The 57,671-nt window shown below is 40.3% G+C and carries 52 protein-coding genes, 5 tRNA genes and 1 rRNA gene (1 of these 58 running past the window's edge); 11 read left to right on the top strand and 47 right to left on the bottom strand.

Translation table 11 applies throughout. The features are described 5' to 3' along the window. Positions 1–3,032: the 5' portion of a phosphoribosylformylglycinamidine synthase gene (purL, locus tag ABJK37_RS13500; RefSeq protein ID WP_348354650.1), read on the bottom strand. Its footprint begins 859 nt before the window's first position; the window shows 3,032 of its 3,891 coding nt (coding positions 1–3,032); it begins with the start codon at positions 3,030–3,032; its stop codon lies beyond the left edge, outside the window. Positions 3,033–3,288: 256 nt separating this feature from the next. On the opposite strand from purL, the gene mltF reads away from it, so the two are divergent. Then, positions 3,289–4,746 (top strand): membrane-bound lytic murein transglycosylase MltF, encoded by a 1,458-nt coding sequence (gene mltF, locus ABJK37_RS13495; protein ID WP_348354647.1) that lies wholly within the window; start codon positions 3,289–3,291, stop codon positions 4,744–4,746. Between the two features lie 8 nt (positions 4,747–4,754). Here mltF and ABJK37_RS13490 read toward each other — a convergent pair whose 3' ends face one another. Next, positions 4,755–6,182 (bottom strand): polysaccharide lyase family 7 protein, encoded by a 1,428-nt coding sequence (locus ABJK37_RS13490; RefSeq protein WP_348354644.1) that lies wholly within the window; start codon positions 6,180–6,182, stop codon positions 4,755–4,757. A 254-nt stretch (positions 6,183–6,436) separates the two neighbouring features. Between ABJK37_RS13490 and ABJK37_RS13485 the strand changes: the two genes are divergently transcribed. Then, the gene (locus tag ABJK37_RS13485) at positions 6,437–6,589 is read left to right on the top strand and encodes a hypothetical protein (RefSeq protein ID WP_348354641.1); all 153 of its coding nucleotides are present in this window, start codon (positions 6,437–6,439) and stop codon (positions 6,587–6,589) included. On the opposite strand, the gene tadA is transcribed toward ABJK37_RS13485, so the two are convergent. Next, complete coding sequence (gene tadA / locus ABJK37_RS13480) at positions 6,586–7,089, bottom strand: tRNA adenosine(34) deaminase TadA (RefSeq protein WP_348354638.1); 504 nt, start codon at positions 7,087–7,089, stop codon at positions 6,586–6,588. The genes ABJK37_RS13485 and tadA overlap by 4 nt on opposite strands. A 194-nt stretch (positions 7,090–7,283) precedes the next feature. On the opposite strand from tadA, the gene ABJK37_RS13475 reads away from it, so the two are divergent. Continuing rightward, on the top strand, positions 7,284–7,526 hold the full coding sequence (locus tag ABJK37_RS13475; protein ID WP_348354635.1) for a hypothetical protein: 243 nt from the start codon (positions 7,284–7,286) through the stop codon (positions 7,524–7,526). Positions 7,527–7,625: 99 nt separating this feature from the next. Here the strand turns inward: ABJK37_RS13475 and ABJK37_RS13470 are convergent, their stop codons facing one another. The 5 genes from ABJK37_RS13470 to guaB form a co-directional block, all read right to left on the bottom strand. Further along, positions 7,626–8,753, bottom strand: a complete 1,128-nt coding sequence (locus ABJK37_RS13470; RefSeq protein ID WP_348355333.1) for a 1-acyl-sn-glycerol-3-phosphate acyltransferase — start codon at positions 8,751–8,753, stop codon at positions 7,626–7,628. Between the two features lie 116 nt (positions 8,754–8,869). After that, positions 8,870–9,430, bottom strand: coding sequence for a YaeQ family protein (locus ABJK37_RS13465; RefSeq protein ID WP_348354632.1), 561 nt, complete (start codon positions 9,428–9,430; stop codon positions 8,870–8,872). Positions 9,431–9,495: 65 nt separating this feature from the next. Beyond that, entirely contained in the window at positions 9,496–9,957 is a 462-nt protein-coding gene (locus tag ABJK37_RS13460) for a GNAT family N-acetyltransferase (protein WP_348354629.1), read from the bottom strand. 41 nt (positions 9,958–9,998) lie between these two features. Then, the gene (guaA, locus tag ABJK37_RS13455; RefSeq protein WP_348354626.1) at positions 9,999–11,576 is read right to left on the bottom strand and encodes a glutamine-hydrolyzing GMP synthase; all 1,578 of its coding nucleotides are present in this window, start codon (positions 11,574–11,576) and stop codon (positions 9,999–10,001) included. A 78-nt stretch (positions 11,577–11,654) separates the two neighbouring features. Next, positions 11,655–13,124: an IMP dehydrogenase gene (gene guaB / locus ABJK37_RS13450; protein ID WP_348354623.1), complete on the bottom strand. Its 1,470-nt coding sequence runs from the start codon at positions 13,122–13,124 to the stop codon at positions 11,655–11,657. 138 nt (positions 13,125–13,262) lie between these two features. On the opposite strand from guaB, the gene xseA reads away from it, so the two are divergent. Together xseA and ABJK37_RS13440 are read left to right on the top strand one after the other, a co-directional pair. Continuing rightward, on the top strand, positions 13,263–14,606 hold the full coding sequence (xseA, locus tag ABJK37_RS13445; RefSeq protein WP_348354621.1) for an exodeoxyribonuclease VII large subunit: 1,344 nt from the start codon (positions 13,263–13,265) through the stop codon (positions 14,604–14,606). Between the two features lie 184 nt (positions 14,607–14,790). Then, positions 14,791–15,723: a response regulator gene (locus ABJK37_RS13440; RefSeq protein WP_348354618.1), complete on the top strand. Its 933-nt coding sequence runs from the start codon at positions 14,791–14,793 to the stop codon at positions 15,721–15,723. Positions 15,724–15,824: 101 nt separating this feature from the next. On the opposite strand, the gene der is transcribed toward ABJK37_RS13440, so the two are convergent. The 21 genes from der to ABJK37_RS13335 all read right to left on the bottom strand — a co-directional run bounded on the left by der (position 15,825) and on the right by ABJK37_RS13335 (position 36,632). Then, a complete protein-coding gene (gene der, locus ABJK37_RS13435; protein ID WP_348354615.1) occupies positions 15,825–17,276 on the bottom strand; it encodes a ribosome biogenesis GTPase Der in 1,452 nt (483 codons plus the stop codon). A gap of 94 nt (positions 17,277–17,370) precedes the next feature. Next, positions 17,371–18,600, bottom strand: a complete 1,230-nt coding sequence (bamB, locus tag ABJK37_RS13430; RefSeq protein ID WP_348354612.1) for an outer membrane protein assembly factor BamB — start codon at positions 18,598–18,600, stop codon at positions 17,371–17,373. A gap of 10 nt (positions 18,601–18,610) precedes the next feature. Then, positions 18,611–19,234, bottom strand: a complete 624-nt coding sequence (locus tag ABJK37_RS13425) for a tetratricopeptide repeat protein (protein WP_348354608.1) — start codon at positions 19,232–19,234, stop codon at positions 18,611–18,613. A 71-nt stretch (positions 19,235–19,305) separates the two neighbouring features. Next, positions 19,306–20,586 carry a histidine--tRNA ligase gene (hisS, locus tag ABJK37_RS13420; RefSeq protein ID WP_348354605.1) on the bottom strand — a complete coding sequence of 427 codons (1,281 nt, stop codon included), beginning with the start codon at positions 20,584–20,586 and terminating at the stop codon, positions 19,306–19,308. Between the two features lie 123 nt (positions 20,587–20,709). Next, positions 20,710–21,831 carry a flavodoxin-dependent (E)-4-hydroxy-3-methylbut-2-enyl-diphosphate synthase gene (ispG, locus tag ABJK37_RS13415; RefSeq protein WP_348354602.1) on the bottom strand — a complete coding sequence of 374 codons (1,122 nt, stop codon included), beginning with the start codon at positions 21,829–21,831 and terminating at the stop codon, positions 20,710–20,712. A 31-nt stretch (positions 21,832–21,862) separates the two neighbouring features. Beyond that, a complete protein-coding gene (locus ABJK37_RS13410) occupies positions 21,863–22,825 on the bottom strand; it encodes a RodZ domain-containing protein (protein ID WP_348354599.1) in 963 nt (320 codons plus the stop codon). 9 nt (positions 22,826–22,834) lie between these two features. Then, positions 22,835–24,088: a type IV pilus biogenesis/stability protein PilW gene (gene pilW / locus ABJK37_RS13405; protein ID WP_348354596.1), complete on the bottom strand. Its 1,254-nt coding sequence runs from the start codon at positions 24,086–24,088 to the stop codon at positions 22,835–22,837. A 42-nt stretch (positions 24,089–24,130) separates the two neighbouring features. Beyond that, positions 24,131–25,276 (bottom strand): bifunctional tRNA (adenosine(37)-C2)-methyltransferase TrmG/ribosomal RNA large subunit methyltransferase RlmN, encoded by a 1,146-nt coding sequence (locus ABJK37_RS13400; protein WP_215931529.1) that lies wholly within the window; start codon positions 25,274–25,276, stop codon positions 24,131–24,133. A gap of 169 nt (positions 25,277–25,445) precedes the next feature. Next, positions 25,446–25,877: a nucleoside-diphosphate kinase gene (gene ndk, locus ABJK37_RS13395; RefSeq protein WP_007623325.1), complete on the bottom strand. Its 432-nt coding sequence runs from the start codon at positions 25,875–25,877 to the stop codon at positions 25,446–25,448. Between the two features lie 443 nt (positions 25,878–26,320). Further along, positions 26,321–28,198: a SurA N-terminal domain-containing protein gene (locus ABJK37_RS13390; RefSeq protein WP_348354592.1), complete on the bottom strand. Its 1,878-nt coding sequence runs from the start codon at positions 28,196–28,198 to the stop codon at positions 26,321–26,323. A gap of 247 nt (positions 28,199–28,445) precedes the next feature. After that, complete coding sequence (locus ABJK37_RS13385) at positions 28,446–28,718, bottom strand: HU family DNA-binding protein (RefSeq protein ID WP_215929568.1); 273 nt, start codon at positions 28,716–28,718, stop codon at positions 28,446–28,448. A gap of 254 nt (positions 28,719–28,972) precedes the next feature. Beyond that, positions 28,973–31,324, bottom strand: coding sequence for an endopeptidase La (gene lon, locus ABJK37_RS13380; protein ID WP_348354587.1), 2,352 nt, complete (start codon positions 31,322–31,324; stop codon positions 28,973–28,975). A gap of 169 nt (positions 31,325–31,493) precedes the next feature. Further along, positions 31,494–32,771, bottom strand: coding sequence for an ATP-dependent protease ATP-binding subunit ClpX (gene clpX / locus ABJK37_RS13375; RefSeq protein WP_348354584.1), 1,278 nt, complete (start codon positions 32,769–32,771; stop codon positions 31,494–31,496). Positions 32,772–32,869: 98 nt separating this feature from the next. Further along, entirely contained in the window at positions 32,870–33,511 is a 642-nt protein-coding gene (clpP, locus tag ABJK37_RS13370; protein ID WP_007623335.1) for an ATP-dependent Clp endopeptidase proteolytic subunit ClpP, read from the bottom strand. 88 nt (positions 33,512–33,599) lie between these two features. Further along, a complete protein-coding gene (gene tig, locus ABJK37_RS13365; RefSeq protein WP_348354581.1) occupies positions 33,600–34,910 on the bottom strand; it encodes a trigger factor in 1,311 nt (436 codons plus the stop codon). Positions 34,911–35,531: 621 nt separating this feature from the next. Beyond that, a tRNA-Pro gene (locus ABJK37_RS13360) sits at positions 35,532–35,608 on the bottom strand. A gap of 164 nt (positions 35,609–35,772) precedes the next feature. Beyond that, positions 35,773–35,857: transfer RNA gene (locus ABJK37_RS13355), tRNA-Leu, on the bottom strand. A 3-nt stretch (positions 35,858–35,860) separates the two neighbouring features. After that, positions 35,861–35,936: transfer RNA gene (locus ABJK37_RS13350), tRNA-His, on the bottom strand. 93 nt (positions 35,937–36,029) lie between these two features. Further along, positions 36,030–36,106 (bottom strand) — tRNA-Arg (locus ABJK37_RS13345). Between the two features lie 20 nt (positions 36,107–36,126). Then, positions 36,127–36,203: transfer RNA gene (locus tag ABJK37_RS13340), tRNA-Pro, on the bottom strand. 168 nt (positions 36,204–36,371) lie between these two features. After that, positions 36,372–36,632 carry a DUF5062 family protein gene (locus ABJK37_RS13335; protein WP_348354579.1) on the bottom strand — a complete coding sequence of 87 codons (261 nt, stop codon included), beginning with the start codon at positions 36,630–36,632 and terminating at the stop codon, positions 36,372–36,374. Positions 36,633–36,864: 232 nt separating this feature from the next. Here ABJK37_RS13335 and folD point away from each other — a divergent pair, with 232 nt between their 5' ends. Next, positions 36,865–37,725, top strand: coding sequence for a bifunctional methylenetetrahydrofolate dehydrogenase/methenyltetrahydrofolate cyclohydrolase FolD (gene folD / locus ABJK37_RS13330; protein WP_348354576.1), 861 nt, complete (start codon positions 36,865–36,867; stop codon positions 37,723–37,725). Continuing rightward, on the top strand, positions 37,722–38,270 hold the full coding sequence (locus ABJK37_RS13325; protein ID WP_348354573.1) for a DUF1415 domain-containing protein: 549 nt from the start codon (positions 37,722–37,724) through the stop codon (positions 38,268–38,270). The genes folD and ABJK37_RS13325 overlap by 4 nt, the downstream gene beginning before the upstream one ends. Before the next feature lie 20 nt (positions 38,271–38,290). On the opposite strand, the gene ABJK37_RS13320 is transcribed toward ABJK37_RS13325, so the two are convergent. Genes ABJK37_RS13320 through ABJK37_RS13305 form a run of 4 tightly spaced genes read right to left on the bottom strand, consistent with a single transcriptional unit; the run spans position 38,291 to position 42,847 of the window. Continuing rightward, positions 38,291–39,316 carry a DUF4340 domain-containing protein gene (locus tag ABJK37_RS13320; RefSeq protein ID WP_348354570.1) on the bottom strand — a complete coding sequence of 342 codons (1,026 nt, stop codon included), beginning with the start codon at positions 39,314–39,316 and terminating at the stop codon, positions 38,291–38,293. Beyond that, positions 39,313–41,187: a Gldg family protein gene (locus ABJK37_RS13315; protein ID WP_348354567.1), complete on the bottom strand. Its 1,875-nt coding sequence runs from the start codon at positions 41,185–41,187 to the stop codon at positions 39,313–39,315. Before ABJK37_RS13315 ends, ABJK37_RS13320 begins: the two co-directional genes overlap by 4 nt. A 2-nt stretch (positions 41,188–41,189) precedes the next feature. After that, positions 41,190–41,924, bottom strand: a complete 735-nt coding sequence (locus ABJK37_RS13310) for an ABC transporter permease subunit (RefSeq protein ID WP_348354564.1) — start codon at positions 41,922–41,924, stop codon at positions 41,190–41,192. Further along, positions 41,924–42,847 carry an ABC transporter ATP-binding protein gene (locus tag ABJK37_RS13305; RefSeq protein WP_348354561.1) on the bottom strand — a complete coding sequence of 308 codons (924 nt, stop codon included), beginning with the start codon at positions 42,845–42,847 and terminating at the stop codon, positions 41,924–41,926. The genes ABJK37_RS13310 and ABJK37_RS13305 overlap by 1 nt, the downstream gene beginning before the upstream one ends. A gap of 194 nt (positions 42,848–43,041) precedes the next feature. Here ABJK37_RS13305 and ABJK37_RS13300 point away from each other — a divergent pair, with 194 nt between their 5' ends. Next, on the top strand, positions 43,042–43,653 hold the full coding sequence (locus tag ABJK37_RS13300) for a hypothetical protein (RefSeq protein ID WP_348354558.1): 612 nt from the start codon (positions 43,042–43,044) through the stop codon (positions 43,651–43,653). On the opposite strand, the gene ABJK37_RS13295 is transcribed toward ABJK37_RS13300, so the two are convergent. The 10 genes from ABJK37_RS13295 to rpoE all read right to left on the bottom strand — a co-directional run bounded on the left by ABJK37_RS13295 (position 43,639) and on the right by rpoE (position 52,312). Beyond that, on the bottom strand, positions 43,639–44,403 hold the full coding sequence (locus ABJK37_RS13295) for a TatD family hydrolase (protein ID WP_348354555.1): 765 nt from the start codon (positions 44,401–44,403) through the stop codon (positions 43,639–43,641). The genes ABJK37_RS13300 and ABJK37_RS13295 overlap by 15 nt on opposite strands. Before the next feature lie 18 nt (positions 44,404–44,421). After that, positions 44,422–45,063 (bottom strand): pyridoxamine 5'-phosphate oxidase, encoded by a 642-nt coding sequence (gene pdxH / locus ABJK37_RS13290; protein ID WP_348354552.1) that lies wholly within the window; start codon positions 45,061–45,063, stop codon positions 44,422–44,424. 29 nt (positions 45,064–45,092) lie between these two features. Next, a complete protein-coding gene (era, locus tag ABJK37_RS13285; RefSeq protein WP_348355330.1) occupies positions 45,093–45,995 on the bottom strand; it encodes a GTPase Era in 903 nt (300 codons plus the stop codon). A 16-nt stretch (positions 45,996–46,011) separates the two neighbouring features. Beyond that, positions 46,012–46,695, bottom strand: coding sequence for a ribonuclease III (gene rnc / locus ABJK37_RS13280; RefSeq protein WP_348354549.1), 684 nt, complete (start codon positions 46,693–46,695; stop codon positions 46,012–46,014). Next, the gene (gene lepB, locus ABJK37_RS13275) at positions 46,696–47,601 is read right to left on the bottom strand and encodes a signal peptidase I (protein ID WP_348354547.1); all 906 of its coding nucleotides are present in this window, start codon (positions 47,599–47,601) and stop codon (positions 46,696–46,698) included. It abuts the gene before it with no gap. After that, positions 47,602–49,398, bottom strand: coding sequence for a translation elongation factor 4 (gene lepA, locus ABJK37_RS13270; RefSeq protein WP_348354544.1), 1,797 nt, complete (start codon positions 49,396–49,398; stop codon positions 47,602–47,604). 170 nt (positions 49,399–49,568) lie between these two features. Next, positions 49,569–50,057, bottom strand: coding sequence for a SoxR reducing system RseC family protein (locus ABJK37_RS13265; RefSeq protein WP_348354541.1), 489 nt, complete (start codon positions 50,055–50,057; stop codon positions 49,569–49,571). Next, the gene (locus ABJK37_RS13260; protein ID WP_348354538.1) at positions 50,058–51,080 is read right to left on the bottom strand and encodes a MucB/RseB C-terminal domain-containing protein; all 1,023 of its coding nucleotides are present in this window, start codon (positions 51,078–51,080) and stop codon (positions 50,058–50,060) included. After that, a complete protein-coding gene (locus ABJK37_RS13255; RefSeq protein ID WP_348354535.1) occupies positions 51,058–51,687 on the bottom strand; it encodes an RseA family anti-sigma factor in 630 nt (209 codons plus the stop codon). Before ABJK37_RS13255 ends, ABJK37_RS13260 begins: the two co-directional genes overlap by 23 nt. A gap of 43 nt (positions 51,688–51,730) precedes the next feature. Further along, a complete protein-coding gene (gene rpoE, locus ABJK37_RS13250) occupies positions 51,731–52,312 on the bottom strand; it encodes an RNA polymerase sigma factor RpoE (RefSeq protein WP_348354532.1) in 582 nt (193 codons plus the stop codon). 239 nt (positions 52,313–52,551) lie between these two features. On the opposite strand from rpoE, the gene nadB reads away from it, so the two are divergent. Next, positions 52,552–54,150: an L-aspartate oxidase gene (gene nadB / locus ABJK37_RS13245; protein WP_348354529.1), complete on the top strand. Its 1,599-nt coding sequence runs from the start codon at positions 52,552–52,554 to the stop codon at positions 54,148–54,150. On the opposite strand, the gene ABJK37_RS13240 is transcribed toward nadB, so the two are convergent. The 3 genes from ABJK37_RS13240 to ABJK37_RS13230 all read right to left on the bottom strand — a co-directional run bounded on the left by ABJK37_RS13240 (position 54,143) and on the right by ABJK37_RS13230 (position 55,753). After that, on the bottom strand, positions 54,143–54,964 hold the full coding sequence (locus ABJK37_RS13240; RefSeq protein WP_348354525.1) for a MaoC/PaaZ C-terminal domain-containing protein: 822 nt from the start codon (positions 54,962–54,964) through the stop codon (positions 54,143–54,145). The two genes, nadB and ABJK37_RS13240, sit on opposite strands and share 8 nt — an antisense overlap. 104 nt (positions 54,965–55,068) lie before the next feature. Then, complete coding sequence (locus tag ABJK37_RS13235) at positions 55,069–55,476, bottom strand: protein YgfX (protein WP_348354522.1); 408 nt, start codon at positions 55,474–55,476, stop codon at positions 55,069–55,071. 25 nt (positions 55,477–55,501) lie between these two features. Next, entirely contained in the window at positions 55,502–55,753 is a 252-nt protein-coding gene (locus tag ABJK37_RS13230) for a succinate dehydrogenase assembly factor 2 (RefSeq protein WP_348354519.1), read from the bottom strand. Positions 55,754–55,919: 166 nt separating this feature from the next. Here ABJK37_RS13230 and ygfZ point away from each other — a divergent pair, with 166 nt between their 5' ends. Together ygfZ and ABJK37_RS13220 are read left to right on the top strand one after the other, a co-directional pair. Next, on the top strand, positions 55,920–56,867 hold the full coding sequence (ygfZ, locus tag ABJK37_RS13225) for a tRNA-modifying protein YgfZ (RefSeq protein ID WP_348354516.1): 948 nt from the start codon (positions 55,920–55,922) through the stop codon (positions 56,865–56,867). A 26-nt stretch (positions 56,868–56,893) separates the two neighbouring features. Beyond that, complete coding sequence (locus ABJK37_RS13220) at positions 56,894–57,379, top strand: peptidylprolyl isomerase (protein ID WP_348354513.1); 486 nt, start codon at positions 56,894–56,896, stop codon at positions 57,377–57,379. Between the two features lie 198 nt (positions 57,380–57,577). On the opposite strand, the gene rrf is transcribed toward ABJK37_RS13220, so the two are convergent. Next, positions 57,578–57,671 (bottom strand): 5S ribosomal RNA (rrf, locus tag ABJK37_RS13215); the annotation flags it as partial.

The raw sequence follows: 57,671 nt of genomic DNA, 5'->3' as shown, positions 1-57,671 counted from the left end.
GCCTTAGCTAAGTGTTCTTGTTCGGCGCAACTTGGATTATCTCTAAGTTTTTGCATGTGCAGCGTTGTTTGCGCCCAGGTTTGACGATAAAACACTCGACTATTTTCCAGCACGATCTGTCCGTTTTGTTGGAATACAATCTGATCAGTATTGTTGAGTGTACCAATAGTGTGCACCAACTGCTGGACACCATGCTGAGCAAATACCTTTAACACCAACTCTTTATCAGCTTTAGATATTTGTACAACGGCACCTAGTTCTTCGTTAAATAATAACTCAATAGCGGATCCGCTAAGCTCATCTAAATGAATATCTACGCCTGTTTTTCCCGCAAACGCCATCTCAACGATAGACGTAAACAAACCGCCGTCAGATCTGTCGTGATAAGCCAATAAACGTTTTTCATTCACTAGTTGTTGAATAGCTAAGAAAAACCCTTTTAAGATTGGTGCTGAATCTACATCTGGAGCCTGGTTACCTAATTGCTGATATACCTGCGCTAAACACGATGCACCAAGGCGATTTTTTCCTTGGCCTAAATCAATTAGTAATAATTCGCTATCAGCTTCTTGGGTGTTCAATTCAGGTGTTAAGGTTTTGCGAATATCTTGCACCGCTCCAAACGCCGTAATCACCAAAGATAATGGCGAAGTAACCGATTTATCACCTTGTTCATCTTGCCAGGTGGTTTTCATTGACATGGAGTCTTTGCCCACAGGAATAGTAATTCCCAAAGCAGGACAGAGCTCTTCACCCACTGCTTTAACCGCTTCGTATAGACCTGCGTCTTCTCCGGGATGGCCTGCTGCTGCCATCCAGTTGGCTGATAAATTGATGCGTTTAAAATCACCAATATCCGCAGCGGCTAAATTGGTTAACGCCTCTCCCACTGCCATTCGAGCTGACGCCGCATAATTGATTAGTGCGACAGGTGTGCGCTCGCCCATTGACATAGCTTCACCTTGATAACTATCAAAAGCGCTAGCCGTTACGGCCACATCGGCCACCGGAACTTGCCATGGACCCACCATTTGATCACGAGCGACTAGGCCGGTTACTGAGCGGTCGCCAATGGTAATCAGGAAGGTTTTTTCAGCCACTGTAGGCAAAGTCAATACTCGCTGCGCCGCTTCAGACAAATTCATTAGACTGGTATCTACTGCCTGAGTCTCTAATGTCTTTGATGTCACATCTCGGTGCATTTTTGGGGTTTTACCAAGCAACACTTCCAGCGGCATATCAATGGCATTATTTTCAAAATGTTGATCACTTAAGGTCAAGTGTTCCGCTTCGGTTGCTTCACCCACCACTGCAAAAGGCGCACGTTCGCGTTCACAAATGCTTGCGAAGATTTCTAGGTTTTCGGGGGCTACCGACATGACGTAACGTTCTTGTGACTCATTACACCAGACTTCTAACGGAGACATCCCAGGTTCATCATTTGGCACGTTTCTGAGTTCAAAACGTCCACCGCGCCCACCGTCACTGACTAATTCAGGAAACGCGTTTGACAAACCTCCCGCCCCTACATCGTGAATAAACTGGATAGGGTTGTTTTCACCCATTTGCCAGCATTTATCGATAACTTCTTGACAGCGACGTTCCATTTCTGGATTTCCCCGTTGTACAGAAGCAAAGTCTAGATCTTCACTAGATTGGCCGGATGCCATAGAAGAAGCCGCACCTCCACCTAAACCGATATTCATAGCCGGTCCACCTAGCGCAATAAGCTTGGCACCAACCGTGATTTCACCTTTTTGAATATGAGACTTTCGAATATTGCCCAAACCACCAGCCAGCATGATCGGTTTATGGTACCCACGGACTTCTTCGCCGTTAAAACTTGTGACTTTTTGTTCGTAGGTTCGAAAGTACCCTAAAATACTGGGACGACCAAATTCGTTATTAAACGCAGCGCCGCCAAGAGGGCCGTCTATCATGATGTCGTAGGCACTGACAATACGCGCGGGCTTACCAAATTCTGTTTCCCAAGGCTGCTCAAAACCTGGAATTCGTAGGTTAGATACTGAAAAACCTACTAAACCAGCTTTAGGTTTTGAACCTCTACCAGTTGCTCCTTCATCGCGAATTTCGCCTCCTGAGCCTGTAGCAGCGCCAGAAAACGGCGCAATAGCCGTAGGGTGATTATGGGTTTCAACTTTCATCAAAATATCGATGTCTTCATGATGATAGCGATATTCATTACCTAAAGCGTCCGGGAAAAATCGCCCAGCAAAACTGCCTTCCATTACCGCTGCATTATCTTTATAGGCTGAATGGACATTTTCACCACACTGCTCATAGGTATTCTTGATCATTTTAAACAATGACTTGGGCTGAACTTGGCCGTCTATTGTCCAGTCAGCGTTAAAAATTTTATGGCGACAATGCTCTGAGTTGGCTTGTGCAAACATATACAATTCAACATCATTTGGGTTGCGGCCCAATTGGCTGAAGCTATCAAATAAATAATCCACTTCATCTTCTGCTAACGCTAAACCGAGTCTAACGTTTGCTTGCTCTAGCGCCGTTTTACCTTGACTGAGCATATCGACAGAAGTCAATGCAGTTGGATCACTTTGCACAAACAACGACTCTGCAGCTTGAAAATCGGCCATCACTACTTCAGTCATTCTGTCGTGAAGTAATGCTTTAATAGTGGTTAGCTGGGTTTCAGTTAGATTTTCAGCTTGTAAATAATAAGCCACACCTCTTTCTAAGCGCTGAACTTTACCCAGACCACAGTTATGAGCAATATCTGTCGACTTCGAAGACCAAGGAGAAATTGTGCCTGGTCTTGGGGTAACTAACAGCAACGTACCTTGTGGTTGGTGTTCTTGAATACTTGGGCCGTAAGTTAACAATTTGGCTAATATTGAATCTTCTTGCTCAGTGAGCGGTTCAGAAACCTTTACAAAATGTGCATATTCGGCGTAAATACCAGAAACTGGCAAAGCATTTTCAGCAAATTGAGCAAGACATTTTTCAATACGAAAATCGGATAAAGCAGGTGTACCGCGCAGCACTAACATAAAGTCATGACCTATAGCAGAATTCGTAAAAATTGTTAAAGAATACGAATCGATGATTGAGGAATTTTAAGGCGCGGATTATAGGGTAATTTATCTAAATTTATAAGCGTCTGTGTAGCTAAAATTCGAGTTTTATTTGTTTTATTTCATAACTTTAGTTATTGAGACACATGACCAAACAGTCAGGTTTTGTTAGACTATGGTATGCACAAAGCACTGGATGAAATCCTATTATTTGTTCACAATAGGATCTCATATGAAATGCTTCCTAAATATTGAGGGTATAGTTATTCGCTTACAGCACGGTCTCGCTTTATTTCTAATACTGATTATTGGTGGTTGTAATGACATCAAACATTCGTCTAGCTTGGGAGACGTATTAGAAGCAGGTGTATTAAAAGTTGGCACTACCTATGGACTCACTACCTATTACAATGGTGCAACTGGACCCGTTGGCTTTGAGTATGAATTAGCAGAAGGTTTTGCTGCCTACCTTGGCGTAAAACTTGAAGTCTTTCCTTATTACAATTTAGATGATTTATTTCCCCAGTTAACTGACGCTAATTTAGACATGATTGCGGCTGGTATGAGCGTTAACCCTGAAAGATTTCAAAGATTTAAATTTGGTCCAGGCTATCAAAGTGTTAGTGAAAAGTTAGTATTCAAGCAAGGTAAAGAGTGGCCAAGAAGCATCCAAGACTTAAAAGGCAAATTGGTGATTGCAGCGGGGAGTAGTCATCATGACTCGTTATTAAGGTTGCAACAAGAAGATCCCCAACTAAGCTGGCAAGAGACAGCTGACACCGACATGGAAGAGCTACTTGAGATGGTGTTAAATGAAGAACTTGACTACACCATAGCTGATTCCAACATTTTGGCGTTAATGCGCCGCCGCTATCCTGAATTATCAATTGGTTTTTCTATTAGTCCCGAACAAGACGTTGCTTGGGCAGTCAACAAGGATCGGGATGATTCCTTATTGGCCGCTTTAATTGAATACTTTGGCATTATTCAAAACAATGGCACATTAGCAGCTTTAGAAGACAAATATTTTGGCCACGTAAGACAATTTAATTATGTAGATACCAGAGCCTTCATAAGATCTTCTAGAGAAATTTTACCTAAGTTCAAGCCTTGGTTTGAACAGTACTCTAACGATCTTGACTGGCGTTTATTAGCGGCAATGAGTTATCAGGAGAGCCACTGGCGTCCCGATGCAAAGTCGGTCACTGGAGTGCGTGGCATGATGATGTTGACACTCGCAACGGCTAAAGATTTAGGTATAGTTTCACGTCTAGATCCTGAACAAAGCATTAAGGGTGGCGCTAAATACTTAACCAATCTACTTAAACGTATTCCAGATCGAATTACCCACCCTGACCGCTTATGGTTTGCACTTGCTGCCTACAATGTGGGTTTAGGGCACTTAGAAGATGCAAGAGTATTAACTGATCGTCAAGGCGCAAACCCTGATATGTGGGTTGATGTTAAAAAGCGATTATTGCAACTAAGACAGAAAAAATATTACAAAACCACCCGTTATGGTTATGCACGTGGTCATGAGGCGGTTGCATACGTTGACAACATTAGGCGTTATTACGACACACTTGTATGGTTAGATGAACAACAACCACAAATTTTAGAGCCTGAAACGCCACCTGAAATAACGCCAGAAGATTCTACATTGGAAAGTGATTCGGAAGTGGCCGAATAGCCCTTGATTTATTCGCTAGCTGCATAACCATTATGGGCGTTGCGGATAGCGTAAAACGTCGCTTGAGCATATTCATCGATATCACTGCTGTTATTTAGATGATAAACCCCCACTTTAAAATAGTGATATTGATCTTGAGTATCAAACAAACTATCTGACATATCCAAAGACGCTTCCACGTCATCTTTTCCTTCGCGGATAATAGTCACAGTTAATAAATTCGCGGTCACGTTAATGCGATAACTAAATTTTTCGTGCAGCGCAATACCATCGCTAGGATCACTAGCGCTGTTGTTTCTTGAACCTATCAATTCGACGTAGACTTCATCACTACCCCCAACGCGGCTTTCATGGGCAAAATATATTGAGCCTTTATTGTTGTTGGGTAATTTTCGATAATATAAACGAATTGGCTCATCATCATTGGCATGAATTTGTCCAATAACTAAACGTCCAATTTGATAATTTTCACCTGTTGTCGTGACGTTATTAACCGCAAGGGTCACATTCAACTCACCATCAACGCCACCAGCGTCAGCCTGAGTTAGATTAGATGCCGATCCAAATACCCAATTATTTTTGTTAACGCCTTGAGTGCGAATTGAAGAGTCGCCACGGCGTAACATTTCTCGTAGTTCAACACGAACATAACTGGTATTCGCTGATGTCTTAAACCCGTAACTAGGTGTTCGCATCACTATACCGTTATCCGCTGAGGTATAAAAATATTCAGAATTGGTATAGCCCGCAGCCAATGCGTTTTCGTCTATTGAATCAGAAGTACCACTGTTGTCTTCATCAGTGGGCACACTCAAATACCAATCAATTAGCTCAATACCGAGCTCATTAGGAAACGAATCTAAAATCTCCCCATCTGCGCCTTCACAGCTATGCGCTTGCACTTCTACAATGCTATTCCAATCATTTACGGAGTTTCCCATACCAATAAGTTTGATGAATCGAGCATCACTAGAAATTAGGTTGACCTGTTCAAATCCACTGTGTTTACCACTTGAAGTTGAATCAGTTAGTACATTTTGCCAGGTGCCCTGGTCAATTGAAGTCTCTACCTTAAAATAAGCTTGTCGCTGCGCGCCTTGGTGCCACTTAATTTTTAACGAGCCAACCGTCATTATTGCGCCTAAATCAAAAATAAGCGCTTGTTGTGTCCCTAAAGCAGACCACCTTGAGTCAGGTGTTGTATCTGCATCGATTGTTTTTGCGGCAGTAAAATCAGCATCAACTTCGCCTTCAAAACTTGCACTTAAAATTGGATATTGTGCGTTAACACAGGTAACCGGAGATTCTGGAGTCTCGGTGACAGGATCAGGCGAGACCACTGATGTAGAGATTGAATCAGAGCCACCGCTGCAGGAAAGCAGTACAAAACAGAGAAGCAAACTGGCCATTTTATTACTAAGTAACTTTTCTAACATGAATTCACCTACCATCCATTTTTAACGCCATCGTAACTCGCAACCAAGCAGGGCACTTTGATTAACTATTGACTGCAATACATGGATACTATCATTAACTATTTGACGAGTAATATCGTCGGCATATAGGCAATAATGCTGACTTAGCTTCAAAAAGTACTAGTGTCATAAATTTTTAACAAACTTAGCTTATCTTGGTTGAAACTTTATACGTATTTGTTGAGTCTATATATTTAATATTTTAGGAGTTAAAAATGAAAAAACGTCACACATCAGTTAGTAAAAATCGCTTGGGGAGCAATAGCCGCAGGCGTCAGCTATTAAAACGAGTTCATCAAAAAGTTATATCACGCCGTCAAAACTTTCAAATCATAGAGGCGACTGAAGAGTTATCACAAGCCTGTTAAAACAACTTGGCACCTTTTCCTTCGCGCTTCAATAATTTCTTTTGTTCTCTTCGCAACTTAAAAAAAGCAGATAGTTTGTCACCACATTCTTGTGCTAATACCCCTGCGCTTACTTCAACTTTATGGTTCATTCGCGGATCACTGAGTAAATCGAACAAACTCCCTACCGCCCCTGTTTTAAAGTCTGACGCGGCAAACACTAAACGTTTTATACGACTGTGGATCAATAAACCTGCGCACATAGTGCAAGGTTCAAGGGTTACGTATAAACAACTGTCTATTAACCGATAATTTTGCATTTTTTTACCGGCGTCGCGCAGTGCCATCATCTCAGCATGTGCTGAAGGATCATGTAAACTAATGGACTGATTCCATCCTTTTCCAATTACCTGGTTATCTTTGACTAATACCGCCCCCACCGGAATTTCACCTTGTTTTTCAGCATTATCAGCTAATGACAATGCGTGGCGCATCCAATATTCATCCTGTTCAGTACTCAATGGTTGTATTTCTCTACTTTTGGTTAATTACATCACTAAATTGGCTATTTTCACCAAAACATAATATCGACTTTTCATTAAAACTACTTAACCAATTGATAAATATAGATTTTTAATTATGGTCAATTATTTGCTTTGTTATACGCATAAGCATAAACTTTTTATTAAACGTATCAAGGTAAAGGGGATAAAACATGAATATGACAGCCATCGCGATAGTTGCTTTAGTTTGTTGGGCAATAGTTGAGCTAGTAAACGGCCCAAGAGGCAAAAGTAAAGACAAGAAAGCGGCTGCTCAAGTTAATCAAACAAATGAGTTAGAGCGTGAAGTAGCGGCAATGCGTGACCGAATTGAAACCCTTGAAAAAATTGTGACGGACGAAAAATACGATTTAAACCGTCAATTTGATGATTTGAAAAAAGATAAGGTTGCTTAGCAACCTTATCTTTTGACCATTATCAGGCAGCGAAAATACGCCCACAGCTGGTTTTCGCCTATGTATTTAAAGCCTAAAACTAAAACACATACCGATAGATTAGCCGTTTTTTCTAACATATGAACAAGCATACATATGAAGAAGTTTGTTTTGCTCTTCCGCAGGTAAGCCCGCCAGTCTACCCTGTAAATAATCTATAGCAACTTGGGTGTATAGGTCAGATTCGGCATGACTGGCATTTTCTTTAGAGAGCATTTTTGCTGCAACTGGACCAGTAGAAAAACAATCATATCCTTGCAAAATTTGCTCATCAATGTGAGACGCCACTTCTTTTGCGTTGTTAAACTCCCCTGCTACCAACTCACCAAAATGGATATGTACCCTGCCTTTTTGACCGGTAATACCGCTGACAATACTTTTTACATCTTCATTATCTGGCTTGTCGTAGCTGCCTTCTACTTCTACTTTTTGTAGCTCTTTAGCTTTATTGATATCGCAGGGGTCAAATTCGTAAGAGATAGATACAGGCACAATACGTAAATCTCGAATGTAGTCTGCAAATTCAATATTTTTGGGTTTACTTAATGCCAACATTGACAAGATTGCAGGGTTAGTGAGATCATTTCCATCTTTAGCTCTGCCCTCCCTTTGTGCGATCCAAATATGCTGTTGATCGGATTTTAAGGTAGATTCAATATATTCACTTAAGAGTTTTGCGGCGGATAATTTTTCCCGTCTATCGGTGGCTGAGCGTTTAACAATAAAACATTTATTTAGCCTGATTAAATCGGCAACCCATTCTTCCTTTAGTAGGTTATCCCCTACAGCTATTCTAACTGTGTCTTGCCCGTTTAAATGTAATGCCCAATTTACGAAAGTAGGATCTAAGGCTATATCTCGATGGTTGCTCATAAATAAACACGCTTTAGATAAATCTAATTTATCTAAACCACTCACAGTAAACGATTCAGTGGTGGTATTGATCATTCTTTCAATATAGGGCTCAAGTAAACGTTGAAAACCTCGAAGAGTGTCTATTGAATTAATTTGATTGATAATGTATCGACGGGTAAAAAAACCTAACGTTGGGTATAGGAGTTTCGGCCAGCCGCTAAACTTAAAAGCCACAATACTATTGATGAACTCTTTGTTATTAAATAGCTTGGACAAAACAACGGATAAGTCCGCGTCGTCATAAGGGCGAATTGAATCAAACTTAGTAGGCATCTTGTTAGTATTGTCTCTACTGAAAAAAGGCGGCATATTTTGCCGTTTAAACGACCAACGGGCAAATTATTTAATGTAAATATGTGCAACCATGACCAGCTTTGAAACAAAGCCTATTAAAATGAGTCTTGTTTTGATTGTAATGTTTGCCAATTTACTTCTACTTGCGAATCTGCAGCAGCGACAAAAATAGACTGTTCACTTAGGGTGATTGATAACTCCATGGTTCGAGTAAGCAGTTCACTTACCCCTTGGACTTCATGCCAATCAAAACAAAATACATTCACAGGTAAATTATCAAACTGCTTTTGTGATTGTTTCCACCATTCTTTGGATTTTGAGTTGAAACTATAGACATAAGTTTGTTTCGCTACACGACAGCTTTTTTTGATACGTTCAAAACTCGGCTCACCTACATCTATCCACAAATGCAATTGGTCATCTAAACCACGTAACCAAATATCTGGCTCGTCAATGGCGCTTAGTCCTTTAGTAAAAGACATTAACTTTTGATTATCTTGGTACGCATGCAAACAAAACACTAAAACACGAACCATCATTCGCTCTTTAGTTTCTGAGGGGTGTAACGCAACAGTTAAATTAAGGGTATCGAAGTAATCATGATTAAGATCAGATACAGATAATTTGAATTTATAAATAGTTGGCTTTAACGCCATAAGCAGATATTTCCGTGGATATTTCTATTAATAGGAGTAAGAAGTGCGGGCTAAGAAGCACTGAGTTACTGAGATAACTTCATTTCAACTAGCGAAGTTTTAAAACCTATTTTTTCGTAGGCTTTAAGTGCTGAGCTATTGTCTGCATAGGCTTCAAGATAAAAGTCATGCATACCTTGAAGTTTACCCCATTTAATCAGTTCTTGAATAACCAATTGATTCACGCCCCTTCCTCTGTGGCTAGAGGCGACATACATGAACCCAAGGTAACAGTGGAAATCATGTATCAAATGCGCTTTTGATTCTTTAATGCGCGCATAGCCTGAACCAACCAGTACTCCGTCTTCTTCAGCTACTACTACTGTAGAGTTATCGCCCGTTATTAGCGCACCTATGTCGTAATAACAAATTTTTTCAGACTTTAAACTACTATTAAATGGTCGCTCAGTGGAGATTATACCTTGTTCAAACTCTTTCAATATTGGTAAGTCTGCTTTTACTGCAGCTCTTATTATTATTTTCCCCATAGAACTATCGACCTTTTTAACTTATCTGTTTAACGACTGAATTATTCCCATTCAATAGTTGCCGGCGGTTTTCCTGAAATATCATAAACTACTCGAGATATTCCATCAATTTCATTGATAATTCGGTTAGACACTTTGCCTAAAAAGTCATAAGGTAAATGCGCCCAATGTGCGGTCATAAAATCAATGGTTTCGACTGCTCGTAACGACACTACCCAATCATACTTGCGCACATCTCCCATGACCCCTACGGATTTCACAGGTAAAAATACCGTAAACGCTTGGCTAACTTTGTGATACAAATCTGCAGCGTGTAATTCTTCAATAAAAATAGCATCCGCCCGACGTAACAAATCACAATACTCTTTTTTCACTTCACCTAAGACTCTTACTCCTAACCCAGGTCCAGGGAAAGGATGGCGATACAACATGTCGTAGGGTAAACCTAACTCTAAACCAATTTTTCGCACTTCATCTTTAAACAACTCACGTAATGGCTCAACTAATCCCATTTCCATATCGTCGGGTAATCCCCCTACATTATGGTGTGACTTAATCACATGGGCTTTACCTGTTGCAGAAGCAGCTGATTCAATGACATCTGGATAAATAGTCCCCTGAGCTAACCATTTAGCATCCACCAGTTTCTTAGACTCTTCGTCAAACACTTCTACAAAAATACGCCCAATAATTTTGCGTTTCGCTTCGGGCTCTTCGGTACCTGCAAGTGCGGCAAGAAATCTATCTTCCGCTTCTATCTTGCGAATATTCAAACCAAAATGATCACCAAACATGTCCATCACTTGTTGGCCTTCGTTAAGACGAAGTAGACCGTTATCAACAAACACACATGTAAGATTTTTGCCAATTGCACGATGTAATAACATCGCGACAACAGAAGAGTCCACCCCACCGGACAGTCCTAAGATAACCTGATCGTCACCGATTTGTTTCTTCATTTTTACAATGGCATCTTCGATGATTGCCGCAGACGTCCATAACTTTTCACAGCCACATATGTCTAGAACAAAGTGCGATAAAATGCGCTCCCCTTGACGTGTATGTGTGACTTCAGGGTGAAACTGCACTCCATAAAATTGCTTCTGTGTATTCACAAACGCGGCAAATGGACAGCTATCTGTTTTCGCAGTAGTGGTAAATCCTGGAGGAGCCGCGCTGACTTTGTCTCCATGGCTCATCCACACATCAAGTAATGCGTTGCCATTGGCACCTATATGATCCTCAATGTTATTCAACAAGGCCATATCAGCAACAACTTCAACTTGCGCATAACCAAACTCACGTTTATTTGAACCCTGTACCGCACCGCCAAGTTGCTGTGCCATCACTTGCATACCGTAACAAATACCTAATACTGGAACGCCAGCTTGATACACATATTCTGGTGCTCGAGGTGAATTTTCAGCATGTACCGATTCTGGGCCGCCTGATAAAATAATTCCGTTAGGATTAAACTCACGAATTTGCTCTTCGCTGACATCCCAGGCCCAAAGCTCACAATAAACACCAATTTCTCGGACTCGGCGTGCAATTAATTGGGTGTATTGCGATCCAAAATCGAGGATTAAAATACGTTGGTCGTGGATATCTAAGCTCATTGGGATACTCTTTTAAAAATAGAATAGAAATGTGAACGCTAATTGCCTAACAAAAAGCGTTCAATTAAAACAAAACGTTTAACCTAGACGGTAGTTTGGCGCTTCTTTAGTTATACTCACGTCATGCACATGGGATTCACCCATGCCTGCCGCCGTAACTTTAACAAACTGTGGTTTGGTACGTAATTCATCAATAGTTGCGCAACCTGTCAATCCCATAGCAGATCGTAATCCACCCATTTGTTGGTGAATGATATTGGCGATTGGGCCTTTGTAAGCGACGCGACCTTCAATACCTTCCGGTACCAGTTTTTCGGCACTTTTACTGTCTTGGAAATACCGATCAGAAGAACCATTATTTTGATCCATAGCGCCCAAAGACCCCATACCTCGATAAGATTTATAATAGCGACCTTGATATAGCTCTACTTCTCCAGGTGCTTCTTCTGTTCCAGCCAACATACTACCGACCATCACAGAACTTGCCCCAGCAGCTAACGCTTTTGCAATATCCCCAGAAAATCGAATACCGCCATCGGCAATGACAGGTACATCAGTGCCTTTTAAGGCTTCAACTGCGTCAGATACCGCAGTTATTTGCGGAACACCACAACCAGTCACTATTCTGGTAGTACAAATTGAACCTGGACCGATACCGACTTTAACGGCATCCACTCCTGCATCAGCCAATGATTTAGCACCTTCAGATGTCGCAACGTTACCAGCGATAATCTGCACCTCTGGGTAGTCTTCGCGCACTTTAGTGACTCTATCGATTACACCTTGAGAATGCCCATGTGAGGTATCAATCAGTAATACATCGACACCTGCATCAACCAACGCCTTGATGCGTTCATCAGTGCCAGGGCCGACACTTACTGCAGCGCCTACTCGCAAACGACCTAATTCGTCTTTACAAGCGTTAGGTTTGCTTTCTGCCTTTTGAAAATCTTTTACGGTAATCATACCGGTCAATTTAAACGCATCATCCACTACTAATATTTTTTCAATGCGATGTTCATGCATTAGTTCCAATACTTGGTCAGAAGGCGCGCCTTCTTTAACAGTGACTAAATCATTTTTCTTAGTCATAACACTAGAAATGGGTTGTTCTAAACTGTTTTCAAAGCGCAAATCTCGGCCTGTCACAATGCCGATAAGGTTGTTATCTGCGTCGACTACTGGAAAACCAGAAAATCCATGTAATTTACTTAACGCATTGATTTCACCAATTGTAGCGGTTGGAAGTACAGTAACGGGGTCAGAGACCACACCGCTTTCGTATTTTTTCACAATCCGAACATGTTCGGCCTGCTGTTCAGGTGTCATGTTTTTGTGAATAAATCCGATCCCCCCCTCCTGCGCTAAGGCAATAGCTAAACGCGCCTCGGAAACCGTGTCCATTGCAGCAGAAACTAAGGGGATATTTAAACTTACACCACGAGTCAATCTTGTATTAAGATTAGCGGTATGAGGGAGAACTGTTGAATGCCCTGGTACTAACAATACATCATCAAACGTTAGGGCTTCTTTAGCGATTCTTAACATGCAATATCACCTATAAATGCGGATTTAATTGCGGCGCAATTCTAGCGGTTTTAGGTATATCAGTCTAGATATATATCAGAATTGGCAGTAAATCAGGTAAACTAATTGGCAAAGTTATATTAGAGATCCCTTCTATTCATGTTTTCCGCACAAAACTCCGCAAAAAGCATTCTTACAGTAAGTAAGCTGAATCGATTAGCCCGTTCTGTTTTAGAGGCCGAAATTGGGCAAATTTGGCTTTCTGCGGAAATATCAAATTTCGTTTCTGCTAGTTCTGGACATTGGTATTTCACACTTAAAGACGACCGCGCCCAAGTTAAAGGTGCAATGTTTAAGGGGGCTAATCGAAAAGTGCGGCAAAAACCTAAGGAAGGTGACAAAGTATTAGTTAAAGCCAATATCAGCTTGTACGAGCCAAGAGGTGATTATCAAATAATTGTTGAACATATGGAGCCTGAAGGAGAAGGTAGGCTTAAACAACAATTCGAGATGTTAAAAAGACAGCTATTGTCTGAAGGAGTTTTTGCCCAAGAGCTTAAAAAGCCACTTCCCACTTCCGTTTTAAAAGTAGGTATTGTCACTTCTCCCACCGGCGCAGCACTGCATGATATTTTGACCGTATTAAAACGCCGCAACCCCGCTATCGAAGTGATTATTTACCCAAGCCAAGTGCAAGGTGATAGTGCTGCATCAATGATTAGTGCAGCGATTTCTTTGGCTAATATAAGGAATGAAGTGGATGTATTAATTGTGGGAAGAGGAGGTGGTTCACTAGAGGATTTATGGTGTTTTAACAATGAACAAGTGGCACGCACAATATTTGACTCATCTATTCCTATAATAAGTGCGGTAGGACATGAAGTCGATGTGAGTATTGCTGACTTTGTAGCGGATGTGCGCGCGCCAACACCATCTGCTGCGGCCGAATTGGTGAGTCAAGATCAGGCAGCCTTAATCGACAAGACCGTAATCCAACAAGATAAATTAATAAAAGCAATTCGCCATTTACAACAAGTTTGGTCACATCAACATCAGACAGTTTTGCAGCGCCTACTGCAAAATCATCCTCAAAAACAGCTTGAACAAAAAAGTCAGTATGTCGACCAACTGCAAGGTTCTCTGTATTCTATAATCAATCAGCAACTGCTGCGAGGCCAACAAAAGCAGCAATATATCCATAATCGACTGATTTTATCTTCACCACAAAAACAACTTCAACGCCATCAATTAAGATTGCAAGAGTTGCAAACTAAATTGCAAAAAAGTTGCTATCAACTTTTCGAAAATAAAAAGCAAAAATTAGCGAATAACTTGCATGTACTGGACACGGTAAGTCCATTAGCAACCTTAGCTAGAGGGTACAGCATTAGCTTTAAGGAACAAAAAATACTTAAAAGCACTCAACAAGTTCAAGTGGGGGATAAAATAGTCACGCGATTAGAAGACGGAGAAATACATAGTGAAATTAAACAAATCGACTAAGTGACAAAAGTTAACAAGATGACTTTATCGATTCTGGTTTATCACCTAGCGCTACCGAAGTATCTGAGAAATATAATTACCATATCAAATTTTTAATTAATTTAAATAGGAAATGGTTACATTTTACGCTAAGTTAACGCTCCAAATTTCGCGGTATAGTTAACGAATAGGGTTTGGGTTTCTAATGAGAGACAGCGATTCTTTGTCATTTTCTGATTCAGAAATGTTGAATGCAGTTGTTCTAGTTGTTGATGATGACCCATCAACAGTTGATTTTTTTGTCCAAGCGTTATCCCCATATTACCGCACATTTTCTGCTCAATCGGGTGAAGACGCCATTGGCTTTTGTGCCGTTCATGCGCCTGACTTAGTAATTTTAGACTTACACATGCCAGATTTGGACGGCTTATTGACCTGCAAAATGCTCAAAGCTATTCCAAGTATGCTGCATTGCCCAATAATATTTTCCACTGAAGATACTAATACCGAGCAAGAAGTTAAATGCTGGGATGCGGGGGCTACAGATTTTGTTTGTAAACCTATAGTGATTCAAACATTGGTCAAGCGTATTCGGTCACATATCCAACTTAAGATGCAGCAAGATTTGATAGAAAACTTGGTGTTTGTAGATCCACATACAGGTTTATACAACCGTCGATATTTTAATGACTTTTACCAAAAGCAGATGGCATTAGCCAAAAGAAATGACGCACCATTATCGCTTGTAATGTTTGAAGTAAAAAATGGAGAACTGTTTAAATCCAAAACGTTACCTGTAGCAGCAAAACATATAAAAATATTTGCGGAGTTGATTTCAAATGAGTTAACTCGACCTACAGATACGTTGATGAGATTTAGTGAAACCAAATTAGCTGTATTATTGCCTGATACATACATATTTGGAGCCAAACATATTATTCAAAAAGTCATGTCTTCAATTTCACAATTTAAGTGCGACAATGACGACTCTGAGTTTGAAAAAATAGATATTACTTCGGGTTTAGCCTCAATTGAAGGTCTACAAAAAAACACAAATTTAATAGAATTGGTTATTAAAAACCTGTCACAAAGTAAGCGTCCGTACTACGAAAGCGAGATTGGTTACCAATTTTACTAAAGTAGCCGCGTTGCACTTTTGTACAACAAATCGACCACCACAAATTATCGATAAACCAACCTTGTCTTTCCAATGCTATTCCCTAGAACGCAGGTAAACAGCTACTTTGTATTTTTATGCATTCGCATAAGTTGTCTACGTTTGCGACGTTGCGAGTCGTTCAGAGCACTATGGTCTGTTTCATAGGGGTTTGCACTTTCTCTAAATTCGATTTTAATCGGTGTCCCCATGACCTTTAATGATTTTCGGAAATAATTCATTAAGTACCGTTTGTAGGAGTCCGGTAAATCCTTTAGCTGATTTCCATGAATAACAATTAGAGGAGGATTGTATCCACCAGCATGAGCATATTTCATTTTGACTCGACGTCCACGCACGACCGGTGGTTGATGGTCCTCTTGGGCCATATCCATAATTCGTGTCAACATAGACGTATTGACCCGCTTAGTGGCAGAAGCATAGGCTTCTTGAACCGATTCAAATAGATGTCCTACTCCGGTGCCGTGCAAAGCAGAAATAAAGTGTAAACGAGCAAAGTCAATGAACCCTAATCTACGGTCTAATTCGCGCTTAATTTCATCTTTAACATCTTTATTTAGTCCATCCCACTTATTAACCGCCACTACCAAAGAACGACCAGCGTTTAGAATGAAACCTAGTAGACTCAAATCCTGATCGGTGATCCCTTCTTGCGCATCAACCACAAATAATACGACATTAGACTCTTCAATAGCCTGAAGTGTTTTAACAATAGAAAATTTCTCTACCGCTTCTGATATATTTCTTCGTCTTCTTACACCAGCGGTATCGATCAGAATATATTCTCGCTCATCTCGCTCCATAGGAATAAAAATGCTGTCCCGCGTCGTACCTGGTTGGTCATAAACGACTACGCGCTCTTCACCTAAGATACGATTAGTAAGCGTTGACTTACCTACGTTAGGTTTACCAACAATGGCTAATTTTATAGGTAGAGCCTGTAACTTTGCCAATTGAGCATCTGCGTCTTCTTCTTGCAGCTCTTCATCACTTTCTTCAGGAATGTGCATATCAGGAAAATGTTCAGCAATAGGCGCCAAGGAATGTTGCAATAATTGGGTGACACCTCTGCCATGTGCAGCGGCTATTTGATTAACATCACCTAAGCCCAACGCAAAAAAGTCGGCACTTTCACTGTCACCATCAATCCCATCAACCTTGTTAGCGACGACATAAACAGGTTTTTCCTGCTTACGAAGGTGTTCTGCAATACCTTGGTCTGCCGCCGTCATTCCGGTACGGGCATCAACTAAAAACAACACCACATCGGCTTTTATGATTGCCAAAAGTGATTGCTCGGCCATAGCAACATCGATACCTTGTTCATCGCCACTTATGCCGCCAGTATCAACAACAATAAATTGCAACCCTTCGTATTTGGCCTGCCCGTATTTTCTATCCCGAGTTAAGCCGGGAAAGTCAGCCACCAAGGCGTCTCGTGTACGAGTGAGACGATTAAACAAGGTAGATTTTCCAACATTTGGGCGCCCAACTAAGGCAACAACGGGTAACATAATTTCATATCCTGTAGACAAAAACGGCTTGGAAATATTCCAAGCCGTTAAAATTTAATGGTGTGATCCAAAGTAGAAATCACACAAAACTGCTTTATGGGGTTTTTATGGCAACTAATTTACCATCTCTAGTTTGAGTGTATAGAGTATCGCCATCTACTACTGGTGAGTGATAAATACTTTCGTCTTCGTCATCATCACCTACCTCTAAACGAGCCACAATTTTTCCATCCGCCTGATCAAACCAATGTAAAAACCCATACTTGTCACCGGCAACTAAATAACTACCTACAGGCGAAGCGCCGGTTAACAAACGTTCCTTAAGCGCACCTTGTCTCCATAGTTCCACACCATTGCGGCTATCTAACGCAAACAAATTACTGTCTACATCGACCAAGTATAAAGTACTGCCCGCCAAAGACATACGGCGGTAAGACTTGTATTCACGTTTCCAAATCACTCGCCCAGTACGCAATTCAACAGCAGCAAGTGAGCCATCATATGAAATAACATACACATTGCCTCCAGCGACTAGAGGCTCACTATCAATATCCACAATACGCTCTAACTCAGTCACGCCAGTGGCTGCCGAAATAACTTGCTCCCAAGCCGTCTGGCCAGTTTCAAGGATGTTAACGATAAGCTTACCAGTAGCTGTACCAATAATAGCGCCGCCGTTGACAGCGGTAGGAGATGAAACACCACGCAAAGATAACGGTGGAACGTCAGACTCACTAGACCAAATTTCTTCACCATTGTCTGCGTCAAGCGCAAATATCAAACCTGAACCTGTATTAATGAGAACAATTCCTGAGTCAACAGCAGGAGCAGCTAAAACTTCACCTTTTACTGTAGTAATCCACTTCTGTTCTCCAGTATTGGAATCTAGTGCAATAATTTCACCATTCTCAGTACCAAAAAATACGGTTTCATAAGCAACACTCAAACCACCAGCAATTTTAGCGGATACACCGTTCGAAAACAGGTTCGTTAATCCAGAAGTGAGTCCTTCATCATCGTAGGTAGCAAAGTCTCTAGACCAAACTTTTTTTCCTGTTGCTTGATCATAGGCAGCCACAATGCCTTGACGACTTGCGGCAAAAACTTTGTCGTACGCAACCGCTGGGCTTAGTTTCGAATAGAACTTTCCAATTCCAGAGCCCAAATCGACTGACCAAAGTTCGGTTGGGGTAAACTGCGCGTCTATAGGTTTTAGCCTACGGATTTCCAACTCTTCTTCATCGTAAAACCAATTACTAATTGTGGTACAGCTTGATAACAAAATAGAACTAGTTAACAGCAAGAATAAAAAAGAATGCTTCACTATTTTCACCTTAGCCGTTAGCTGCAATGGCTAAATTATCTAGCTTCATTTTCAAAACTTGGTCACGTCCATTCGTTTCTAAAGCTGCACTATATGCCGCCCTAGCCTTATCAAATAATTGTTGCGCTTGGTAAACATCACCTTTAATTTCTTGGCTTTGCCCTTTAAACGCTTCATCGGTAATTTTTTCGGCACTCTTTAAGGCAAGCTCTAGTTCACCTTGTTCAATTTGAATACGTGCTAAACGCAGCTGTGCCACTGATTGAATGGCTGTTAATTTAGCATTGCTAGCTACCAATTCTAGGTGTTTGGCCGCTTCGGCGAGATCCTTACGTTCGATAGCCTGTTGCGCCATTTCTAATGCCATAAGCATGGCATAACCGCTATCACTATGGGCATCGATAAATGTCTTAGCTTTACTGAAACCCACTTCACCCTTTAACAACTCTTGTGACGCTTTTTCATAGGCAAAAGAAGCCTGCTCTTTGGCGGCTATTTGTGAATCGTTATAATAACGCCATCCCAAAAGTCCACCTAAGCCTAAAAGGGCACCAATAACAAGTGCGACGCCATTTTCTTTCCAAAAGCGTTTAATGGCTTCAATTTGTTGTTCTTCAGTTTCGTACTGTTCCATCATCCATTCCTATTACTGCTTGGCCATCGAAATTTTGATAGCACATAATGTTAATTCTAAAATTTATAGTTTTAAATGTTAAATAGCTTTTGTATAAATTCTGCTAATTCGCTCACTAAAACGGCTTGTTGTGGTTGCTGTTCACGCAAGTGTTTAATCGCAACTGTCTGAGTTGCCATTTCATCCTGACCAATTATTAACGCTATTGTTGCGCCACTTTGATCAGCACGCTTCATTTGTTTTTTAAAGTTCCCTCCACCACAATGATTCATCATTTTTATTTGCGGTAAAGCGTCTCGCAAAGCTTCACTGGTATGGCGAGCATAAAGTTCGACTGACTCATCCATTGCAGTAATATAAATGTCGACTTGAGGATCGAGATTTTTGTCTAATCCCAATGTCTGTAACATCAACACTAGACGCTCCAACCCGATAGCGAAACCCACGCCTTGTGTAGCCTTACCACCAAGTTGTTCAACTAAACCGTCATAGCGTCCACCCGCACAGACCGTGCCTTGCGCTCCTAAATCGTCAGTTACCCATTCAAATACTGTTCGATTATAATAATCTAACCCACGAACCAACGCAGGGTTAACTCGATATTCGATACCTAAGTTGTCTAAACGTTCACACAATCCTTTAAAATGTTTTTCTGACTCTTCATCAAGACAATCAATTAATTTAGGCGCATCTTTTACGGCATTTTGTACTTTAGGGTTTTTACTGTCGAGGACACGTAAAGGGTTACTCTGTAAACGTCGTAAACTGTCTTCATCTAACTCAGACTCCCGAGTCTTCAAAAACGCTACCAACTGTTCTTTATATGCAGCTCTTGCTGCCGCTGACCCTAGTGAGTTAATTTCCAATGTAACGTTTTGACTTATTCCAAACTTTTTCCAGAGTCTAGCGCTTAACATTATCACTTCAGCATCAATATCAGGGCCGGCTAGACCAAACACTTCTACACCAAATTGATGAAATTGTCTGTAGCGTCCCTTTTGCGGCCGCTCATGCCGAAACATTTGTCCCAAATACCAAAGACGCTGTTGTTGGTTGTACAACAATCCATGTTCGTTTCCAGCACGTACTACACTAGCGGTGCCCTCTGGGCGTAAAGTAAGACTGTCTGAATTACGGTCGGCAAAGGTATACATTTCTTTTTCGACTATATCGGTAACCTCACCAATAGAGCGTTTAAATAGATCTGTGCTTTCGACTATAGGAGTACGAATCTCTTGGTACCCATAACTAGCCACGACCTGACGAATATTCGACTCTACATACTGCCAAAGACTGGTTTCAGTTGGCAAGCAGTCGTTCATTCCCCGAATAGCCTGAATTTGTTTCGACACTAAAAATATTCTCTTATTTCAAAAATTAAAAAAAAGCCCCGCATTATAGGGGCTTTATGGATAAACGTAAAATATAGTAGCTGAAAATCCAATAAAAATTGATGTGAATTACGCGATGACAGTTTACTCGCCTAACTGTTTTATCTCTATCTTGCGGCTTTGATCTAATTGGTTGGCTTTAGCTCGAATGCGTTTTTCTAGTTGATCGACTAAGTCATCATTCGAGAGACGCTCTTTTTGCCGTTTCCCATCTAAGTAAAAACCACTCATATTGCGTGCGCCAGTTAATCCTAAATCGGACACTTCTGCCTCTCCTGGACCATTCACCACACAACCGATTATAGACACATCCATAGGAGTCAATAAGTCTTCGAGTCTTTGCTCTAAAGCATTAACAGTACTTATCACATCAAATTCTTGTCGAGAACAACTTGGGCAAGCAATTAAATTTATGCCTCTCGAACGAATTCTTAAGGATTTCAATATGTCAAAACCCACTTTGATTTCTTCAATAGGATCGGCAGCCAGGGAAATACGAATTGTATCGCCAATGCCTTCGGCCAATAACATTCCTAAGCCAACCGAACTTTTCACCGCACCCGCTCGCAGACCACCTGCTTCGGTAATCCCCAGGTGTAAAGGTTGCTCAATTTGTTTGGCTAGTAAACGATAGGCCCCAACAGCTAAAAACACATCAGAAGCTTTAACACTGACCTTAAATTGATCAAAATTAAGCTTGTCTAAAATGTCTACGTGACGCATTGCCGATTCAAGCAGCGCTTCTGGCGTAGGCTCGCCATACTTTTCCTGTATCTCTTTTTCCAAAGATCCACCGTTTACCCCAATACGGATTGGGATATTTTTATCTCTGGCACAATCCACTACCGAACGGATCCTGTCGAGACTTCCAATATTACCGGGGTTAATTCGCAAACAATCGACACCATATTCTGCAACTTTTAATGCAATACGGTAATCAAAATGTATGTCAGCAATCAATGGAACAGAAACTTGTTGTTTAATAACCTTAAAGGCTTCAGCGGCATCCATGGTAGGAACCGAGACCCTGACTAATTCGCCACCTACCGCTTGAATACGCTTGATTTGCGCCACTGTTGCGTCAACATCAGTAGTCAAAGTATTGGTCATTGACTGCACAGCAATGGGTGCACCACCACCAATAGGTACATTACCTACATTGATACGTTTAGAAAGTCGTCGTTTAATGGGAGATTCAGCAAACATAGTTAACACTTGGCTCTTTTATTTTGTCCAATCATTCAGACAAGGGTAATTCAAATTTAGCAATACGACCGGCTGGTAAAAAGGACATGTCTAATGGTTCGCCCGCATAGCGTATTTTCACTACCTCAGGTGCACCTAATGTCACCTCAAAAGGAGGGATACCGGTTACTGGCATAACTCGCCCTTTGACCTTGACACCGTATGCAATATTTTCACCCGTAGCATCGGCCAAATTCATCCAACAGTCTCCAGAAAACTCGAAGATAAGCTCAACGGGTGCCTCGGTTTCAATCGTAGCCGTGTCTTCAACTTCTAGCGTCTCGGTAACCTTTGCCGATTGTTCTACAATCTCCGCAGGGCTTTCAACTCGACTTTCCTGTTCAGTGACAGTTAGCGTCTGATTATTTGCAGATTCTTCAGTAGTTGAGGGCAACGCTATGGCGTCTTCCAAAGGTTCAGGATCTAGGGTATCAGTTCCAGTGTTTGATATTTCATCAAGGGTAGACATTTCATTGGATACACTGTCCTGAGGAATAGTCTCTGGGTAATTGTTCACCGCAGATTCTGTTGTTATATCATTGGAACTTTGCTGAAACCACCAAATAACCGCCAACGCAATAACTGCAGCCACAATCAAATAAGTCACTAGCATTAACTTGTCATCATTGGCCTGATTGGCCATGCGACGAGAAAAACTCTGCAATTTTGCCGGTTCCTTCTTCTGAGTACTCAGACTTTCAAACGCTGCTAGTATCTCTGATTCATCTACCTTGACGTGTTTTGCGTATAACTTTAAGTACCCTCTAATAAACGTAAGAGAAATATTAATGTCATAGTTGTCTTGTTCAATCTCTTCAACTAGGGTCTTCTTTAATTTCATTTTATCGGCAATATCTTGACTCGATAAATTAGCCTTTTCACGTGCCAGTTTTAAAATCTGCCCCGGCCCTAAAATAACCGTTTCAGGTTGTTGTACTTCTTCTTTTTCAATCATAGTTTCGTTTTACTCTACAACATTTGGGGCAACTAAAGATAACTTCTTACCTTCGTAAATAGCCGACTCGTCGACCAAACCATTCCAGTCTATCAGACGTTGCATTTTGATGTTATATAGAAGCGAAATTCGATATAAATTCTCACCTCTGGCAACAACATGGAATTTTGGGGTTTCTGAAAAATCCGCTTCTACTTCAGGAACTTGTTCAGATAGCGCTAATGTACCTGGTTTTTCTGGTTTAACTTCAGCGGCTGTTTTTGGAGATTCGACAACAATTGTTGCGGCTTCAATTTCAGCTCCGTCTATTGCAATTCCCTCTTTGGGTACCTCTTTCATCTTCACTTGTTTGACGCTATTCAGTGAACCAACCTGTTGTTCCGACACGATAACTACTTTATCGGCAGATATAGTCGTACTTGGTAATTCAGCCGCTACTGATGAGGTTTTATCTACAACTATTAATACCGGTGGTGATTTAGAATCGTTATTCATTTTCGAAGTGGTTTGCCATTTTGCCAAGGCATCCTTCGTAATAGGATCATTGGGGAAAATCCTCAACAACATGTCAAGATACCCTTTAGCAGCAGTTCGATTTTCCAAGCCTTTTTCAATTTCAATTGCCAATAACAAACTTTGCGGACTAATCTGAGAAACCTTCTCGTAACGTCTTAAAATGTCTCTCGCCTCTTGCCACTGTTGTGTCTCAACCAGAGTTTGCGTTAACAAATAAAGACTACTTGCTCTTCCTGGTTGGTGATTAACAGCGCTACGAAGGTATTGAATGCTATCTTCTAGTTTGCCCTGATTTTGGCTACACATAGCTAAGTTTTCATACGTCTGAGCACTGGAAGCATAACTGTTAGTATTCACAGCTTTGAGAAAATATGTTTTAGCTTTTTCGTAATTTCCATTTTGACATAAAAAAGCACCATAACTATTGGCAATGTTGGCATTCTTAGGGTCGAGATCCATGGCGAATTGGTAGGCATTTTCGGCTTGTTCTAATTCGCTCACGCTTTGATAATAATAAGCCATTGCAAAATTAGCGTCAGCAGACCTTGGAGCAAATTCTAAGGCTTTATCTAAGTTATATTTTGCTTGGCTATAGTTTCCATTTTTAAGATAAGTTAGACCAAGCGAAACTCGAGTTTTGGATGCTTTCAATTGATCAAAATTATCACCAGATGATTGGCTATTTTGACTAGTGCAACCACTTAGTAATGTCAACGTAACAAGTAGGATACTGATAAATTTTAGCATGTAGTTCATTGAGACCTGTTTGATAGGTTGCCAGTAAAAACGTTATTGTGTCATCTTGACTGAAATATTCTCGCCCTTCATCTGTTTTTTCAACATTCTTTTGGTGCGATCAACCACATCTCCTACCAACTGACCACACGCGGCGTCGATATCGTCACCTCTGGTGCGACGTACAACCACTATTAGCCCGTATTCCATAAGAACCTTTGCAAAGCGGTCAATTCTCGAATTACTAGAACAGGTATAGGGTGAACCAGGATATGGGTTAAACGGAATTAAGTTAATTTTACTGGGTGTACCTGCCAAAACTTGAGCCAACTCATGGGCTTGGTCAGTACTATCATTAATACCATTTAACATAACGTATTCTACTGTCACTTTACCTTGATTGGCATTTGATTTAGCCAAGTATTTTCTGACACTTGCTAGAAATACTTCTATTGGATATTTTTTATTGACTGGCACCAATACATCACGCAATGCGTTATCAGGCGCGTGCAAAGATATAGCCAAAGCAACATCTATTTGATCACCCAACTTATCGAGTGCGGGAACCACTCCAGACGTACTTAAAGTCACTCTACGTTTGGATAAACCAAAAGCAAGATCATCCAACATTAATTCCATTGCTGGCACGACGTTTTTTACATTAAGCAATGGCTCTCCCATGCCCATCATCACAACGTTTGTGATGGGACGTTTAGCAGAATCATTGTTCAAACCTATTGTGGTGGCCACCCGCCAAACTTGGCCAATAATCTCAGACACTTTTAGATTACGGTTAAATCCTTGCTGTGCGGTAGAACAAAAAGTACATTCTAGCGCGCAACCTACTTGTGAAGACACACATAGTGTTGCTCTATCACCGTCAGGGATCCATACCGTTTCAACTTCTTGACCACCTTCTAATTTCAAAGCGAATTTGATTGTGCCATCTGTGGCATTCTGTTGATAGGCGATTTCTGGTGCTTTAATTTCGCACTTGGATTGAAGTTTAGTGCGTAACGCCATATTCAAATTAGTCATTTGATCGAAATCTGCCACACCTTGTTGGTAGATCCATTTCATTACCTGTTCTGCTCTGAAAGGCTTTTCTCCCATCTCCTTAAAAAAGGCACGTAAACTTTCTCGAGTTAAATCAAGTAAATTAATTTTTTTAGGTTGGGCTGATACCACTTCAGTTGACACAATAAACCTCAAAACTCAGACTAAACTACTGCCATTTTAACCGATTACTCAGCTTTTGCAGCATAGATACCCAAATCACTTTTTCGAATTTTGCTCAAAGGTGATTTAGATCTTTAATAAATAACACAAAAGGGAGCCGCAGCTCCCTTCATTCAAAGCTAAATTAAGCTTAACGAGTGCGTGGACAGATTTCTTCGTCACTGAAGAAATAAGCAATTTCACGAGCGGCTGATTCTGGTGCATCAGAACCGTGGCAGGCATTCTCATCAATTGAAGCAGCGTAGTCTGCACGTAAAGTACCAGCTAGTGCTTCTGCAGGGTTAGTCGCCCCCATAATTTCACGGTTCTTCAATACTGCATTTTCACCTTCCAACACTTGGACCATAACTGGACCAGAGGTCATGAAAGAAACTAAAGCACCAAAAAATGGACGTTCGCTATGTTCCGCGTAAAATCCTTCGGCTTGCTCTTTGCTTAAATGAAGCATTTTAGACGCCACTAATCTTAGGCCAGCAGATTCAAAACGGTTGTAAATAGCACCGATAACATTTTTTGCGACAGCATCAGGCTTAATAATAGAAAAAGTGCGCTCTAAGGCCATTTTCTTGACTCCAAATATAAGTAATATTTCGCCTTACTAATTTGTCATTTACGACAATTACCAAGACATATAAAAAATTCGCGCGGATTATATGCAATTAGACAGCAAATACCTAGTATAGATTGCATATTATTCTGTTCTCCCTAAAATCAAACTTGAAGTATTCTGAAGACGAGGTGATCTTGATTAAATTTTTAGTACTTATTCCTGTTGTACTGTGTTTACTTTGGTTTATATATCTAAAAAAGAAACACTATAGTTTAGGTGATGGCAAACAGGGGTTTATTTATATTTTCATTTTCTGTGCTGTAATAGCGGTATTTTACAGCTCGTTATTGTGGATAACCGAATGGCAATGATGATTGGAAATATTTGGTTATTAAATGCAACACAATAAAAAAGAGCGACAAACGCTCTTTTTTATTGTGTTGCTAATACGAAGTTTACTGATAAATCTCGATATCAGCCTGAGCTTTCAAAGACTCAATTACTGCACCATATAATATTTGTGATTTATTCGATGCCAAACGATCTTGTAATGCGGCTAGTTGCTGACTATTTGCTTCAGTGGTTGCGTTAACCTTGATCAACTGAACTAAACTAATATCGCCAGTAACTAAATCAACCACGTTAGTATCTTCTGCCGATAATTGAAATGCAGCATCAACAATACTTCTAGACACAGCGGCATCGTTTCGAGTGACACCTTGTTTATTTTCCCAAACAAGTTCGAGGGCAGCCAACTTAGCTTCCACGTCCTCCTCTGCTGTTAAAGCGGTCTGTACTTCAATTGCCCAATCTCTTGCAGCTTGTTGAGCAGCCTGTGCAGACAACGTTTGTTGAATTTGCGCTTCGACTTCTTCTATCGCTTTAGTACGTTCTGGTTCGTGCTTGGCCACTCTTACCACCATAATGTGGTTGCTACCCAACTCTATCACTTCACTGTTCACAGCATCTTCAATTAACTCTGCGCTAAAAGCGCTGGCTAAGACATTGGGACTAGATACGACTTCAGGCGCATCATTTCGACTGAACAATTCTGTAGTACTGATTTCTTTTCCGGCAATATCTGCCACTTCATCAAGATTATCAGGTACTTCAAACGCGACTTCTGCTATTCGTTGGCTTACTTCGTAAAAACGATCTTCTGCTTTAAAAGTTTTAACCTTAGTTATTATTTCTTGCTTAACTTCTTCAAAAGCAGTAACTTGCTCGGCTTTCACATCTGTCAATTTAATAATGTGGTAACCAAATTCACTTTTGACTACCGCACTCACGTCACCTGAGTTGGCTAGCGAAAATGCGGCTTCTTCAAACGCAGGATCCATAATTCCCTTGCCAAACCATCCTAAATCGCCACCATTTTCGGCGCTAAAAGTATCACTAGAATATGTTTTAGCCAGTTCAGAAAAGTCTTCTCCAGCTTGAATTTTGGCAAGTACTTCTTCGGCTTTAGCTGCAACAGTTTCGTCTTGTTCAGTACTTTCAAACAAAATGTGTGACGCTTGACGTTCTTCTTCAGTACGATAATCTGCTAGGTTTTGCTGATAATACTCTTCAAGTTCCTGTTCATTCACCTCGATCGTAGGCAATAAATCATCTAACTCTAACTCTACATAAGACAAACTGATTTTAAGTTCAGTATCAAACTGACTAATGTTATTTTGATAATACGCTGATATTTCATCGTCACTGACGCTTACTTGGTCAATAAACTTGGCGGCTGGTACATTCACATAACGAATATCACGAGTTTGCTGCTGCATCTCGTAGGCCGTCTTAGCTTCACTTGGTAATGCAAATTCAGTCGCGATTAAAGACTGTGAGAGTTGTCTACGCACCATATCTATACGCATGTAATCTCTAAAATCACTGGTCTGAAAACCTGCCTGACGCAAAATAGCGAGATATCTTTCATTATCAAATTTGCCGTCTATCTGAAACTCTTGCATGCCAACTATCGCCGACTTTATTTGCGCATCGCTCACTCTCAAACCTAACTCTTGAGCAGCTTGATCAAGAAGTTTTTCACTTATTAGGCGATCTAATATCCCACGACGGAAATTTTGAAGATAAGCAGCATCGCTGGCCAATGTGGCAAAAGCTTCGCCAAATTGAGATTCCATCCTAGCGCGTTCGTTTTGATAGGCACGTTCCAATTCATCAATACCTATTTCTTCACCATTCACTTCGGCTGCAGCTCCGGCGGCAGATGAATTGATATAACTTCCCACCCCTGCGAATACGAAACTTAAAATAACTAATGCTAAGATCCCCATAGCCCAAGGGCCTTGTGATCCTTCTCTGATTCTTTCCAACATACTAAAGTCCAAACTCCAAATGAGCTGTTATTGATAAGTACTAAAGACGCCGAACTTGGGCTGCCTTAGCCGTAAACGCGCGGGATTATATACCAACCGAGTTAATTTATTAATGATTGTTCGCAGTGAATTGAAAAATATCTAACGAGCTTTAACAAAGAGGTGATGAAAACGGACTCGACCCATACTGCACAAATACAAAAGGCGATGATAAATCATCGCCTTTTGGTAAAACTGAACTAAGTGATTAGTTGCAAGCGTCTTTTAATGCTTTACCAGCTTTAAACGAAGGCACTTTAGCTGCTGAGATCTGAATAGTCGCCCCAGTTTGAGGATTACGACCACTGCGTGCAGCACGATCACGTACTGAGAATGTACCGAAACCAACTAATGCTACTTGGTCTCCTTCTTTAAGTGCGGTTGTTACAGCGCCAGTTAATGCATCTAATGCACGTCCTGCTGCTGCTTTAGAAATGTCTGCACTTGCAGCGATGGTATCAATAAGATCTGACTTATTCACAATATGAACCCCTTCAATTGTTATTATATTTTGCGGCCTGCACCATGCAAAGCCGAACATTTATATCAAGCATGAAACTTAACTTCAAGCTATATATTTACAAATCATTAACTTTCAATGAATCGTCTCAATCCCTTTCACGACAAGGCCTAAAGGGAATCTGCGTTAAAGGCTACCACAACTATTTGCATAGTGAAGCCCTAAAACTTAAAAAATATTGAAAAAGTTCGCATTTATGCTTATTTTTTAACCTCTCACACCTCAATTGGCCGAAATTTCTCCGGATGCTCTGCTAAAGCCAAGCTCAAAACTTCATCAATCCACTGTACTGGATGAATGTTTAAATCCTGTTTTACGTTGTCAGGGATCTCTTCAAGGTCTCGTTCGTTCTCTTTTGGAATGATGACAGTCTTAATTCCGCCTCTATGAGCGGCTAATAATTTTTCTTTCAAACCACCTATAGGTAACACTTCACCACGCAAAGTTATTTCGCCTGTCATCGCCACATCACAACGTACAGGGTTACCTGTGAGAGCTGAAATTAATGCCGTACACATTGCAATACCTGCACTGGGTCCATCTTTAGGTGTTGCTCCTTCAGGAACGTGCACATGTATATCGCGTTTTTCGTGAAAATCACTATTTATACGCAGTTTTTCTGATCGACTGCGCACCACTGTCATAGCCGTTTGAATCGACTCTTGCATCACCTCACCTAATGAACCGGTGAATGTCGTTTTGCCTTTACCCACTACAGATGTGGATTCTATTGTTAACAATTCGCCGCCAACCTGAGTCCAAGCTAACCCCGTGACCTGGCCTATTTGATTAGACTTATCAGCCTTTCCATAATCAAATCGCTGAACACCTAAATACTCTTTTAAGTTATCTTGATTAACAACAACCTGAGTGACGTTTTTATCCAATAAGATATTCTTAACAGCCTTACGACATATCTTAGAAATTTCTCTTTCTAAGTTCCTTACACCCGCTTCCCTTGTGTAATAGCGAATAATTCCAATAATGGCACTTTCTTCAATCAGCAATTCATCTTTTTTCAAGCCGTTTCTTGAAATTTGTTTGGTCATGAGGTGTTGCGTAGCAATATTCAGTTTTTCGTCTTCGGTGTACCCAGACAAACGAATAACTTCCATTCTGTCTAATAAAGGACCTGGAATATCCATACTGTTTGATGTGGCGACGAACATAACGTCTGAAAGGTCGTAATCCACTTCTAGGTAATGGTCACTAAAAGTTCCATTTTGCTCTGGGTCTAATACTTCTAAAAGCGCTGAGGACGGATCGCCACGCATATCTGAAGACATTTTATCGATCTCATCGAGCAAAAACAGTGGGTTTTTAACTCCCACTTTAGCCATCTTTTGTACCATTTTTCCAGGCATGGAACCTATATAGGTTCTACGATGACCTCTAATTTCGGCTTCATCTCGCACACCACCTAAAGCCATACGTACATACTTTCTGCCAGTCGCCTTAGCAATAGACTGACCTAAAGACGTTTTACCTACACCTGGAGGCCCTACTAAACACAAAATAGGTCCTTTGAGTTTTTTAACTCGCTGTTGTACCGCAAGATATTCGATAATGCGTTCTTTGACTTTATCCAAACCGTAATGATCAGAATCCAAAACCTTATCCGCCGCAGCTAAGTCTTTTTTGACTACACTTCGTTTAACCCAAGGCACGTTAGTTAACCAATCTATGTAACTGCGAACAACCGTTGCTTCAGCCGACATAGGTGACATCATCTTCAATTTAGATAGTTCAGTAGTAGCCTTTTTCTCGGCTTCAGATGGCATTTTGGCATCTGCAATTTTTTTCTTTAGTGCTTCAAATTCATCGGGAGCATCGTCGAGCTCTCCTAATTCTTTTTGAATGGCTTTCATTTGCTCATTCAAATAATACTCTCGCTGACTCTTTTCCATTTGTTTTTTAACACGAGTGCGAATTTTTCTTTCTACTTGAAGCAAATCTATTTCGCTTTCCATCAGTGCCATTAAGTACTCTAGGCGCTCAGTGATACCAAGCATCTCTAGCACTTTTTGTTTCTCTGCCAACTTAAGAGGCATATGCGCTGCCATGGTATCAGCTAGCCTTGCGGCGTCTTCGATTCCGCTCAAAGAGGTTAAGACTTCAGGTGGTATTTTTTTGTTAAGTTTAACGTAGCCTTCAAACTGAGAAATAGCGGAACGGATCAATACTTCTTGCTCTGCTTCTGCTAAGTCGGTGTCTTCGGTACTCAGGACTTCAGCAATAAAAAAGTCCTCGGTACTAACGAACTTGTCTATCTTGCCTCGTAAATTACCTTCTACTAACACTTTAACTGTGCCGTCAGGTAACTTTAGTAGTTGCAATATTGTCGCAATAGTTCCTACGGTAAATATGTCATCAGCTTCAGGCTCATCAACACCTGCATCTTTCTGAGCGACTAAAAAAATCTGTTTATCTTTTTCCATCGCGGCTTCTAAACAACGTATGGATTTCTCACGCCCAACGAACAATGGGATAACCATATGTGGATAAACCACTACATCACGTAACGCCAATACTGGCATTTCGATGCGATTTTCTCGCTTTTTAGTCATTCTTGCTCTCGTATAAAGTCATTTAATATTAAATCTATCGAATGTATATGGGGCTAGGCAATTAAAGTTCAAATGAAAATTTCAAACAAAGTTGAATAAAGTGTCATCAGTAGATGCGTTAGGATATATTATTGACCAATAAAAAAGGCTCTTTCGAGCCTTTTTTATTCTATTCAGAAGCCGCTTTTTTATCCACGCCACTGTCATAAATCAATATTGGACTGGATTCCCCTCGAATAACCGTTTCATCAATGACAACTTTACTGACGTTATCCATTGATGGTAAATCATACATAGTATCTAGCAACACAGCTTCAACTATAGAACGCAATCCACGAGCACCGGTTTTACGCTGCATAGCTTTTTTAGCAATAGCCTGTAACGCATCTTCCCGAAACTCTAGCTCTGTATTTTCTAATCCGAACAACGCAGCGTACTGCTTAGTAAGTGAGTTTTTAGGTTCACGTAATATTTGAACCAATGCTTCCTCACTGAGTTCTTCTAGACAGGTCAACACTGGTAAACGCCCGATAAATTCTGGAATCAATCCATACTTAACCAAATCTTCAGGCTCTACTTTTTTAAGTAATTCGCCTTCATGAGATTTACTACTAGTATTTTTGATGGCTGAAGCAAAACCAATGCCTGTGCCTGTATGTGCTCGCTGTTCGATCACTTTGTCTAAACCGGCAAAAGCACCACCACATATAAATAGTATCTTAGATGTGTCGACTTGCAAAAACTCTTGCTGCGGATGTTTCCTTCCACCTTGAGGCGGAACCGAAGCGACCGTTCCTTCAATCAATTTAAGTAATGCTTGTTGCACACCTTCACCAGATACATCTCTGGTAATTGAAGGGTTATCTGACTTACGGGATATTTTGTCTATTTCATCAAGATAGACAATACCACGCTGTGCTTTTTCGACATCATAGTCACATTTTTGCAATAGCTTCTGAATAATATTTTCGACATCTTCACCAACATAACCAGCTTCAGTTAAAGTGGTAGCATCAGCCATAGTAAATGGTACGTCTAAGAGTCTAGCCAGGGTTTCAGCCAATAGGGTTTTACCACTACCAGTTGGCCCCATTAGCAAAATATTACTTTTCCCTAATTCAACACCATCATGTATATCGCCATTTCTCAAACGTTTGTAGTGGTTATAAACTGCAACAGAAAGCACTTTCTTCGCATGCTCTTGTCCAATGACATAATCATCAAGATGAGCATGAATTTCTTTAGGCGTAGGTAATTCATCCTGTTTTTTCTTGGGCGCGATTTCTTTTATTTCTTCACGAATAATGTCGTTACATAAATCAACACATTCATCACAAATAAAAACCGAAGGCCCAGCAATTAGCTTTCTTACTTCATGCTGGCTTTTACCACAGAACGAACAATACAAAAGTTTGTTGTCGCCATCGCTGCTTTTTTTATCACTCATTTACAATCTTTTCCTATCTCAAACCGACTTATTACCACAATTGCCCTAATACTGATTGAGCTACAGTGTACTCATTAATATTTCAAAGAGTCACTATCTTATTTGTCGCTTTTTGTTTCTGCTTGATTATCAGGCCTATTAGTAAAGACCTTATCTATTAAGCCATATTCCATAGCTTCATCAGCACTTAAAAAATTATCTCTATCGGTATCTTTAGCAACAGTTTCATAATCTTTGCCAGTATGCTGCGCCATCAACCTGTTCATCTTCTCTTTAATAGACAGGATTTCTTTGGCATGTATTTCAAAATCTGAAGCCTGTCCTTGAAAACCACCTAAAGGTTGATGGATCATCACCCGTGAGTTTGGCAAACAATAACGCTTACCTTTTTCACCAGCCGACAACAAAAATGCGCCCATACTCGCCGCTTGTCCAATACAAATAGTACTCACATTAGGCTTAATAAAATTCATTGTATCGTAAATTGCCATACCAGCAGTAACTGAACCACCAGGGGAGTTTATATACAAAAAAATGTCTTTTTCTGGATTTTCAGCTTCTAAAAAAAGCATCTGTGCCACGATCAAGTTAGCCATATGGTCTTCAACTTGACCAACTAAGAAAATAATATTCTCTTTAAGTAAACGAGAATAAATGTCATATGAACGCTCACCCTTAGCAGTTTGCTCAACGACCATAGGGACTAATGCGTTTGTAGGATCAAAAGGTGTATTCATCATATTAGAATTCTTCACAAATAAAAATGCTCGGTAGTTACCGAGCATTTAAGCAGTTACAGACTAGATAAGTCAATTAACAATGGCCAAATTAGGCCTGTTTGTTCATGATCTCATCAAAAGATTTCTTCACTTCTTTAACTTTGGCTTGACCAAGCAATACTTCAACAGCTTGTTCTTCCATTGCAACATTGTTCATTTGTTGCATCAATTCATCGTTTGTTTTGTAGTATTCAACCACTTCTTGTGGATCTTCATAAGCAGAAGCCGCAGTTGCAATTAACTCGTCCACTTTTGAAGTATCTACTTTTATATCATTAGTTTTAATCACTTCAGCTAACAACAATCCGATACTTACACGTTTTCGAGCATTCTCTTCAAACAAATCAGCCGGAAGCTCTGGCATGTTGTCTACATTTCCGCCTTGTTGCTGGCTAAAACGTTGTTTAGCTTGCTCACGTAACGCTTCAATTTCTTGATCAACTAATGCTTTTGGCAAATCAATTTGATTCTTTTCAATCAAACCAGCAATAACTTGCTCTTTTACAGACGCTTTTAAGGTTTGGTCTAGCTCACGTTGCATATTTTTGCGTACTTCTGCGTGAAGCGCTTCGATGTTGCCATCTTCAATACCGAACAATTTAGCGAACTCTTCGTCAACTTTTGGCAAGTCTAACTGTTCAACTTTTTTGATGTTGATAGTGAACTGCGCAGCTTTGCCTTTAAGCTTTTCTGCATGATAGTCTTCGGGGAAATTTACGTCAGCAATTACTTCATCGCCGGTTTTATTGCCAACAATTGGCTTTTCAAAACCTGGGATCATACGGTCTTTGCCCATTTCAAGTACGAAGTCTTCAGCTTTGCCACCGTCAAACTCTTCGCCATCAATAGTTCCGATAAAGTCGATCGTCACTTTATCGTCTTTTTTGGCTTTACGCTTAACTGTCTTATAATTGGCATGTTGCTTACGCAAAGTATCAATCATATTGTTTAAATCTTTATCACTGATTTCTACAACAGGCTTTTCAACTTTAATTTTGGCTACATCTTTCACTTCTACTTCTGGATACACTTCAAAAGCAGCAACATACTCTAAATCTTTGCCATCTTCGTCAGTTTTCATTTCAAAACTAGGCATGCCAGCTGGCGTGATCTTTTCTTGAGTAATAGCTTGATAGAAGTTACGTTGCATCACTTCACCAGCAATTTCCTGACGAACAGCTTGGCCATAACGTTTCTTAATAACATTAACTGGAACTTTACCAGGACGAAAACCATTAATTCTCTGAGTTTTAGCTAATTGCTGTAAGCGAGACTTAACTGCAGAATCAATGGACTCAGCAGGAACGGTGATAGTAAGACGGCGTTCTAAACCTTTGGTCGCCTCAACGGAAACTTGCATTCTAATACCTCAATTATGCGCATTTGTGCGCTTATATATAATGACTAATGAGCTTTTATCGGCGCAAAATAATGATAATTACGGTTAACATCTGTTACGTCCGAATACCTTGAAAATAGAAATAAACCAATCCAAACCAAGGCAGCCTGATAAAAAGACGCAGTAGTATAGCGATAGGTATAACGCAAGTCGAGGGTAAAATGCCTCGCATTACTATTGTATTGTTGTTTAGTGAGCAAATTATGACTTTAATAGCTGAAAAACCTAGTTGAATTGGTATTAAATGATTTCAAAAGTTTGTGATTGGCAACTCAACGAATAAAACAAATAGATAGTACGAGTGAATGTTCGGGAATTAGAGAATTCCTGTAGACTTGAAAACTCAATATACAAAAAATAAAACGGAAGATCAGTTTGTTTCAAATGAAGTTGGACAGCTTCAATAATTGACGAGCTTACAAAATTAAAAACGTATGTAAAACAAACTGCCAAGGTCAGGTGAAAACTATGCGTGACTTTTACTAACCCCAAAATGATGGAATGAAACGCCCAGTTATCGCTATTTGAGACTTAACATCGAGCCAATTAAACGGAAGAGTATTAGAGTATCTGTTGAAAAGATGGTCGGTGAGACAGGATTCGAACCTGCGACCCCTTGGACCCAAACCAAGTGCGCTACCAAGCTGCGCTACTCACCGACTGTACCGTAAGCCCATCTTATAAATATGATAATATCTACAGATGTAACTAAGGTTGTTCATTATTACTTTGAGGTGAATTCGCATGGAACAACGAATATACCAATTAGAGAGTTCAACACGACTGTCAGTATTGAAACCTATTAAATGAATAAGTAATAATATGGTGCGGAAGGAGAGACTCGAACTCTCACGCCGTGAAGCACTGGAACCTAAATCCAGCGTGTCTACCAATTCCACCACTCCCGCGAGTGGGGTGGGCGACGGGGCTCGAACCCGCGACAACCGGAATCACAATCCGGGGCTCTACCAACTGAGCTACGCTCACCACAATAAACTGCAGCAATTTGAAACATGTACTAACTGATTACTTTCTCACCTTCACATTCTGATGGACTGCCCAACAGAATTTCGAACCAAATGGTGGTCCCAGAAGGATTCGAACCTTCGACCCACGCCTTAGAAGGGCGTTGCTCTATCCAGCTGAGCTATGGAACCTAAGGTAACATTTGAGAAAGTGGTCGGTGAGACAGGATTCGAACCTGCGACCCCTTGGACCCAAACCAAGTGCGCTACCAAGCTGCGCTACTCACCGACTTAAACCGTAAAGACATTCTCATCTCGATACGGGAGGCGCATGTTACATAGCTTAGATAACCTCGTCAAACACTTTTTCGAACAAATTATTCGATTGATTACTTTTAATCCAAGATGGGCATTTTTTGTCAAAGTGGCTAACAAAAACAACAAGATTGACAACGAACTATTTTAAAAGTGGGTGATCTTTAGGTAATTTATTTTTCAACCAAACGGCGAGTTTATGCTTCATACTTAATAAATCTTCTCCATCGACAGGTAAAGGTGTAATGAGTTTGTCATTTACCAATAAACGATAAATACACTCCACTTTTTCTTTTGCCGAGTCTGTTGCTGAGAAAGTTTTGAATCCTCTATTTTTGGCATAGGCTTCGCCCACCACTAACGCTTTCTTTAATAATTGGGTTTCATTTGGGATTTTTTTCATTTACATCTCACATTTATTTATTGCCGTTGCAGGTCTAAAGACTATTTTTAAAACCAAGCGCTATGCTAGCAAAATTGTTTTCACCAGCAGACTAACTAAACGTTATATCATTAACAACAAGAAATGGCCTAAGAATTATGATTGATTTTGGCATTTTTAATACTTCCCAATTGCGAGAAACCCCAGCGATATGTGACAATATAGTGATTACATATTTCCCTCTAGGTCATTCATGCCAGCACAAAAAATTGACGGCGTTTTAATTGCCAAACATATAAGACAACACGTGGCTTCACAAGTAGAAGCTATCATTTCATCAGGCAAGAGAGCGCCAGGTTTGGCAGTCGTTTTAGTAGGCAGTGATGCGGCATCCCATGTTTACGTTAATAAGAAACGTAAAGCCTGTGAGGAAGTCGGATTTGTCTCTAAGTCTTTTGATTTGCCCGCCACAACATCACAACAATCGCTGCTCGATATAATCGACAAGTTGAATATTGACGATGAAATTGACGGAATTTTAGTGCAGCTTCCGCTCCCTGCTGGCCTAAATAAAGAACAGATATTAGAGCGTATAGACCCACATAAAGATGTAGATGGCTTTCATCCTTATAATATAGGGCGACTTGCACAGCGTATCCCAGCATTACGCCCCTGCACACCCAAAGGCATTATGAGCCTAATTGAATCAACTAAACGTCCTATAAAAGGTTTAGATGCAGTCATTGTTGGGGCCTCTAATATTGTGGGTCGCCCGATGTTTATGGAATTGCTGTTAGCCGGCTGTACCGTTACTAGCTGTCACAAGTTTACTCAAGATTTAAAGTCACATGTGCAACGTGCTGATTTATTAGTGGTGGCCGTAGGCATTTCGGATTTTATTCCTGGAGAGTGGATTAAGCCCGGCTCAATCGTTATCGACGTAGGTATCAATCGTAATCAAGATGGAAGTTTAGGAGGCGATGTCGAATATGATGGTGCATCCCAGCGAGCGGGATGGATAACTCCCGTTCCTGGCGGAGTGGGTCCGATGACTGTCGCTAGTCTAATTGAGAATACGCTAGAAGCTTATGTGAAGTACCATTCAAAAATATGACGCCTATTACAGAGTATCGGGATGATGAGGTAATAACAGCAGTCAAAACTTGGATAGATAAAGTTATTATTGGCCTTAACTTCTGTCCATTTGCGAAAAAAGAAATTGAGCGTAATACAGTACGTTATGCTATTTACCCTACATCTCAAGCAAACGACGCCCTAAGTCACTTGCTTGACGAACTCACACTGCTTGATAAGCAGCCCGATATTCAAACGTCGTTGCTTATTTTCCCCGCTGGGTTTTGTGATTTTGAGCGTTATCTAGATATGCTCGAAATGGCCAATTTATTATTAGCTCAAGGGGGTTACAGTGGAATATATCAATTGGCTAGCTTTCACCCTAATTATTGCTTTGAAGGTGAGGATAGTACCGATCCAGCTAATTATACAAATCGCTCACCCTACCCGATTTTACATATACTCAGAGAAAGTAGTATAGACGCGGTACTGAAACGTTATCCAGATCCACATAAAATTCCTGAAAACAATATTGCCAAAGCTAGGGAGCTAGGTTCAAGCGTTTTACAAGCGCTTGTAAAATAGCTCCTTTCAGATCCTCAATGTTAGAAAGGCGCTTCCCCTTCATCTACCATCTGTGGACTGGCTTCGGTAGCATTTTTAGATTCACTTGGTTCCTCTAAAAAGTCATCCACTGTTTTGAGTAACTGTTGCGCAGAAAAATTAGACACTTGGTAATACCATTTTTGCCAATATTCTGGTTGTTGGTTTGATGTGAAATTCACAAAATGTCTATTCTCTAATTCACTTACCACTACTTGAAAAACTTGTTGCTCATCGGTAACCACCTCAAGCTGGGCCAGAACATTTAGAGATTGGGAAAACTTGTTATCTGCAACCTGTAAAGACTCAAAATTTAAACTGGTTAAGTTACTTACAACTGAATTCAAAATACTGTCGTATTGCAACGCCCTATCTTCGGGTAAATCAGTTAACTCCAATTTTCCATCAGAAGTTCTAACTATTTGCCATTCTAAGCTATCAATTCGTGAAACTGAGCGGATATCTTGTTCTGCGAACGGTAGAATAGGCTGTTTCAACCAAGAAAATTTGTCAATGGGTAACTCGATAGTTTTATCTGTGCGCCAACTTTGGGACTCTCCCGATTTAAGGACATAATTTCCTTCTCCCAACGTTACCTTACTACCAACTAAGACTTTCCAAGAACGGCCATCTGCTTTGAAATTAACAAGAGTAGCCATACTGTCTTGACTTTCTATGGATTGTAATCCCAAACGCGCAAAATTTTTGGGTTGGTTTGTTTTGGCCTCTACTAACTTCGCCCGCATCATAGTTTCAACAAAAACAGCAAGTTTGTGTTGCGAAATAGGGTACACAGGTTGCAGTGGATCAAGTGTCGCCAACCATTTATCACCTAATTTTTTGGCGCTAAATAACACTCCTTGTGCATTTTTTATTTCGACACTATCAACCTGATTAGCAAACTTTTGTAAATCCTCAAACAACAGTCTGGATTCTAAAGTTGTCTTAGAAGGTATTTGTTTTAGCCATACCACAAGTCCAACAGCCAAAATCGCAATAATTGTCAGTATAGAAACTTGTTTATTCATAAGACACTAGCCTCGTTCGAAACCTCTGCGATTTTTCGAGGTTTCGTCCTGAAAATTCCTCTTAACAATACCAGCAATAAAGTTAATACCAATGGAGCCAATGCAATATTGATTAGCTTTAACCCATTACCCAAACTTTCAATATCCTTATCGAGTTGATGTCGAACATCACGCAACGACTTACGTATAGTAATTTTCTGTTGCATAAACTCATCAATGGCTAGTTGTTGCTGTGGCGAAATAACCAAAGCTCCACCTTCGACTTGTTGATTTTGAAGTTGTAATAATTGTTGTTCGGTTTCTTCTAACTGACGTTGCAGTATTTGTTCTTGATCACGAAACTTTTGCTCAGCAACGACGGTTAGTTCATCCACCTTATTAAATGAACGACTAAAGGTGCCTCGACTTCTGATACTAATAAGGGCATCGCTGCCGCTCAAATTTTCGGCAACATTGGTAACAAAATCGCCATTATTGGCAAAAGGCGTGGATATAGTCTGACCGAAAAAATTCGACTGTTGCACCCAGAACCGATCTGCAAGCATGTCAGTATCCCCCACCAAAACAACATTTAAGTTATCGGTAGAGCTGATGATATCAGTCGACTCAGTTCCTTCTGGGGCTTTGTCAAAAGCACTTTTAGCTTGCCCGGAAATTCTTGAAGCTAACACAAACGCCTTATTCTGTGATTGATAGGCCTTCGCTAGTTCTTCAGGGTTCTGGGTCATAGCATAAGTCGTAACATCCATTAAATCTGTATTTGAAGTTGACTGAATTAAGGGCGACCAAGTACTTTGGGCGCCTTCAAGTTGACTTAAGACGCCAAATGAAGCGCCATTTATCACTTCTAAGTTCGCGGTGACCACATCTTCTCGGTCAAGCTGTTCGGTGGTTAAACCTACAAACCCAAAATGCCGAGTCACACCACCATTTTGGGTACGAATGTCTAACCCCGCCATAGCATCAAGTAACACCTGCTCATTATCAAATTTTACACCCCAAGCACTAAGTAGAGGTTCCATGTTAGAACTATTCCCTTCAGGCATCGGGCCGGCCATCATTGCCATTTGATCTGATTCATTATGCGCATCGAGAAAAACCAATACTTTCCCCCCAGAAAGCGCATATTGGTCTATTGCAAATAGCAGTTGCTCGCTAAATTCTTTAGGGTGCACTATCAACAATACGTCGGTATTTTCAGGTACCTCGATCGTCTCACTGCCTAATTGTTCGACATTGTATAATTGTTCTAAATGAGTCAAAAATGTCCAGGGGGGATCTACTTGTCCAGTCATAGGATTTTGCCCCCCCTTTATAGCGAGATCAGTTATCAGAGTAATTTTAACTGGATCTGGTTCACTCAATTGATAAATCAGCTTACTGATTTCATATTCTAAGAAACTCTCTTTTTGCGGGTCAAAAAAAGGAATCACTTTATGTTCGTCCAAAGCGTTTGTTGCTGCAAGCCCCATATAAATGGCTTCGCCAGCGGCTCCGATATTAGCCGCTGTTAAACCAAATTGGTCGGCCTGATCTTCTTGCTCGGAAAATGCTTCTGGATCGACTATATTCAGCTTAATTTTGCCGCTAGCCAAGGTTTCATATTCAGAAAGTAAACTTTCAACTCGGTTAGCATAATTACGCAAACTGGTCATATTTTTAGACGCTTTATCAGAAAAGAAAAAATACAAGTTGATGGGTTCATCAATGTCTTGTAAAACCTGCTTGCTTCCCTGAGACAAAGAGTAAACTTGATTCTCTGTCAAATCTAATCTAGCCGAAGATAATAGTTGATTGTTCACAAATGCGAGTGAAACAAACACAACAACCAATAAAAATAAATTCAATGAAGAGGTTAATTTATGTTTCATGACTAATCCGCCTTCTTCTGTTCGATTAACACTAAACCGGCAAATAACCAACATATAGTCACAAGTAAAAAGTACATCACATCATTCAATGCAATGACTCCTTTTGCCATCGCCTCAAAATGGGTCAAAAAACTAAAAGAAGCAACCAAGTCAATCACCTCATTTGGCGCCCAACCTTTGAAAGCATCAAGTACAATGTTGCTACCGCTTACGACAAAAACAAAACACACGACTATCGACAATATAAAAGCGATAACCTGATTTTTGGTCAACGCCGACATACAGATACCTACGGACAAAAACGCACCTGCCATAAACCAACTACCAATATAAGCCGCGACAATGATGCCATTATCTGGCTCGCCCAAATAATTAACAGTTAGCCAAAGCGGAAATGTGAGTATTAGTGACAAACCTAATACAGCCCACGCTGCAAGATGTTTGGCCAACATGGCTTGCCATGTACTAATTGGCAACGTCATTAACAATTCAATGGTGCCGCTTTTACGTTCTTCTGACCAACTACGCATTGCGATTGCTGGCACTAGAAATAAATACAACCAAGGATGAAAATTAAAAAAAGGTAATAAATCTGCTTGGCCACGTTCAAAAAAACCTCCCACAAAAAACGTAAACACACTGGACAAAACCAAAAATATACCAATAAACACGTAAGCTACCGGAGAAGCGAAAAAACTAGAAAATTCTCGTCTAAATAAAATACTGATATTACTCATTACGCATTACTCCCTTGAGTAATTTGTCTAAATACTTGGTCTAAGCGCCCTTGCTCAACATATAAACTATCTACTGGTAATTTACACCTTTGAGCATGGGCAGTAACTAAGTGCAAAATATCGGCCCCTGGCTCTGGAAACAACGTCAACCGCCCAGTTTGTAAATCTTCCTCTATTTCAGCGACCCCCTCTAATTCGGCTAATTCTGAAGAATCCGCTCGATAACTAAAATGCAGCGTTACCGCGCCATAATATTTGGACTTCCGATTAAGTGCGTTGGGTGTGTCATCAAACAATAATTTCCCTTTGGATATAATCATGACTCGATTACACACAGCGGTAACTTCTTCTAGAATATGGGTAGAGATAATCACTATCTTGTCTTTGGACAAGTTTTTGATTAGTTCACGTACTTGATGCTTTTGGTTTGGGTCGAGACCATCTGTAGGTTCATCGAGGATCAATATTTCTGGATCATGTATCAAGGCTTGAGCTAAACCTACACGCCGCTTAAACCCCTTGGATAAATTATCAATAGGTTTATCCAATACATCGTGTAACTCAACTTGTTTTACCACTTTTTCAATTTTTTGCGCTTTTTCAGCGCCTTTGTAACCCCTAACTTTCGCAATAAAACTTAAAAACTGAAAAGGAGTCATGTCTCCATAGGCTGGCGCTCCTTCAGGGAGATAGCCTATTTTCTGCTTAATCGCTAGAGCGGAATGTTTGAGAGACAAGTCACTAATGTAAATTTCCCCACTAGTGGGGAGTAAGAAACCTGTCAACATTTTCATTGTTGTTGATTTACCCGCGCCGTTTGGGCCTAAAAAACCCACAACTTCGCCGGGCTTGATATCAAATGAGAGATCATTTACTGCTTGGAAGCCGTTAAATGACTTATATAAGTTTTTGACTGAGATCATAATAATCCTGTAATGACCAATATCGGATGCGCTGTAGATATGGTGATAGTCCAATAATTTTCAATATTTTAAGCTACTGTTTACAAAAAAAGATACTATTCGATAAGGGTTTCATTCATATTAACTGTGTTATTTTTTACTACCTCCATGCGACTTAACTTGGCATCACGATTAATTTACATTATTGTCTGGGAATGGAACAAATCAATACATCCGTTTTTATAGCCCCTTTTAAGCAACCAAGTCGTTATTCTATATTTAAACGGATAGCAAATTTGGTGTTGGCTGTTGCAGCGAGTATAGCCTGTATCAACTTATGGCTTATTAATTCGGAGCAGTCTCAAAACTGGCATACAAAACAGGCTAATCAATTAGGTGTCAGTCTGTCTAAATTGGCAGCCAATACTTTAATAAGTTCACTTCTAGAAAATGACTCAGAAAAATTAAGCCAACAACTTAGCTATATTGCAGCAGATCCTCACGTTGCTGGTGTGTCATTATTTGATAAAAAAGGAAGAATTCTAACTGATAACGAGTCAACATCATCAGTGGTGGCAGCTTATAAATTAGGGACAATTACACCTTTAGTGTTCGTTCAATCTATAACTTATAATCAACAGATAATTGGTTATTTGAGTATTGTGCTGAAAGAAAAAGAAGTCATGGCATATCATAGCGAGTATCAAAAACAACTCAATCAACAAGTACAAATGTTAATGTTACTGGCTGCAATAGCGGGTATTTTGCTTACCCGTGCATTCTATAAAGTTAGATATAGAGAACTGATTAAGTCAAGCAAGCCGTAGCCCAACTTCTACGTTATGCGTACACGCATGTTGCAGTTGTTCTCTCGTTTCGTTTCTAAGAGTCAGCAAACATTCAAAAATTTCTGGTAAATATTCTGGGCTATTTCGAACTCCCTGTTTGCCCATTAGGGGCATATCAGGTGCATCGGTTTCTAAAACTAGGCTAGTAAGAGGTAATTGGGAGATGACATTACGGGTCTTATTGGCACGGGGATAAGTAATCGCTCCGCCGACTCCAATCTTAAATCCTAGCTCAACGTAGGTTTGCGCTTCTTGTAAACTTCCGGAAAACGCATGCACTATACCGCCACAATTAAACTTAGAAGCTTTAAGTATACGGATCAAATCATTGTGAGATTTTCTATGATGTAAAATCACTGGTAGCATTTGATTTTTAGCTATTATGAGTTGCTGTTCAAATACTTGCTTTTGAAGTTGCCAATCAACATCAATATGAGTGTCTAGGCCTATTTCGCCTAAAGCCACTACCTTATTTGTATGTTGCTCCAAAAGGCGTTTCAGTTCGATTAAGTCAGATGGAGTGAACTGGTTCAAAAAATACGGGTGTAGGCCTAAAGCGAATCTTAATTGTGAATTCAAATGACACAAATCAATTTGTCTTTGCCACTGATTAGCCTGTGTGCCAGGGATAACAATTGTATCTACTGACAGCTTTTTACAGTTCGCTAGAACCTGCTCACGATCGTAGTCAAAACAGCTAAAATCAAGGTGACAATGACTATCTATCAAACAACACCTCTTTTTAAATTACGGCATTAAACGCTCAGTCACCCATTGTCCATCAGCAGACTTTGTATAAACAAAGCGGTCATGAAGGCGGTGTTCGCCTCCTTGCCAAAATTCAATTTGATGGGCAACAACTCGGTATCCACCCCAAAATGATGGCAACGGTACCTCTCCTTTGACAAACTTAGCTTTGGCCTCGGCGAACTTTTGCATCAACAATTGTTTACTGTTAATTGGACGACTTTGTGCTGATGCCCACGCAGCAATTTGACTGGGTTTAGGTCGTGACATGAAATATTTAGCGACATCTACAGAGCTCAGTTGCTGAGCAACACCAAGGACTTTGACCTGACGCTCTAACACGTGCCAAGGAAAATGCAGCGAAATTTTACTATTTTGGCTTAAATCTTGGGCTTTCTTACTACCTGTGTTGGTATAAAAAACAAAGCCTGCCTCATCAAAATCTTTTAACAATACTATACGTTGAGAAGGTTGCCCTTTGCTATCAACAGTTGCAACTGTCATTGCTGTTGGGTCGGCTAGATTAGCATCGACTGCATTTTTCAACCAACGATTAAAGAGTGCAAAGGGTTCAGGTGTCAAATCCTCAACATCTAACCCTGCTTGAGTGTAATCACGGCGAATGTCGCTTATAGAACGCATGTTTACCTCTAATTTAAATGATTTTTAGCTTAATTATCTAACCCGTAGCCTAAACTACGCAGGGCCCTTTCATCATCTGCCCAGCCAGACTTCACTTTTACCCAAAGTTCTAAATATACTTTTGCGTCAAACAACACTTCCATATCTTTTCGGGCTTCCATACCGATGGTTTTAAGTCGTTGGCCGCCCTTTCCAATGACCATGCTTTTCTGAGTATCACGTTCTACCAAGATTAGACCGTTTATACGATACACCCCATTTTCAGCCAATAAGAACTGCTCAATTTCAACGGTTATAGAATAAGGTAATTCATCACCCGTAAAACGCATTAACTTTTCACGAACAATTTCAGACGCCATAAACCGACTTGAGCGGTCTGTGATGTAATCTTCAGGGAAATAAAACTCACTTTCTGGCAGGCTAGATAAAACAAGACCGCGCAATTCATCTACGTTTTTGCCTGTTTTAGCCGATATAGGCATAATTTGTTGAAACTTATGCTGCTCTCCAAGCCACTTTAAGTGTGGAAGCATGGTTTCTTTGTCTTTAACATTATCTGACTTATTCACAATCAACCAACATGGTGAGCCTGATTGCTGAACCTTAGTCAACACCATTTGATCATCTTCTGTCCACTTAGTGCCTTCAACTAAAAACAACACTAAACCTACATCACCAATAGAGCTCGATGCAGCTCTATTCATAAAACGATTTATGGCTCGCTTTTCTTCAATGTGTAATCCAGGCGTATCAACATAAATTGCCTGTCGATTATCTTCAGTATCTATCCCCATAATTCTGTGACGGGTAGTTTGAGGTTTTCGAGAAGTAATACTGACTTTTTGACCTAATAGTTTATTTAGCAAGGTAGACTTGCCAACATTTGGACGTCCAACAATAGCAATCATTCCGCAATATGTGTCATCAGACATTGCATCAACTTTATTCTTAATCATTTATTAATTTCTCAAATGCTTGCTTTGCAGCTTTTTGTTCTGCTCTTCGTCTACTGTTACCTTTACCTACAACCGCTTGACTTAAACCTTCTACTCGACACTCGACATAAAAGGTCTGATCATGTGACTTCCCTTTGATATCCGTGACTTCGTAATGTGGTAACGGATGCTTATTTGACTGTAGATATTCTTGCAGACGTGTTTTATCGTCTTTAGAAACAGCTTCTGGATCTAACTTTTTAAGCCTAGGAGCGAACCATTCTAAAATTAATGATTCACATTTATCCATCCCGGCTTCTAAATAAATAGCTCCTATAATGGCTTCTACCGCGTCAGCAAGTATTGAGTCACGCCGAAATCCGCCACTTTTAAGTTCACCAGGACCCAAGAGTAATAATTCACCTAGTTCAAACTCCCTTGCCATTTCGGCTAAGGTATCACCTTTGACTAAACTTGAGCGCATTCGGGTCAACTTACCCTCTGGCTGCTTTGGAAAACGCTGAAATAATGCTTTCGCTATTACCATCCCTAAAATCGCATCACCTAGAAATTCTAGTCGCTCATTGTGTTGCTTACCCGCGCTTCTATGAGTGAGGGCCTTTGCTAAATTTGCGTCTTCAGCAAAGGTATAACCTAAGCGTCTATACAAAGTTAAATACGGATTAACGAGTGGCATTTATTGGATGCCACCCACTCGTTCAAACCTTACACCTGTCGGGATCCAACTAGGCACCCAACTGCTAGGCACGCGATCAAACTCAAAGCTAATCCAAATTGCCACCGCTTTACCGACTAAATTCTCTTCTGGAACAAAGCCCCAATACCGACCATCTTCACTATTATCCCGATTGTCACCCAATACAAAGTAATGCCCTTCGGGAACAATCCATTCATCGGCCTGAGTACCCGGCTGCGAATAATATCGGCTTGAACTAGCCCTACCCTGAGTGCGATATATTTGATGGCTAACATCACCTAATTGCTCAGTATATTTTTCTAATGGAGCGAATTGCTGATATGCCTCACCTCTAGTCTCAAACTTCAACTCTACTTTTTGTAACGGTGGGCAATTCTCTGTGGAATCACATGCAGGTTTAATTTGCAGCTGTTTGTTCCTATATATAACGGTATCGCCTGGTAAACCTACAACTCGCTTTATGTAATCAAGTTGTGGCTCAGGAGGAAATTTAAACACTACTACGTCACCCCGCTCTGGCTCACCAATATCAACGAATTTTTTGCGCATTACCGGATCCTTTAGTCCATATGTGAACTTTTCAACCAGAATAAAATCTCCAACCAACAAAGTTGGCATCATTGAGCCTGATGGAATTTGAAAAGGTTCATATAAAAACGAGCGTAAAACCATAACAAAAGCAATAACAGGAAAAATTTGTTGTGCAGTATCGACCAACCAAGGCAATTGTGCATCTTGCTCTAACGTAGTAGTTGCAACACCAGCCCCGCTAGCCACAGCCATACGTTGACGACGTTTAGGAGCAAACATTAAACTGTCAATCAGCCAAATTAGCCCAGATCCTACTGTGAGCAGCACTAAAAAAATCGAAAAATAATTTGCCATTTAATTACCTACCTTTAGTAGCGCTAAAAAGGCCTCTTGTGGTAGTTCCACATTACCAACTGATTTCATGCGTTTCTTCCCATCCTTTTGTTTCTGCAAGAGTTTTTTCTTACGGCTAATATCACCGCCGTAACACTTAGCGGTGACGTTTTTACGTAGTTGTTTGATAGTGCTGCGAGCGATTATTTGATTTCCAATCGCAGCTTGAATAGCAATATCGAACATTTGTCTAGGAATGAGCTCTTTAAGCTTCTCTACTAATTGGCGCCCACGAACGACAGAGTTGTCTTTATGTGTAATCATAGCTAGCGCGTCAACACGCTCACTGTTAATTAAAATATCCAAACGAGACATGTCTGCCCCTTGGAAACGTTTGAAGTTATAGTCTAGAGAAGCAAAACCTCTACTTGTTGATTTTAATTTATCGAAAAAATCCATAACCACTTCAGCCATGGGTAAGTCGTAACTGACAGCCACTTGTTTACCATGATATGTCATGCCTGTTTGCATACCGCGTTTTTCAACACAAAGCGTTATTACATTGCCTAGATATTCTTGAGGGACCAGAATGTGTGCTTCCACGATAGGCTCTCGAATTTCTTCAATGTCATTTACAGGCGGTAATTTAGAAGGATTATCTACATAAACGATCTTTTCATCTTTACAAACCACTTCGTAAACCACAGTAGGTGCAGTGGTGATCAAATCCAAGTTGTATTCACGCTCTAAACGTTCTTGGATAATTTCCATATGCAGCATGCCTAGGAAACCAATTCGAAAACCAAACCCTAGAGCAGATGAACTTTCAGGTTCAAAAAATAACGATGCATCATTCAGGCTGAGTTTGGCTAGAGCATCGCGGAAATCTTCATAGTCATCGGAACTAATTGGAAACATACCCGCATAAACTTGCGGCTTAACTTTCTTAAAGCCTGGCAATGGCTCTGGTGCTGACTGTTTCGATAGAGTAATTGTATCCCCTACTGGCGCACCATGAATTTCTTTTATCCCAGCAATTACAAAGCCAACTTCACCGGCTTTCAACACACCTGTATCCGTTGCTTTAGGCGTAAAAATGCCTACTTTATCAGCTTGGTGAATACCGCCAGTAGACATAATTTTAATTTTGTCGTTCTTTCGTAACTCACCTTGCATAATTCGAACTAGAGATACAACCCCTTGGTAATTATCAAACCATGAATCAACAATCAATGCCTTTAAAGGCACATCAATTTCACCTTCAGGAGGCGGCACTTGGCGCACGATAACCTCTAGTACTTCTTCAATTCCAATGCCTGTCTTAGCAGAGCAACGCACCGCATCAATCGCATCTATCCCCACGATATCTTCAATTTCTTCTGCAACACGATCGGGTTCAGCTTGTGGTAAATCAATTTTATTTATAATTGGCACCACTTCCATGTCCATGTCTATGGCTGTATAACAATTTGCCAAAGTCTGAGCTTCTACCCCTTGCCCCGCGTCTACTACCAATAAAGCACCTTCACAGGCCGCAAGTGAACGAGATACTTCGTACGTAAAGTCCACATGTCCAGGGGTGTCAATAAAGTTTAATTGGTACGTTTCACCATCTCTAGCCGTGTAATTTAGCGTGACACTTTGAGCTTTGATTGTGATACCCCGTTCTTTTTCGATATCCATAGAGTCGAGCACTTGCTCAGACATTTCTCTACTGGACAATCCTCCACAATGTTGAATTAAACGATCAGAAAGAGTCGATTTACCATGGTCTATATGGGCAATAATTGAGAAGTTACGTATGTGCGAGTGTTGCATAAAATTTTAGAATATTACCAAGTGGTTTTGTTACCAAGCAACTAGTGAAAACCAAATAGTCGCTGCAGTATGGGACAAAAATTAAATAGGCGAGAATTTTACAGTTTTATCAGTCACTTTGCGACATAACATGGGCATTGTTTATGAACTTTTGTAGCAGAAAATCGATATTACACTTGTTTAATGTGAATATTATCTATTTCTAAGGGGAAAACTTTGAGTATACGAGGGTAAAACTCACCTTGGTCAGCGCGACTTAAGTAACGACGAACAAATCTAAAGGTCAAGTAACTACAGATAGCAGAAAACAAAATAAGCCAGACCTCTGCGTCTAATCCTACCAAGGGTAATGTGCTTTGCCCAAGCAAAGCGGATACGACAAGTGCGAGTAAGGGTAAGCAGTAAACCATTACGGATGCTTTCAATAGGTTTTCTTCGGGTATACCTAAGCTAACCTTTTGCCCTACTTCAACTATGTCATTCAATTGAAAGCGTAATCTTTCGTGCTTCGTCGCAAACACTTTAGCAATTGAACCGGTAGCACAATTAGATTGTGCCTCACAACTCCCACAAGTCGATTTTATTTGTGTCTCCACTACAATCACTTGTTGATTATTACGCTGTTCAATAGCATGAATGACGCCTATTTCTTCGACCATTTAGTTAGTTCTTTGTATCGACTTTGCTATTGCATTGGCAGTAGCGGCTGGAAGCTTGCCAATAACCGTTACATTGAGTTCGCCATGCTGGATAGTCAATAACGTATCCGTTTGAACCGTCCCCACCAAATTACCTTGTTGTTTGTTACTACTACTGTTTTGCATATACACAGAAATATCAACTAACCCATCACTCAACATAATGTATTCTACAACTTCACCTGAACCAGACAAGCGTCGCAAATCTCTGTTAACAATTGTCATACCTTTTGGCAGATAATTAATTGTCCAAGGTGAGCTAATTGCTGAGCTAGGACTAAAATTAACCACATCTGGTAGCATTCCAGGTTCTATTTTAGCAAAAAAAGGGTCAGGCTCTTGAGTAACTTGCAACCCTGTCACTTGAATTTGCTCGAGGAGTTGCGATTCTTGGCCGACCATATTCATTTTTAACAATAAGCCGGTTTCTTGATCAAGCCAAACATTTAGGCCAAAACGACTCTTATCTTTACTAACAATTCTGATCTGTTGCGCTGCTCGTCCCGAAATACGACTGCGACCCACCATAATAAATTCGTAACCCAATAATAACTTCTCTGGCCGCAAAAATAATTCACTCGGAAAAGGGCCATTAATGATAGATGACTGCAAACTATAAGGGGGAACGTTAGGCTCAAAATAACTAACTTTATTACCAATACGCACAACCTCCCTACCTGGTCCGTTTAATAAATTAAGTTGCTCCATTTCGAGACCTTCTTCGTTTACTCCATGACGCCAAAGATAGGGTTGTGCATCAACACCGGGCTTTAGTAACACAAATGAAATAGAATAATTGAGTGACTTAACGGCATGTGACATCTTAGCCATCCACGCTTGGGCACTGTCAGACGGGAAAGTATTAGAAGTGGGTTCGTTGCTGGTTTGCTCTGACTGTGCGAAGGATTGCAAAGGCAGTGCAATAATGAGCGGCAGAGCCCAAATAACTCTGCCAAATATTTTATTGAGGAGTGTTTTCAACAAGGTCTGATTGCGCCTCTTCATTTTCGATATTCGGTTGCAATTGTGAAGTCTCGTCGTCAATCAATTGAGTCGTTTTAAAACGTAACTGCTGCTTATGATCAATCAAAAATGTATTGATACGGCGTCTTTGTTCGACACCATCAGAATTAGGAACAGCTCGAGTTTGGTCAAAGCTTACTGGCGATAAACCGCCTTGGATACCTCGGATAGGAGGTGCTGCATTAAAAGGTTGATTGACATCAGGTTGATTAAGTTGCTGAACCCCAATAATCATCGCCACTGCAACCGAAGCCGCAATTGCCATTTGTCCACCTTGTTTCGTAAAAGGTATCACTTGAGCAACTAAGGGCAAATCACGCCAAGTTCTTTTGGGTGCTAATATTGCGGGCTCTGATTCTAACGCCTGAGCAACTTTATCGGCAATGTCGAAATTAATATTTGCGGGGAGCTCTTGGCGCAAACCATCACGAATCAGGTGGTAACTTTTCCATTTTTGCTGCAATTGTGTATCGTCTTTAACTGCATCCAACACACGACTACTCGATAAAGGCTGGTCACTATGCTCTCCATCGACTAAGGCTGACAAATCTTCAATTTTTTGCGACATACAATTGGGTTCCCGCTAATTTAATTTCAACTTTGATAAAAAATCAATCATTCATCAACAATGGTTGAATAACTTTATCTAATGCTTCTCTAGCCCTAAATATTCTCGATCTTACAGTACCGACTGGGCAATCCATAACATTAGCAATATCTTCGTAGCTTAAACCATCTAGTTCACGCAAACTAATAGCCATACGCAAATCTTCAGGTAGCTTATCCATAGTGTCAAACAATAGCTTTTCCATTTGCTCTGACATTAAACTTTTTTCGGGTGAATTATTTTCTTTTAAAGCATCACTACCATCATAATAATCAGCTTCATCTGCATCAACATCATTTGCCGGTGGTTTTCTTCCTTGGGATACCAAATAATTCTTAGCACTGTTTACAGCAATTCTATATAGCCAAGTGTAAAAAGCACTATCACCTCTAAAATTTGGTAGGGCTCTATAAGCTTTGATAAACGCTTCTTGCGTCACATCGGACACATCCCCTGAATTCTTCACATACCTAGAAACTAAGTAAGATACTTTATGTTGGTACTTCGTTACCAACAATCCGTAAGCGTTCTTGTCTCCACGTTGTACTCTTTCAACAATTTGTTGATCTGCTATCTGCTCGCTCATTCGAGCCATTACTCCTGTGCGAAAATATACTACGGCTCATGCAAGCACTACTATTGACTCTATGTAGATTGAAAAGTTCGTATAAAACACACTTTTTTTCAAAATAAATCACTGTTGTATAATTTTGTAACTATCATTTATGGTTATTTAACCCTATTCAGCCGTGAAAAGCATTGTAATTTACAATCTGTAAATTAGTATTGCCCCACAAACTCCCTATATTTTACCTAGTTTACCCTATGCACAACACAATTGAACATCAGTGTGACGTACTTATTATTGGAAGTGGCGCCGCTGGACTAAGTCACGCGTTAAAAATGGCAGATCACTGCCAAGTAATTGTACTATGTAAAAGTGATATCTCTGAAGGCTCAACAAAATACGCTCAAGGTGGCATAGCCGCTGTTTTCGATGAAAATGATTCTATTGATTCTCATGTTGAAGACACGCTTTTAGCTGGCGATGGATTGTGCGATAAAAACGCAGTTGAGTTTACCGCGTCACAAGCTAAAGCTTGTATGCAATGGTTAATAGATTTTGGAATGCCTTTTGACCAAGAATCAAACGAAAACGGTGAAACTCGATTCCATTTGACCAGAGAAGGCGGCCATAGCCATAGACGTATTCTACATTCCGCTGACGCTACCGGTGCAGCAGTTCAAACTACCTTAATTGAAGCCGTTCGCCATCACCCAAACATACACTTATTCCAGCGTTATAACGCCATTGATTTGATTAAAAGCGATTACACAAAAAATCACTTGTTAGGTGCTTATGTTTGGAATAGAAAACGAGAAAGAGTAGAGGTTATCCGCAGCAAGTTTGTGTCTTTAGCCACAGGCGGTGCCAGCAAGGTTTATCAATATACCTCTAATCCAGATGTCTCTAGTGGTGACGGAATTGCTATGGCATGGCGAGCGGGTTGTCGCGTCGCCAACATGGAATTTAATCAATTTCACCCTACATGTTTGTACCATCCTGAAGCGAGAAACTTTCTCATCACTGAGGCATTGCGAGGAGAAGGCGCAAAACTTTGTCATCCTGACGGCACACCTTTTATGCACAAATTTGACGATAGAGGTGATCTAGCGTCTCGTGATATTGTTGCTAGAGCCATTGATTATGAAATGAAACGACTCGGTGCTGATTGCATGTACCTAGACATAAGTCATCAATCTAGCGACTTTATTGTTAAACACTTCCCCAATATTTACCGAAAATGTCGTTCTCTAGGAATCGATATTACCCAGCAACCTATTCCAGTTGTGCCTGCTGCACATTATAGTTGCGGAGGAGTTGTCACCAATACCAAAGCCAAAACGGACATTGCAAACTTATACGCTATAGGAGAAGTTGCTTATACAGGCCTCCATGGTGCAAACCGAATGGCCAGCAACTCTATATTGGAATGTATTGTTTATGCCCATTCCGCTGCTCAAGACATTGTGTCGAGGTTAAACGAAAAAATACAGCATGAACCGATTAGAGCTTGGGACGAGAGTAAAGTGGGTGACTCTGATGAAGAAGTTATTATTCAACATAACTGGCACGAGTTACGCCTCTTTATGTGGGATTACGTCGGTATAGTGCGAACTAATAAGCGTTTAGAGCGAGCACTGCATCGTATTGAATTATTAAAGCAGGAAGTGAACGACTACTATTCTAACTTTAAAGTGAGTAACAATTTGCTAGAACTTAGAAATTTACTGACCGTTGCTGAGTTAATAGTTGAATGCGCGAGAAAACGTAAAGAAAGTCGAGGACTTCATTTTAATTTGGACTATCCAAATAAACTTGATAATCCACAACCTACCATTATACAAAATGACTTCAAATAGAACGAATATTACCAACCAAATGCAGAGCCTGTTGCCCTTTAACAGGCTCACTTCCCAAGACTTTAAAATTCGACGTGTCACTTACGCGCTCAGAATCGCAATTACCAGTCAACATTTGCACTTGATTTGGTAGATATAACGGTTGCTTAAACGCAATATTAGCCACGAAACCTTGGTTAAAAATAGTAGAGTTAACTTTTTGCAATTCAGATAAGCAATAAGACTTAGTCCACATTCCATGAATAATATGCTGTTTAAAACCAAATAGTTTGGCTGTCCATTTACTTACATGTATGGGATTAAAGTCCCCAGACACTTTTGCATATCGTCTCCCCAGATTTCCCTTCAGTTGCCAGTTTGATTTAATATCCCAACTCGAAATGTCAGACGGTTGCTGAACAAAAGATTCAACCTGCGGCTCATGTTTACACAAAAATAAGTTAGTACTTTCACTTTTCCAAACAACCTCGGCCTCTATATGAAACGCTACGTTAATTGAAAACAACCAACCTTTGGGATGAATTTCCAAGTGCCCGAAATGACTGTTTACTGATAACCTTTCTCCTACTCTCATAGGCCTTATTTGAGTAATTTGATTGTTGATGTGTACCAAACCTAATAAAGGAAATGGAAAATCTGGCTCTAAAAGCAACATCATGTGCAACGGAAATGCTACGGAATGTAAATAACATGGGTGTAAGTAATCGTCTCCTATTTCCCAACCTACAACTTGATGAAAATCCCTGACATGCTTTTCCTTTAGTACGATATCTTTGAAACGGAAAACTTTAGAGGGCAGTGTGCTCTCTTTCATTCGATGAGGGTCGAAATTAGCTTTTTTAAACGGCGCTCTTAATAACAATAATTTAGTATTCGGGATATTAGCCAGCTTAATTTCCTTGAACGAAGAAAAGTATATTAACGAATTTTCCTAGGGTTTTGTTGTTGATAAATAACAGCGCAACAAAGCCTGCGAAAATCTCTTTCAGTAACTTGGTCTTTGCAGACTAAACACCATTTTGAACGCTTCGGATTAATTGGAGAAATTAAATGAACAAATAAAAGAAAACTAGTAACACGAGATTTTTCAGTAATTTTCCAACTGACTTGTCCGTCGATATTGGTTTCCGACCATTCCCCTTTTGAGGAGAAGGTAACTGGAGCATGTTTCTGACGCATATTATAAAACACTGTCGTAAATATCAAAAACGTAATACAAGTTACTATCAATACTTCTAGAAAAAACTGAAAGGGAATAACAGCAGGTTGCCATATCAATATAGATACAACCAATCCTCCATACGTTAGCAACTGGATTAGCAGCATTAGTTTTGATATTTTAAACTCAACCCTATACTTTGACACGACTCAAAATGTGTTGAATCATTTGGTCAAACTCTTGATTTTCGCAATCTTGATGCCCCATAAACCAAGCATATAAATCAGGATCATCACAGGTTAATAAGCGTTCAAACACTTCCTGTTGACTTTCAGATAACTCATTAAAACCACTCTCCGAAAACGGAATAAATAACACGTCAAGTTCCAACATTCCACGGCGACATGCCCACTTCAGCCGACCATATCGTTTCTTGTCAAACATTCGTCACCTCATACCTAGACATTTTTCTCAGTTAACCTTGATAATCTAGTCTTTCGAAAACTTAATAATAACAGTAATAGGCCGTTGTTTTCAGATTTTTCCTTGCTATATCAAACTCGTACCCCATATTAATTGCATGCGCAAAACAGCAAAAGAGTATAAAAAAATGTCACAACCTACTTTAACTAATTTTGTAACCAGAGAGTACGCTAACCATTTAAATAATTACGGCGTGATCCAGCTCACAGGTGAAGAAAGATCTAGCTATCTTCAAGGTCAAATTACCGCAGACCTCAATCACCTTGAGGACGACAAATCTCTGTTTGGTTGTCATTGCGATTTTAAAGGCAAAACTTGGAGTGTTTTTTACACTTTTGTTTGGAAGGAATCCATTTTGTTAGTGACTCATAATTCTGTTCTCGAAAAATCCCTTTCGGAACTAAATAAGTATGGGGTCTTTGCTAAAGTTGAGATTACCGATCAAAGTAATAAATGGGAATTGACAGGTGGCAGTGGCACAAAGTTTGAGGACGCACTTAAGTCACTATTTGGTGAATTACCCACCTTAAATAGAGCCGTAGTCTCTAATGACTACGGTTTAGTGATGGCAATTAACCAACCAGAACAGCGTTATCTTGTATTACAACCAGACAATACAGAAAAGCGCCTAAGTACCGAGTTCGCCGAAGATAATGAACTTTGGGAAATTGCAGATATCCGCGCTGGAATAGGAGAAATACGAGACACGTCAGTAAGCGAATACGTGCCGCAAATGTTAAATTTACAAGCGTTAGATGCCATAGACTTTGATAAAGGCTGTTATATGGGTCAAGAGGTTGTGGCCAGAACCAAATATTTAGGTCGTAATAAGCGAGCCGGGTTTATTCTAAAAACGGAATCAAAATACGGCAATTTAAGTGGAGAACAACTTGAATACCAAATTGGTGAAAACTGGAGACCAGGAGGTAAAATACTCCGTAGTGGTGCAGATTCACATGAGACATGGGCATTTGCAGTTTTGGCGAATGATACTGAAATAGGCAGCAACTTTAGAGTTAAGTCATCACCCAATATAATCTTGGTTGTTCAAGCATTACCATATCCTTTACAATAGACACTAAATTTTTAGACGGGAATAACATGAATATAGCTAAAGACACTGTCGTTACCATTCACTTTACTGTTGCCTCATCTGACGGTACTCAAATAGATTCGTCGAAAAATGGCGAACCTATGGTTTTCCTGCAAGGCAGTCACTTTTTAATTCAAGGCCTTGAAGATGAATTAGACGGCAAGACTACCGGAGACAAGTTTGTAGTCGATATTGCTCCTAATCTTGCATACGGTGAACGTCATGACGAACTAGTCCAAGCCGTTCCAAAATCTATGTTTGAAGAAATGGACGTCAATCCGGGCATGACATTCAGGGCCACTACCGATGATGGCGAGCAATCTGTAATGATATTGGAAGTTAACGAAGAAGATGTCATTGTTGACGGTAATCATCCTTTAGCAGGAATGACACTGAACTTCGACGTTGAGGTTTTGGACGTAAGAGAAGCAACGGAAGAAGAAATTGCACATGGCCACCCACATACTGAAGATGGTAGTGGACATACACACTAATCAATTTAAAAATTAGAAGGCGTTCATTGACGCCTTTTTTATTACTAGAAATAAATTAATATCCCATAGACGCTATAAGCAATCCTTCGCTTAATAATTGTTCTTAACCTTCAGATTGGCTCCCCATGCTAAATTTCAGACAAAAAAAAGGCATAAAAAAAGGGCCAACCTTTCGGTTAGCCCTTTCTTAGAATGGGAGTCTGGCAATGTGCTACTCTCGCATGGGGAAACCCCAAACTACCATCGCCGCTAATGTGTTTCACTTCTGAGTTCGGAATGGGATCAGGTGGTA

This window comes from Paraglaciecola sp., assembly GCF_039964565.1.
GTDB lineage: Bacteria > Pseudomonadota > Gammaproteobacteria > Enterobacterales > Alteromonadaceae > Paraglaciecola.
This window is presented reverse-complemented; position numbering and strand designations above follow the sequence as displayed.

Bases quoted from the DNA above. Each gene is read 5' to 3' on its own strand.
- mltF (WP_348354647.1), top strand. From the start codon at position 3,289: ATGAAATGCTTCCTAAATATTGAGGGTATAGTTATTCGCTTACAGCAC.
- ABJK37_RS13490 (WP_348354644.1), bottom strand. From the start codon at position 6,182: ATGTTAGAAAAGTTACTTAGTAATAAAATGGCCAGTTTGCTTCTCTGT.
- ABJK37_RS13485 (WP_348354641.1), top strand. From the start codon at position 6,437: ATGAAAAAACGTCACACATCAGTTAGTAAAAATCGCTTGGGGAGCAAT.
- ABJK37_RS13475 (WP_348354635.1), top strand. From the start codon at position 7,284: ATGAATATGACAGCCATCGCGATAGTTGCTTTAGTTTGTTGGGCAATA.
- ABJK37_RS13470 (WP_348355333.1), bottom strand. From the start codon at position 8,753: ATGCCTACTAAGTTTGATTCAATTCGCCCTTATGACGACGCGGACTTA.
- ABJK37_RS13465 (WP_348354632.1), bottom strand. From the start codon at position 9,430: ATGGCGTTAAAGCCAACTATTTATAAATTCAAATTATCTGTATCTGAT.
- ABJK37_RS13460 (WP_348354629.1), bottom strand. From the start codon at position 9,957: ATGGGGAAAATAATAATAAGAGCTGCAGTAAAAGCAGACTTACCAATA.
- guaA (WP_348354626.1), bottom strand. From the start codon at position 11,576: ATGAGCTTAGATATCCACGACCAACGTATTTTAATCCTCGATTTTGGA.
- guaB (WP_348354623.1), bottom strand. From the start codon at position 13,124: ATGTTAAGAATCGCTAAAGAAGCCCTAACGTTTGATGATGTATTGTTA.
- xseA (WP_348354621.1), top strand. From the start codon at position 13,263: ATGTTTTCCGCACAAAACTCCGCAAAAAGCATTCTTACAGTAAGTAAG.
- ABJK37_RS13440 (WP_348354618.1), top strand. From the start codon at position 14,791: ATGAGAGACAGCGATTCTTTGTCATTTTCTGATTCAGAAATGTTGAAT.
- der (WP_348354615.1), bottom strand. From the start codon at position 17,276: ATGTTACCCGTTGTTGCCTTAGTTGGGCGCCCAAATGTTGGAAAATCT.
- ABJK37_RS13425 (WP_348354608.1), bottom strand. From the start codon at position 19,234: ATGGAACAGTACGAAACTGAAGAACAACAAATTGAAGCCATTAAACGC.
- ispG (WP_348354602.1), bottom strand. From the start codon at position 21,831: ATGTTTGCTGAATCTCCCATTAAACGACGACTTTCTAAACGTATCAAT.
- ABJK37_RS13410 (WP_348354599.1), bottom strand. From the start codon at position 22,825: ATGATTGAAAAAGAAGAAGTACAACAACCTGAAACGGTTATTTTAGGG.
- pilW (WP_348354596.1), bottom strand. From the start codon at position 24,088: ATGCTAAAATTTATCAGTATCCTACTTGTTACGTTGACATTACTAAGT.
- ndk (WP_007623325.1), bottom strand. From the start codon at position 25,877: ATGGCCTTAGAGCGCACTTTTTCTATTATTAAGCCTGATGCTGTCGCA.
- ABJK37_RS13390 (WP_348354592.1), bottom strand. From the start codon at position 28,198: ATGTTGGAAAGAATCAGAGAAGGATCACAAGGCCCTTGGGCTATGGGG.
- lon (WP_348354587.1), bottom strand. From the start codon at position 31,324: ATGACTAAAAAGCGAGAAAATCGCATCGAAATGCCAGTATTGGCGTTA.
- clpX (WP_348354584.1), bottom strand. From the start codon at position 32,771: ATGAGTGATAAAAAAAGCAGCGATGGCGACAACAAACTTTTGTATTGT.
- clpP (WP_007623335.1), bottom strand. From the start codon at position 33,511: ATGATGAATACACCTTTTGATCCTACAAACGCATTAGTCCCTATGGTC.
- tig (WP_348354581.1), bottom strand. From the start codon at position 34,910: ATGCAAGTTTCCGTTGAGGCGACCAAAGGTTTAGAACGCCGTCTTACT.
- ABJK37_RS13335 (WP_348354579.1), bottom strand. From the start codon at position 36,632: ATGAAAAAAATCCCAAATGAAACCCAATTATTAAAGAAAGCGTTAGTG.
- folD (WP_348354576.1), top strand. From the start codon at position 36,865: ATGCCAGCACAAAAAATTGACGGCGTTTTAATTGCCAAACATATAAGA.
- ABJK37_RS13325 (WP_348354573.1), top strand. From the start codon at position 37,722: ATGACGCCTATTACAGAGTATCGGGATGATGAGGTAATAACAGCAGTC.
- ABJK37_RS13320 (WP_348354570.1), bottom strand. From the start codon at position 39,316: ATGAATAAACAAGTTTCTATACTGACAATTATTGCGATTTTGGCTGTT.
- ABJK37_RS13315 (WP_348354567.1), bottom strand. From the start codon at position 41,187: ATGAAACATAAATTAACCTCTTCATTGAATTTATTTTTATTGGTTGTT.
- ABJK37_RS13310 (WP_348354564.1), bottom strand. From the start codon at position 41,924: ATGAGTAATATCAGTATTTTATTTAGACGAGAATTTTCTAGTTTTTTC.
- ABJK37_RS13305 (WP_348354561.1), bottom strand. From the start codon at position 42,847: ATGATCTCAGTCAAAAACTTATATAAGTCATTTAACGGCTTCCAAGCA.
- ABJK37_RS13300 (WP_348354558.1), top strand. From the start codon at position 43,042: ATGGAACAAATCAATACATCCGTTTTTATAGCCCCTTTTAAGCAACCA.
- pdxH (WP_348354552.1), bottom strand. From the start codon at position 45,063: ATGCGTTCTATAAGCGACATTCGCCGTGATTACACTCAAGCAGGGTTA.
- era (WP_348355330.1), bottom strand. From the start codon at position 45,995: ATGTCTGATGACACATATTGCGGAATGATTGCTATTGTTGGACGTCCA.
- rnc (WP_348354549.1), bottom strand. From the start codon at position 46,695: ATGCCACTCGTTAATCCGTATTTAACTTTGTATAGACGCTTAGGTTAT.
- lepB (WP_348354547.1), bottom strand. From the start codon at position 47,601: ATGGCAAATTATTTTTCGATTTTTTTAGTGCTGCTCACAGTAGGATCT.
- lepA (WP_348354544.1), bottom strand. From the start codon at position 49,398: ATGCAACACTCGCACATACGTAACTTCTCAATTATTGCCCATATAGAC.
- ABJK37_RS13265 (WP_348354541.1), bottom strand. From the start codon at position 50,057: ATGGTCGAAGAAATAGGCGTCATTCATGCTATTGAACAGCGTAATAAT.
- ABJK37_RS13255 (WP_348354535.1), bottom strand. From the start codon at position 51,687: ATGTCGCAAAAAATTGAAGATTTGTCAGCCTTAGTCGATGGAGAGCAT.
- rpoE (WP_348354532.1), bottom strand. From the start codon at position 52,312: ATGAGCGAGCAGATAGCAGATCAACAAATTGTTGAAAGAGTACAACGT.
- nadB (WP_348354529.1), top strand. From the start codon at position 52,552: ATGCACAACACAATTGAACATCAGTGTGACGTACTTATTATTGGAAGT.
- ABJK37_RS13240 (WP_348354525.1), bottom strand. From the start codon at position 54,964: ATGAAAGAGAGCACACTGCCCTCTAAAGTTTTCCGTTTCAAAGATATC.
- ABJK37_RS13235 (WP_348354522.1), bottom strand. From the start codon at position 55,476: ATGCTGCTAATCCAGTTGCTAACGTATGGAGGATTGGTTGTATCTATA.
- ABJK37_RS13230 (WP_348354519.1), bottom strand. From the start codon at position 55,753: ATGTTTGACAAGAAACGATATGGTCGGCTGAAGTGGGCATGTCGCCGT.
- ygfZ (WP_348354516.1), top strand. From the start codon at position 55,920: ATGTCACAACCTACTTTAACTAATTTTGTAACCAGAGAGTACGCTAAC.
- ABJK37_RS13220 (WP_348354513.1), top strand. From the start codon at position 56,894: ATGAATATAGCTAAAGACACTGTCGTTACCATTCACTTTACTGTTGCC.